The 57671-nt window shown below is 61.2% G+C and carries 54 protein-coding genes and 2 pseudogenes (2 of these 56 cut by a window edge); 22 read left to right on the top strand and 34 right to left on the bottom strand.

Features of this window, described 5'->3' with window-relative positions:
• The 3 genes from D0550_RS23030 to D0550_RS36475 all read right to left on the bottom strand — a co-directional run.
• On the bottom strand, positions 1-326 hold the start of the coding sequence (locus tag D0550_RS23030; RefSeq protein ID WP_116811532.1) for a cellulase family glycosylhydrolase. The gene continues 1303 nt to the left of window position 1, outside the view; 326 of the gene's 1629 nt are visible here — the first part of the coding sequence; the start codon lies at positions 324-326; the stop codon falls past the left edge of the window.
• A 15-nt stretch (positions 327-341) separates the two neighbouring features.
• Positions 342-2612: a rhamnogalacturonan lyase family protein gene (locus tag D0550_RS23025; protein ID WP_116811531.1), complete on the bottom strand. Its 2271-nt coding sequence runs from the start codon at positions 2610-2612 to the stop codon at positions 342-344.
• Between the two features lie 257 nt (positions 2613-2869).
• Positions 2870-3301, bottom strand: a complete 432-nt coding sequence (locus D0550_RS36475; RefSeq protein WP_116811530.1) for a winged helix-turn-helix transcriptional regulator — start codon at positions 3299-3301, stop codon at positions 2870-2872.
• A gap of 138 nt (positions 3302-3439) precedes the next feature.
• On the opposite strand from D0550_RS36475, the gene D0550_RS23015 reads away from it, so the two are divergent.
• The gene (locus tag D0550_RS23015) at positions 3440-4033 is read left to right on the top strand and encodes an NADPH-dependent FMN reductase (RefSeq protein WP_116811529.1); all 594 of its coding nucleotides are present in this window, start codon (positions 3440-3442) and stop codon (positions 4031-4033) included.
• Positions 4034-4127: 94 nt separating this feature from the next.
• On the opposite strand, the gene D0550_RS23010 is transcribed toward D0550_RS23015, so the two are convergent.
• The 6 genes from D0550_RS23010 to D0550_RS22985 form a co-directional block, all read right to left on the bottom strand.
• Complete coding sequence (locus tag D0550_RS23010; RefSeq protein WP_116811528.1) at positions 4128-5495, bottom strand: HNH endonuclease signature motif containing protein; 1368 nt, start codon at positions 5493-5495, stop codon at positions 4128-4130.
• Positions 5496-5575: 80 nt separating this feature from the next.
• Positions 5576-6010, bottom strand: a complete 435-nt coding sequence (locus D0550_RS23005) for a hypothetical protein (protein WP_116811527.1) — start codon at positions 6008-6010, stop codon at positions 5576-5578.
• Positions 6011-6151: 141 nt separating this feature from the next.
• Complete coding sequence (locus tag D0550_RS23000) at positions 6152-6964, bottom strand: DUF2182 domain-containing protein (RefSeq protein WP_116811566.1); 813 nt, start codon at positions 6962-6964, stop codon at positions 6152-6154.
• A 51-nt stretch (positions 6965-7015) separates the two neighbouring features.
• The gene (locus D0550_RS22995) at positions 7016-7648 is read right to left on the bottom strand and encodes a DUF1326 domain-containing protein (protein WP_116811526.1); all 633 of its coding nucleotides are present in this window, start codon (positions 7646-7648) and stop codon (positions 7016-7018) included.
• A gap of 154 nt (positions 7649-7802) precedes the next feature.
• Entirely contained in the window at positions 7803-8855 is a 1053-nt protein-coding gene (locus tag D0550_RS22990) for an alpha/beta hydrolase family protein (protein ID WP_161965994.1), read from the bottom strand.
• 107 nt (positions 8856-8962) lie between these two features.
• On the bottom strand, positions 8963-9562 hold the full coding sequence (locus tag D0550_RS22985; protein ID WP_116811525.1) for a HupE/UreJ family protein: 600 nt from the start codon (positions 9560-9562) through the stop codon (positions 8963-8965).
• 110 nt (positions 9563-9672) lie between these two features.
• Here D0550_RS22985 and ureG point away from each other — a divergent pair, with 110 nt between their 5' ends.
• On the top strand, positions 9673-10287 hold the full coding sequence (gene ureG / locus D0550_RS22980) for an urease accessory protein UreG (protein ID WP_116811524.1): 615 nt from the start codon (positions 9673-9675) through the stop codon (positions 10285-10287).
• A gap of 9 nt (positions 10288-10296) precedes the next feature.
• Here the strand turns inward: ureG and D0550_RS22975 are convergent, their stop codons facing one another.
• Both D0550_RS22975 and D0550_RS22970 read right to left on the bottom strand, forming a co-directional pair.
• On the bottom strand, positions 10297-11217 hold the full coding sequence (locus tag D0550_RS22975; protein WP_116811523.1) for a response regulator: 921 nt from the start codon (positions 11215-11217) through the stop codon (positions 10297-10299).
• A complete protein-coding gene (locus D0550_RS22970; protein WP_116811522.1) occupies positions 11207-14569 on the bottom strand; it encodes an ATP-binding protein in 3363 nt (1120 codons plus the stop codon). The genes D0550_RS22975 and D0550_RS22970 overlap by 11 nt, the downstream gene beginning before the upstream one ends.
• A gap of 288 nt (positions 14570-14857) precedes the next feature.
• On the opposite strand from D0550_RS22970, the gene D0550_RS22965 reads away from it, so the two are divergent.
• From D0550_RS22965 to D0550_RS22910, 12 genes are all read left to right on the top strand, one after another.
• Entirely contained in the window at positions 14858-15949 is a 1092-nt protein-coding gene (locus tag D0550_RS22965) for a porin (protein ID WP_116811521.1), read from the top strand.
• 78 nt (positions 15950-16027) lie between these two features.
• A complete protein-coding gene (urtA, locus tag D0550_RS22960; protein WP_414717330.1) occupies positions 16028-17263 on the top strand; it encodes an urea ABC transporter substrate-binding protein in 1236 nt (411 codons plus the stop codon).
• Positions 17264-17381: 118 nt separating this feature from the next.
• Complete coding sequence (gene urtB / locus D0550_RS35330; protein ID WP_241520891.1) at positions 17382-18965, top strand: urea ABC transporter permease subunit UrtB; 1584 nt, start codon at positions 17382-17384, stop codon at positions 18963-18965.
• Between the two features lie 2 nt (positions 18966-18967).
• Positions 18968-20092 (top strand): urea ABC transporter permease subunit UrtC, encoded by a 1125-nt coding sequence (gene urtC, locus D0550_RS22950; RefSeq protein ID WP_116811518.1) that lies wholly within the window; start codon positions 18968-18970, stop codon positions 20090-20092.
• Positions 20089-20916: an urea ABC transporter ATP-binding protein UrtD gene (gene urtD / locus D0550_RS22945; protein WP_116811517.1), complete on the top strand. Its 828-nt coding sequence runs from the start codon at positions 20089-20091 to the stop codon at positions 20914-20916. Before urtC ends, urtD begins: the two co-directional genes overlap by 4 nt.
• A gap of 15 nt (positions 20917-20931) precedes the next feature.
• Positions 20932-21624, top strand: coding sequence for an urea ABC transporter ATP-binding subunit UrtE (urtE, locus tag D0550_RS22940; RefSeq protein WP_116811516.1), 693 nt, complete (start codon positions 20932-20934; stop codon positions 21622-21624).
• Positions 21621-22439 (top strand): urease accessory protein UreD, encoded by an 819-nt coding sequence (locus D0550_RS22935; RefSeq protein ID WP_116811515.1) that lies wholly within the window; start codon positions 21621-21623, stop codon positions 22437-22439. The genes urtE and D0550_RS22935 overlap by 4 nt, the downstream gene beginning before the upstream one ends.
• Before the next feature lie 16 nt (positions 22440-22455).
• Positions 22456-22758 (top strand): urease subunit gamma, encoded by a 303-nt coding sequence (gene ureA / locus D0550_RS22930; RefSeq protein ID WP_116811514.1) that lies wholly within the window; start codon positions 22456-22458, stop codon positions 22756-22758.
• Positions 22759-22773: 15 nt separating this feature from the next.
• On the top strand, positions 22774-23079 hold the full coding sequence (locus D0550_RS22925; protein ID WP_116811513.1) for an urease subunit beta: 306 nt from the start codon (positions 22774-22776) through the stop codon (positions 23077-23079).
• Positions 23076-24779, top strand: a complete 1704-nt coding sequence (ureC, locus tag D0550_RS22920; protein ID WP_116811512.1) for an urease subunit alpha — start codon at positions 23076-23078, stop codon at positions 24777-24779. The genes D0550_RS22925 and ureC overlap by 4 nt, the downstream gene beginning before the upstream one ends.
• 14 nt (positions 24780-24793) lie before the next feature.
• The gene (gene ureE / locus D0550_RS22915; RefSeq protein ID WP_116811564.1) at positions 24794-25255 is read left to right on the top strand and encodes an urease accessory protein UreE; all 462 of its coding nucleotides are present in this window, start codon (positions 24794-24796) and stop codon (positions 25253-25255) included.
• Complete coding sequence (locus tag D0550_RS22910) at positions 25212-25919, top strand: urease accessory protein UreF (protein WP_206606476.1); 708 nt, start codon at positions 25212-25214, stop codon at positions 25917-25919. The genes ureE and D0550_RS22910 overlap by 44 nt, the downstream gene beginning before the upstream one ends.
• A gap of 3 nt (positions 25920-25922) precedes the next feature.
• Here D0550_RS22910 and D0550_RS22905 read toward each other — a convergent pair whose 3' ends face one another.
• Genes D0550_RS22905 through D0550_RS22890 form a run of 4 tightly spaced genes read right to left on the bottom strand, consistent with a single transcriptional unit; the run spans position 25923 to position 33296 of the window.
• Entirely contained in the window at positions 25923-26231 is a 309-nt protein-coding gene (locus D0550_RS22905; RefSeq protein WP_153067286.1) for a hypothetical protein, read from the bottom strand.
• Positions 26232-26234: 3 nt separating this feature from the next.
• Positions 26235-29387 carry a multidrug efflux RND transporter permease subunit gene (locus tag D0550_RS22900; RefSeq protein WP_275129270.1) on the bottom strand — a complete coding sequence of 1051 codons (3153 nt, stop codon included), beginning with the start codon at positions 29385-29387 and terminating at the stop codon, positions 26235-26237.
• On the bottom strand, positions 29371-30516 hold the full coding sequence (locus D0550_RS22895; protein ID WP_116811510.1) for an efflux RND transporter periplasmic adaptor subunit: 1146 nt from the start codon (positions 30514-30516) through the stop codon (positions 29371-29373). The genes D0550_RS22900 and D0550_RS22895 overlap by 17 nt, the downstream gene beginning before the upstream one ends.
• Positions 30513-33296, bottom strand: coding sequence for a TonB-dependent receptor plug domain-containing protein (locus D0550_RS22890; protein ID WP_241520890.1), 2784 nt, complete (start codon positions 33294-33296; stop codon positions 30513-30515). The genes D0550_RS22895 and D0550_RS22890 overlap by 4 nt, the downstream gene beginning before the upstream one ends.
• Positions 33297-33744: 448 nt before the next feature.
• Between D0550_RS22890 and D0550_RS22885 the strand changes: the two genes are divergently transcribed.
• From D0550_RS22885 to D0550_RS22870, 4 genes are read left to right on the top strand one after another with little or no spacing between them, the layout of a single operon-like run.
• Positions 33745-34728, top strand: a complete 984-nt coding sequence (locus D0550_RS22885; protein ID WP_116811508.1) for a LysR family transcriptional regulator — start codon at positions 33745-33747, stop codon at positions 34726-34728.
• Positions 34725-35831 carry a HupE/UreJ family protein gene (locus D0550_RS22880; RefSeq protein ID WP_116811507.1) on the top strand — a complete coding sequence of 369 codons (1107 nt, stop codon included), beginning with the start codon at positions 34725-34727 and terminating at the stop codon, positions 35829-35831. The genes D0550_RS22885 and D0550_RS22880 overlap by 4 nt, the downstream gene beginning before the upstream one ends.
• A gap of 25 nt (positions 35832-35856) precedes the next feature.
• Positions 35857-37674: a vWA domain-containing protein gene (locus tag D0550_RS22875; protein WP_116811506.1), complete on the top strand. Its 1818-nt coding sequence runs from the start codon at positions 35857-35859 to the stop codon at positions 37672-37674.
• Between the two features lie 12 nt (positions 37675-37686).
• Positions 37687-39054: a hypothetical protein gene (locus tag D0550_RS22870; protein WP_116811505.1), complete on the top strand. Its 1368-nt coding sequence runs from the start codon at positions 37687-37689 to the stop codon at positions 39052-39054.
• A gap of 15 nt (positions 39055-39069) precedes the next feature.
• Here the strand turns inward: D0550_RS22870 and D0550_RS22865 are convergent, their stop codons facing one another.
• The 3 genes from D0550_RS22865 to D0550_RS22855 are packed head-to-tail and all read right to left on the bottom strand — an operon-like array spanning position 39070 to position 44541.
• Positions 39070-39492 carry a DUF7878 domain-containing protein gene (locus D0550_RS22865; RefSeq protein ID WP_116811504.1) on the bottom strand — a complete coding sequence of 141 codons (423 nt, stop codon included), beginning with the start codon at positions 39490-39492 and terminating at the stop codon, positions 39070-39072.
• Complete coding sequence (locus D0550_RS22860; RefSeq protein ID WP_161965993.1) at positions 39489-40520, bottom strand: RHS repeat domain-containing protein; 1032 nt, start codon at positions 40518-40520, stop codon at positions 39489-39491. Before D0550_RS22860 ends, D0550_RS22865 begins: the two co-directional genes overlap by 4 nt.
• Positions 40513-44541, bottom strand: coding sequence for an RHS repeat domain-containing protein (locus D0550_RS22855; protein WP_161965992.1), 4029 nt, complete (start codon positions 44539-44541; stop codon positions 40513-40515). Before D0550_RS22855 ends, D0550_RS22860 begins: the two co-directional genes overlap by 8 nt.
• Before the next feature lie 653 nt (positions 44542-45194).
• Here D0550_RS22855 and D0550_RS22850 point away from each other — a divergent pair.
• On the top strand, positions 45195-45542 hold the full coding sequence (locus tag D0550_RS22850; RefSeq protein ID WP_153067285.1) for a hypothetical protein: 348 nt from the start codon (positions 45195-45197) through the stop codon (positions 45540-45542).
• Between the two features lie 253 nt (positions 45543-45795).
• On the opposite strand, the gene D0550_RS22845 is transcribed toward D0550_RS22850, so the two are convergent.
• The 12 genes and pseudogenes from D0550_RS22845 to D0550_RS34660 all read right to left on the bottom strand — a co-directional run bounded on the left by D0550_RS22845 (position 45796) and on the right by D0550_RS34660 (position 51307).
• Positions 45796-46119: a hypothetical protein gene (locus D0550_RS22845; protein ID WP_116811500.1), complete on the bottom strand. Its 324-nt coding sequence runs from the start codon at positions 46117-46119 to the stop codon at positions 45796-45798.
• Between the two features lie 103 nt (positions 46120-46222).
• On the bottom strand, positions 46223-46627 hold the full coding sequence (locus D0550_RS22840; protein WP_116811499.1) for a hypothetical protein: 405 nt from the start codon (positions 46625-46627) through the stop codon (positions 46223-46225).
• Positions 46628-46652: 25 nt separating this feature from the next.
• Positions 46653-46937, bottom strand: a complete 285-nt coding sequence (locus D0550_RS22835; protein WP_116811498.1) for a hypothetical protein — start codon at positions 46935-46937, stop codon at positions 46653-46655.
• Positions 46913-47200 (bottom strand): hypothetical protein, encoded by a 288-nt coding sequence (locus D0550_RS22830; RefSeq protein ID WP_153067284.1) that lies wholly within the window; start codon positions 47198-47200, stop codon positions 46913-46915. The genes D0550_RS22835 and D0550_RS22830 overlap by 25 nt, the downstream gene beginning before the upstream one ends.
• A gap of 64 nt (positions 47201-47264) precedes the next feature.
• Positions 47265-47501 carry a GDCCVxC domain-containing (seleno)protein gene (locus D0550_RS36680; RefSeq protein WP_322109750.1) on the bottom strand — a complete coding sequence of 79 codons (237 nt, stop codon included), beginning with the start codon at positions 47499-47501 and terminating at the stop codon, positions 47265-47267.
• Between the two features lie 78 nt (positions 47502-47579).
• Positions 47580-47975, bottom strand: a pseudogene (locus tag D0550_RS36675) (phosphatase domain-containing putative toxin); the annotation flags it as partial.
• Positions 47976-47980: 5 nt separating this feature from the next.
• On the bottom strand, positions 47981-48322 hold the full coding sequence (locus tag D0550_RS22820) for a hypothetical protein (protein WP_116811495.1): 342 nt from the start codon (positions 48320-48322) through the stop codon (positions 47981-47983).
• Between the two features lie 156 nt (positions 48323-48478).
• Positions 48479-48685 (bottom strand): hypothetical protein, encoded by a 207-nt coding sequence (locus D0550_RS22815; protein WP_116811494.1) that lies wholly within the window; start codon positions 48683-48685, stop codon positions 48479-48481.
• A gap of 28 nt (positions 48686-48713) precedes the next feature.
• The gene (locus tag D0550_RS22810) at positions 48714-49223 is read right to left on the bottom strand and encodes a hypothetical protein (RefSeq protein ID WP_161965991.1); all 510 of its coding nucleotides are present in this window, start codon (positions 49221-49223) and stop codon (positions 48714-48716) included.
• Positions 49220-49765 (bottom strand): hypothetical protein, encoded by a 546-nt coding sequence (locus D0550_RS22805; protein WP_153067283.1) that lies wholly within the window; start codon positions 49763-49765, stop codon positions 49220-49222. The genes D0550_RS22810 and D0550_RS22805 overlap by 4 nt, the downstream gene beginning before the upstream one ends.
• Before the next feature lie 80 nt (positions 49766-49845).
• Positions 49846-50277 carry a hypothetical protein gene (locus tag D0550_RS22800; protein ID WP_116811491.1) on the bottom strand — a complete coding sequence of 144 codons (432 nt, stop codon included), beginning with the start codon at positions 50275-50277 and terminating at the stop codon, positions 49846-49848.
• A 184-nt stretch (positions 50278-50461) separates the two neighbouring features.
• Positions 50462-51307: a PepSY domain-containing protein gene (locus tag D0550_RS34660; protein WP_153067282.1), complete on the bottom strand. Its 846-nt coding sequence runs from the start codon at positions 51305-51307 to the stop codon at positions 50462-50464.
• A gap of 248 nt (positions 51308-51555) precedes the next feature.
• Here D0550_RS34660 and D0550_RS22790 point away from each other — a divergent pair, with 248 nt between their 5' ends.
• From D0550_RS22790 to D0550_RS36055, 3 genes and pseudogenes are all read left to right on the top strand, one after another.
• Complete coding sequence (locus tag D0550_RS22790) at positions 51556-52200, top strand: TetR/AcrR family transcriptional regulator (protein ID WP_116811561.1); 645 nt, start codon at positions 51556-51558, stop codon at positions 52198-52200.
• Positions 52197-52496: pseudogene (locus tag D0550_RS36925) on the top strand (NAD(P)-binding domain-containing protein); the annotation flags it as partial. The gene D0550_RS22790 and the pseudogene D0550_RS36925, both read left to right, overlap by 4 nt.
• A 60-nt stretch (positions 52497-52556) precedes the next feature.
• Complete coding sequence (locus D0550_RS36055) at positions 52557-53108, top strand: DUF2520 domain-containing protein (RefSeq protein WP_241520888.1); 552 nt, start codon at positions 52557-52559, stop codon at positions 53106-53108.
• Positions 53109-53184: 76 nt separating this feature from the next.
• Here D0550_RS36055 and D0550_RS22780 read toward each other — a convergent pair whose 3' ends face one another.
• The 4 genes from D0550_RS22780 to D0550_RS22765 all read right to left on the bottom strand — a co-directional run.
• Positions 53185-54678 carry a M81 family metallopeptidase gene (locus D0550_RS22780; protein ID WP_414717329.1) on the bottom strand — a complete coding sequence of 498 codons (1494 nt, stop codon included), beginning with the start codon at positions 54676-54678 and terminating at the stop codon, positions 53185-53187.
• A 181-nt stretch (positions 54679-54859) separates the two neighbouring features.
• Complete coding sequence (locus tag D0550_RS22775; protein WP_241520887.1) at positions 54860-55885, bottom strand: VWA domain-containing protein; 1026 nt, start codon at positions 55883-55885, stop codon at positions 54860-54862.
• Positions 55886-55895: 10 nt separating this feature from the next.
• Entirely contained in the window at positions 55896-56816 is a 921-nt protein-coding gene (locus D0550_RS22770; RefSeq protein ID WP_116811487.1) for a DUF58 domain-containing protein, read from the bottom strand.
• 1 nt (position 56817) lies between these two features.
• A protein-coding gene (locus tag D0550_RS22765; protein WP_116811486.1) for an AAA family ATPase crosses the window boundary here: on the bottom strand, positions 56818-57671 show its 3' portion. It continues 157 nt past the right edge of the window; the window shows 854 of its 1011 coding nt (coding positions 158-1011); its start codon lies beyond the right edge, outside the window — the gene reads right to left on this strand; the stop codon is at positions 56818-56820.

Below are 57671 nucleotides of genomic sequence, written 5' to 3'. Positions count from 1 at the left end.
TCCAGTACCGCAATCATGCGGTTGTCTTTGGCCCATTGAATGAGTTGGCTGACCTGCGCACCGGGCACGCGCGCCCACTGCCCGCCGGTCGACAGCACGATGCGCACCGTGTTCGCGCCGGTGGCCGCCATCGCCGCGAAGTCCTGTTGAGTGGGCCGCGACTGGTACCACGTGTACGGATAGTTGATGCCACGCATGACGAACGGCACGCCGTTGTTGTCCACCAGCTGACCGCTCTGAATGGAAAAGCCGGCGAAACTGAGGCCCGGCGCGAGCAGTAACGAAAGGAACAGCAGTCGTGCCAGATGCTGAAGAACCGCTTTCATAACCCCTCCTTGAGTTTACTGAACGGTCACCTGATCGATGTTGCCGAGGTCCTGCCCTGTCGATTCGAACCGCAACACGTTGCTGCCGTTGTTGAGCGTGACAGGGACACTCAAGGTCGACCACGTGGTCCACGCGCCAGTTGGATTGAACGTGATGTTCTGAGCCACACCATTGACCAACAGTCGTCCCGTGCGGCTCGCAGTCACTCCCAGCGCATAGCGGACGCCCAGCGTTTTGCTGCCGCCACCGCGACCGTCTACACCCTGGATCTCGAGGTATCCGCCAGTGACCGAGGAGTTCACATAGGCGCTGCCGATGTAGCCTGCATTGGTCGTTTCAGTGACAGTTCCGCCGCCGAGCACACCGTTCTCCGCCTGATACGTATCCTGCGTGCCCGGATTCTCGCTGCCGCCGCCGACGATCGTGATATTCGGCGTGGGCGGGGGCGACATGTTGGCACCGACGAAGAAACTCGGATGTGGTGGCTGGTTGTACGCCACGTTCTGCCACGCCAGCGCGACGCGATACTGCGGATCGTGCAGGAAGGTATAGAGACGATTCGTAGCCACGTTGGTCGTGGTGTAGATGCGCAAGTAGGCATTGTCAGAAGTGCGCCAGATCACCTCCTCCCGCCAATCGCCGAGCACATCGCCGCTCAGCGCCGGCGTTGACTTGGTCCCGTTGTTCGAGGTCACGCCGGAAGCAGTGAGCAATCGGGTATCGCTCGAGGTCCCGTACTTATCGATGTGATTGCTATCGAGCAGCTCACGGACCGTATCCGAGTCCCACCACACCAGGAAATTCTCCGAGCTGGGTGTGCGCCCGATTGCCGCACCGGAGGCGTTGAAGAGATTCGTCATCCCAGGCCCGGAACCCCAGAACTCTGCGCCGGCATTGCCCGCATAGATATCGCCTGCAACACCCCGCCCAGGACCTTCAGTGCCCGAGGTATTGTTGATAGCAAATATTCGCGCGCCGGTGCGCGCATCGCGCAGGTCCGCCCCGGGCTGAGTGCTGGACTCATGAACATCCCAGATTTCGAGGCCCGCGCGTGAAGGAACGAAGTCACCGACATGCAACGCATCGCCGTGTCCCAGCCCGCTGACGTACAGCCCTCGACCGTTGTCGTCGATGGTCGCGGCACCGAAGATGATCTCCTGACGACCATCGCCGTCGACATCGGCAATCGACAGATTGTGATTGCCCTGTCCGGCATAGGCTGAGTTGCCCGACGTATTGCTGTCGAACGTCCAGCGCTGCGTGAGCGCTCCGTTGCGCCAATCCCAGGCAACGATCACCGCTCGCGTGTAGTAGCCGCGCGTCATGATCAGGCTGGGCCGCTGACCATCGAGGTAAGCGACACCGGCAAGGAAACGATCGACGCGGTTGCCGTAGCTGTCGCCCCACGAGCTGACATCGCCACGAGCCGGCACATAGTTCGTCGTCGCCAGAATCGCGCCGTTCTGTCCGTTGAAAATCGTCAGGAACTCCGGCCCGCTCAACACATAGCCGCTGCTGTTGCGGTAATCAGCGCTCGCGTTGCCGATGACCTGGCCGGTGCCACTACGCGTGCCGTCGGCAGTTTTCACCGCCACCTCGGCGCGACCATCGCCGTCGAGGTCGTACACGATGAACTGTGTGTAGTGCGCACCTGCACGGATGTTTCGACCGAGATCGATCCGCCACAAGCGTGTGCCGTTGAGCTTGTAGGCGTCGAGATACACATTACCCGTGTACCCGGACTGGGAATTGTCCTTGGCATTGGTCGGATCCCACTTGAGCACGTACTCGTACTCGCCATCGCCGTCGAGATCGCCAATGCTCAGATCATTCGCCGTATACGTGTACGCCTCGCCGCTCGGCGTCGTCCCACCTGCAGGAATCTGCAAAGGAATTTGCAGGTACTGTTGGGTGGCCGCGTTGGCTGGCAGCGTGAACGAGGCACTGTTGGCCTGCTCGACGCCGTTCAAGACCGGCCGCACGAAATAAGTATTGGCTTGCGAGGCCGGCGCCGAGTTGTCGACGAAGTTCGTGCTCGCCGTAATCGGCGTGCCATTCAGCAGCGTCGCAGCTCCGCCAGCACTGGAGCGATATACGTTGAAGGCGATTGCGGACGGATCATTACCGAACAACCGCCAGCCTACATACACCTGAGAGCTACTACTGCGAACCGCCACGACGCCGCGTGATAGCCGCTCCATTTGCGCCTGAGCGTGCGTATCGAGCGTTGCGGCGAACAGGAGTGGGAATAACAAACAAACACGCATCCATCCGTGATGCTTCATGACTGCTCCTTTGCATCATGTTCAGCGCTGTCGGCTGTGGGGTCGCGCACGACCCAGCCCGCAAGGCCCACGGCCCAGCGTTAGTTGATTTCGTTCCTGCAGATCCCCCGGTGCTTCAACGGGTGAAGCATTTCTTGGCGCGCTCACACTAGCGCAATAGCTCAGACAAACCAATCATATTCGATCATATAATTTGACTCGGCAGTCAGTATCGATCGATATCGCTGATATATCTTCTGATGCGCAATGTCACTTTGCTAACTGCGGGGCCGCCTAGGCAGCACTGGCACGCGCTTCGGCCCCCGTCGATGACTTGGCTTCGCCGTGCCGCCCGCATCGAATGCTTTGCGCGCGGCCTCCATCGCCGGGCGATTCCGGCGCACCCAGATTGCCACTGCGGAGATGGGCTCGTAGAGGGATCGGCCCAGCTTCGTCAGCTCGTATTCCACCCGCGGCGGAATCGTCGGATAAACGGTCCTCGTCACGAGACCATCGCGCTCCAGATCACGCAGCGTGAGTGTGAGCATGCGCTGTGAGATGCCGCTCACGGTGCGACGAATCTCGTTGAAGCGCATCGGTCCGCCTTTGAGCAACTCCACGACCAGCACGGTCCACTTGTCGCCGATGCGCGCGAGTATCTCGCTCACCGCGCGACACTCCGACGGCTCGTGTTCATCAGTAGGTATCAAAAGTGTGCCTCCGGCTAAAAAGAGTGCCTACCGCTCAAAAAAGTGCCTTCTTGCGGCGGCTCCACTCAGTACTCATCCTAGCGTCAGTTCCGAAAAGTAACCAGGCCACCATTGTAGCCCACGTAGGCAAAGCACATCATGACCGTCATTTCCGTCATCGTCGGCAGCGTTCGTCAGGGACGTTTCGCGGAGAAGCCCGCACACTGGATCCTCGATCATCTGAAGAAACGCGAAGGCATCGACGCCCGGCTGCTCGACCTCGCTGAGTATCCGATGCCCTTCTTCGACGCGCCCGTGCCGCCCGCGATGCCGGGCCGGCCGGCATATGGGAACGAGGTCGTGCAGCGCTGGACTCGAGCAATCGCGGCATCCGACGGCTTTATCATGGTGTCGCCCGAGTACAACCATGCGCCTTCAGCGGTGTTGAAGAACGCAATCGACTGGGTCTTCCCTGAGTGGGCTCGCAAGGCGGTCACCTTTATCGGGTACGGCAGCGTCGGCGGCGCCCGCGCGATCGAGCAACTGCGCGAGATCGCGGTTGAGATGCAGCTCGCGCCGATCCGGTCGGCAGTTCATATTCCGGTCGCAGCGCTGTACGCGCATTTCCAGGGTAAGGACGTGTCCCCGCACCTGGTTGAGCTGGACACCGTCGCGAATCAGACGATCGACGATCTGTTGTGGTGGACGAGGGCCCTGAAGACCGCGCGGGAGAATGTGACTACGCTGGAGTGATCTTGAGGCCAGCCCGGGAACTGGCTGAGGCAGAGTGGCACGCCGCTGACGCCTGCCGACGGAGAGCGCGCATCTTCTTTCGGCTTTGAAGCCGTTAGTTCTGCCGCCAGCGCCGCAACAGCGCATCGACCGCCATCGAGTAGTCGCACGCTTCGCCATCCCAGCGTGTCGCTGCCGTGTGGCGGTCGATGTGCAGCCCCTGCTCTTCGTGCTCGTCGATCAGTTGCTGCCAGTTTGCGAGCGGCCGTGTGTGATCGGGCAGCGTGCTGTCGAACGAGTTGCCGTTGGGCATGACGAATCGAATCGCGCCGTCATCGAGCACTCGGACGACGACGTTGCCTTCGTGCACTTGCCGGTGGTGGAAACGGCAGAGGCTCACCAGATTGGATAGCTTTGTCTCGCCGCCGTGCGCCCAATGCTTTATGTGATGGCCGTCGAGGTAGCGCGTGTTCGGGCAGCCGGGGAAGCGGCAACAGCCCTTATCGCGCGAGTTCAGCGCGCGATGGAGCGCGGGAGGGATGCTGCGGGTTTTGCGGCCGACGCTGAGGGGTTCGCCATCGTCGTTCTCGACGATCGGGACGATGCTGCAATCACAAGAGAGGCGTCGGGACGTTTCCGCGGAAACGCTCGGACCGTGCTCGAAGTTACAACGACCTGCAGCGCTGTCGCGCAGCGTTTCGGCATCCACGTGGAGGACGATTTGGTGGCGGTCGCCGCCCTTGAGCGCGGCCGGCCCGTGGGCGAGGAAACTTTCTGCGATGATGGCCAGTGCGTCGACCTTTCTTGCCGATGGTTCAGGTCGCAATTTTGCTTTCGACGTTTCCGCGGAAATTTCCGCTGCCGGAATTTTTTCCTGCGCCGCCTCCATGGCCTTGATGAACAGTTGCCCCGCTTCCGGCGGCAAGCGCGCTTTGATCACGAGCATGCCCTCTTCATCGTGGAACCAGTTGAGCTTGCGATTCGCGTGCTGCTGAGCGTCGCGCGATAGTTCCTCGGCCTCCTTGCAGCGGCGGAAGTCGCGCACGATCCGCTCCACATGCGCTGCTGTGCCGTGGATCGCGTAGTTCAGCAATGTACTCTCGGTGTTCGGGCACGCTACGCGCGTCAGTGCGCGGACTTTGGCGTAGCTCAACTCGCCGCGCTCCATCGCCGCGCCGATCTTCGGCAGGCTGACCAGCGCGTTCGCCGTGCGCACCTTCTCGCGCGCCGCGCCCATGTCGATGCCGCACTTCCAGTTGAGCCAGTGCGCGCAGGATTGCGTCGCGCTGTCACCGCCCCAGCCTTTGCGGCGGTCCCATTCGGCGATGAGCATGAGGAAGCGATAGTTCGCGGCGTTCAAGTGGCCCGCGAGTTCGATGATCTGATGCCCAAGATCTTCGAGCGACTTTCGCTCGGCAAAGCGAGCCTGGTTCCACTCGGCTTTGCGCCGTTCGGCCTCGTGAGTATCTTGCGAGATCATCATCGTGTGCTCTCCGCGAAACTCTCTCTCGCTCTCTGCCGCCGCGCTACTCTCGGCGGCAGAGAGCTTTCAACACTCGTCCGCTAAGCGTGATACACGGGCGTCGGCTCCCTGACCTGATACGGATAGTCGCTCGGCGTTCCACGCAACCCAGCACCCTGCCGGATTGCATCGATTAATGGCCGCAGGTTCACAAGATCCAGCTGCGCCGCTGACTCCCCAATGCACCGCGCTGCCATCTGCGCGACTTCTGCGTGCATCACGGTGTCGTCATCGTCCGCGTGCAGCAGCACTTCGGATAGGAGATGGACCATCGCGCGGACTTGGAGCAGTAGCGCACGGGTATTTCCGATGGCCTCTTCGAGGGTCTGCGGTGGTGGTGATGTTGGCAGCGCACTGGTGAGATCGAGCGGTGGGATGGAGTCCGCTGCCGCGGTAACCGTAGGCGCCTCGGCCGCGGGCTTGGAGGGATTGCGACGTCTGCGGTTAGGCTTCGAAGTATCATCTTGATCAGCCATGTCATCCTCCTGTTTGTTCGATCGTAGCTCGCTGGACTGTATATAACAACAGAACGCGATCGCTTTATTGTTTCTATTTTTGTTACCGACGCGCGCGTTGACGCGCGCCACTCACCGCGAGAACTGTGCGCGCCAAGGACGTCACGCAACCACCATCCAGCCTCCCGCGGCAACACACACAGCGCCGGCGATGCGCGCGACCCACCGCCTCCATGGCGTGAGCTTCTCCACGAGGACAAGCAGCGCTAGAAGCGCGATCCAGAGCACATTCATGACGCCGACCACGAACAGGAGCGCCATCAGGATCCAGCAGCAGCCGACACAATAACTTCCGTGCAGAAGACCCAGGCGCAAGCAGCCCAGCACATCGCTACGAAAACCGCCGTGGGTCATTAGGAATCGAAATGGCGTCTGGCACTGGGCGAGACAGGCATCCTTGATGGGCGTCCACTGATAGATGCCCGCCGCAACCAGGACCACCGCGCCAAGCACGTTATTGGCGCTTGCCATGCGAGCGTCTAGCGCGGCCTCTCGCTCCAACATCCATTGGACAAGCGTTGCGGCGAGGGAGAAGCCGACCCAGGCGAGGAAATAGCCGGCGGCGAACCAACCGGTCGCGGCGAACGGCTTACCGGCGATTTGTCCCTGCCGTGCCACACGGGCATACATGAGGATCATCGGCGCCGCCGAGGGCGTCATCATGCCGACCATCATCACCGCCCACATCACGAACACCAAAGCGAACTCGACAGCGCTCCAGGGGGTGGCGACCGGTGCCATCATTCCCAAGCCGGCGGGGACCATGCGGAATCCGCTCATGTCCATGCCACCCATGTCCATGTCGGCGGCGAGCCAGAGCACATAGGCCCACGCGAGCGCAGCGATCACGCCGAGGGCACTAACAACGATGAGGCGATCCCGCCGCAGCACTGCTTCCAGAGTGCCATCGGTCATGAGAACGGACGAACTCATCGCCTCGGCCGATGAACCGCGTCCCGACATGCATCACGCCTGGTTCGACCAGCGAATGGACGCATAGTGGCCGTTCTTGCCGGAATTATCCCAACGCATGCCATGATCGCTGAACGTATTGCCGGGGGCGCCGACGGCTAACGCCATCTTGTCGGGGCTCACCGGGTGGCCGATGTTCACCCACATTTCCCCGCTCGGATGCAGGGTCGGCAACGGGTCGACGGACATGTGCAAGATCCCGGGGATCTGCGCGGAGCGCGTCTTGCCATCGATCCGAAATGTGATGGGGACTTTTCTCGTCCCCAGGTTCTTGCTGATCAGCGGTGCGAACGCCGCCATGGGACCACCGGCGACGCCGGTAAAGATCGCGACCAAGGCCTCCGTCTGCTCATCGTCGGCGCGCTGATCGATGTAGGTGGCGATCGACCAATCGCCGTCTGCCATCACACCCGGTGAGCGGAGGATGACAAAAACATTGAGGCCATCGAGCGCGACCGAGCCGTAGCGACCGCTGTCGATGTGGAAAATCAGCGGGACGTTGCAGAAGCCCTCGGTCGGTTGCGCGGTCAACGGCGCGGCGGGCGACACGAGGCACGGACACGCGACACTGCAACTGCAATTCTCGAAATAGTCACCGGAAAGGTGCCATGAGATCTGGTCCGCCATCGCTCTCTCCCGCGGGGTTGAAACCCGGCAAATTGCTTACGGATGAGCTATTTGAGCGGAATGCTACGCTTCGATGCGGCTGCTGTCCCTGCTGCAAAGCGGGCCCTGCACCGGGTCGCTATAGGCGGATGGCCGACTTCAACTGCTGCCAACTCTAGTGGTACGTCGGCTCGCGAACGTGTTTTGCCAACCAGACGCGCATTGTCCGCAAGTATCCATCGGTGAGCTGCCGGGTTCCTGCCTCGAATAGATTGTGATCTGCGTTGCGAAAGACTTTGACGGTCAGATCCTTGTTACCGCCAAATCGCAAACTCTCCTTGTAGATCTCGGCACTCTCACGCCAATCGACCAGTACATCCCGATCGCCGTATATCGCGAGAACCGGTTGCCGAAGTTCTCGTAACGCCGTGTCGGGGCGATAGTGGTGATCCATCGACTGTTGCCAGGCCTGATACTCTGCGGCTGTTCCCATGGTGATGCCCAACTCTTGCAGCACGGGGTACTGCTTGAGGGGTTCGGCGGCAGCCGCAAATTCCTCGATCGAACCCCCTGCGCGCATGACTGCCAAAGCGCGTCTGAGGTACCTGGCGATTGTCTGCACCTGGCCCTCTTCGATGCCCTTACTGCGCAGCGCATTCAGAGTTTGATACTCCGCTTGGGAGACCGCATCTCGGGCCGGAGCACTGACCAGGATCATGAAGCTCACGTCCTGCGTTCGCACCGCAGCCATCGGCGCCACCCAGCCACCCTGACTGATGGCCCACAGGCCCATTCGTGCGCCATCGATCTCCGATCGACCTTTGAGTGCCTTCAGCGCGGCAACTGTTTCGCCCGCCCGTTCTCTGATCGGATTCCCATTGGAATATTTACCCGTACTACATCCGCTGCCTGCCTTGTCCCAGATCGCGGTAGCGACGCCGGCCGCTCTGAACGTATCTCTGAGTTGATCGTAGTACCTGGTTGATTCGTTCTCAGCGCTGAAGATGTCTGTATCGCCAGATCCATGCAGGATGAGCACGGTGGCAAACGGCCCGGTGCCTTCGGGAACATCCACGAAACCACGTAAGTTATTTTCGCCAAAACTGAAATCGAAGGGCCGAGTACCCTCAGGCGGCTTGCACCTCTCGGCATCCTCTGCCGAGCCAGCCACGGCGCTTGCAGCCATCAGCGCCACCAGGGCCGCGATCTGCATTGTGGGGGTAAGCATGTAGTTGCTACAGACAGCAGAGCGTGATCGTGCTGTCCTTATAACAGCTCTACCTCTGCCGCAAAATTCCCCGCCTTCCCACAACGCGGAAAGAGGAAGAGCGTCGCCTACATCGGCGCGGCGAGCATCAACCCCAGCGAGGCAACGCCGACGGCCGCGATCGCGCTGCCGCTCCATCTGACCAGCGTTGGCTGCTGAACTGGCAGCAGCATCCTTGTCGTGAGCAGCACGCCGAAGGCATGCAACAGCGCCGTCGCCAGAACGAAGCCCACTCCATAGGACGCAACCGAGAGATCGGCACCCATCTCTGTTCCATGCGCATGGCCATGAAACAGCGCGAAGCCTGCAGTCATCGCGACCAGCATTGGCGCGCGAAAAGTTTGCTTCAAAACAAGCGCCGCACCGAAGGCAACGAGTGATAGCGCAATGCCCACTTCAATGAGCGGCACGTTGACGCCACCCGCACCCAGGGCCGCACCAACGATCATCGCGGTCACGAAGCTCGCCGGCAGCCCCCACCGCAGGCGCCCACCACTACAGCCTGCCAGCAAACCGACCGCCAGCATGGCGAGCAGATGATCCAGGCCGCTGAGCGGATGAAGCGCGCCGGCAACGAAGCTGTGGGCCGCGCCGCCCGTATGCGCCAGCGCCGTGGCCGGCAGCGACAGGCACAGAAAGAATCCCGGCAATGATGTACGACGTAACATGACTATGAGCATGCCCTCGATGCGACGCGCCCGCCCTGAGTCAAATGACGTAGGCGGCCGCTGGTGGGAAACGTATGATACGCGAGGATTGAGGCGCGTGAGGAAGATCGATGTCGAGAGCTGAAGTATTGCGGCTGGGAGTCGGCGGTCCGGTCGGATCGGGGAAGACCGCACTGGTCGACAACCTCTGCAAGCGCATGCGCGAGCGCTTCAACATCGCGGTCGTCACCAACGACATCTATACCCGCGAGGACGCCGAGTTCTTGATCCGCAGCCAGGCGTTGCCGCCCGAGCGCATTCGCGGCGTGGAAACCGGCGGCTGCCCGCACACCGCCATTCGCGAAGACGCGTCGATGAATCTCGCCGCCATCGACGGCCTGATGCAGGAATTCACCGGGCTGGACATGATCATCGTCGAGAGCGGCGGCGACAATCTGGCCGCGACCTTCAGCCCGGAGCTGTCGGATCTGACCCTGTACGTGATCGATGTCGCCGCCGGCGACAAGATTCCCCGCAAGGGCGGCCCGGGCATCATGCGATCGGACTTGCTGATCATCAACAAGATCGACCTCGCGCCTCATGTGGGCGCCTCGCTCGAAGTCATGGACCGCGACGCGCGCAAGATGCGTGGCGAGCGGCCCTTCGTGTTCACGAACTTGAAGACGGGCGAAGGGCTGGACAAGGTGATCGCGTTCATCGAGCGCGAGGGCATGCTGAAGCAGTAGCCCCTTCGCTCATCGCGCCAAGGTCCGCACGGCACGCGCGGCGGCCGCGGCGCGATTCTCCACACCCAGCTTCACGAACACCTGCTCCAGGTGCTTGTTCACCGTGCGCGGGCTGATGGTGAGGATCTCGCCGATCTCTCGGTTGGATTTGCCCCGACTGATCCACAACAGCACTTCCGCTTCGCGCGTGGTGAGCGACAACGCCCGCTGCAACTGCTGCTCATCGCCACTGGTGCCGACTTCGGCCAACCGGAACAGCAGTTCGTCGGGGCCAACACGGCTCAACATGGAAATCTCCAGCCGTCGCGAACCGAGCTCCATGATGGCGGTACCCGCGGCTTTCACGCCCTGCCGTAGCTGCATCAGTTGATGCACCAACTCCGGCGGCAAGCTCGCGGCCTGCTCGTTCTGACTCGGGAACAGATCGGCCAGCAATGCCCTGGCCTTCGGCGTCGACCACAGCAGTCGACCACTCAAATCGGTAGCTAGCAGGAACCGACCGGTCGCATCCAACGCTGCGTGCGTGCCGGATGCGATCCTCGCATTGGCCAGGTGCACGCGGATGCGAGCCAGCAACTCGTCCACGATAATGGGTTTGGCCACGTAATCGACGCCGCCTGCGGCGAGCCCTTCGACCACGTGTTCCGTGTCGCTCAGGCCCGTCATGAAGATGACCGGCAGATGCGACAACAGCTTCTCTCGCTTCAGGCGTCGACAGGCTTCGAATCCATCGATGCCAGGCATCACTGCATCCATCAGCACCAGATCCGGCGTGATCTGATCGACCAGCTCCAGCGCGCTGTCGCCGTCGGTGGCGATCAACACCGTGAACCCGGCCTGATCGAGCGTATCGGTGAGAAAACTGAGCGTCTCCGGCGTGTCATCCACGACCAGCACCGTATCGCGTCGTGTGCTCACATCAGAGGTCATCATCATTGCGCATCGTTTCCAGCACGTTCATGTAGCGTTTCAGATCGAAGTTGGCGACCAGCGACTGCATATGGGCGGTAAAGGCTTTGCTTGCGGGATCGTCGGCCTCGATCTGGCGCAGCTTGGCCTGGATGCCACGTACGTGACCGATCTTGCCGAGCTGATAGAGGTCGTTGACGTGATGGCGCGAGTGAAGCGGCAACTCGCACGAGGCGCCAACCTCCTCCGCCGCGTCGTCCTCGGCCTCGTAGGTCCATTGCAGTCCGAGCAGGCTTGCGATGGTGTCGAGCAGCAGCTGCATGTCGACGGGCTTCATCACGAATCCATCGTGCGGACAATCGGGGCCGCCTGGCCCGTACTCATGCGCGTTGGCCGACACCATGACGATCTTCATCGACGTCGCATGTTCTCGCAGCTGTCGAGCGACGTCCCAACCCGACACGTCCGGCATCGAAATATCGATCATGACCAACGCGGGACGCTCGCGCAGCGCAAGCAAGATCCCGGAGGTGCCGTTGGATGCCGTGATGACCTCGAACTGCAACGGTTGCAGCAGGCGCTGCACGATGTCGAGGTGCGCAGGATCGTCATCGACGAGCAGCAGCTTGTGGCGCGCCCCGGCGTAACCGGTGATCCGCCCCGGCACCGACGATTGCTGGACCGAATGCATCGCCTCGGACAACAGCAGCCGCACGGTGAACATCGTGCCCTCATCTAACGTGCTGCGCGCGAGCAGCTCGCCGCCCATGATTTGCGTCAGCAGCTTCGTGATCGTGAGACCCAAACCGATTCCCGGCACCGCACGCACTGTCGGCGCCTCGCCGCGCTCGAACGGCTGGAAGACTCGCTCGAGATCGGCCTCTGCAATGCCCACGCCGGTATCGGAGATCTCGAACTCCGCCACTTGATTACGATAGCGCACCACCAGGCTCGCATGGCCCCGCTCGGTGTACTTGATCGCATTCGACAGCAGATTGATCAGAATCTGCCGCAGCCGTTTCTGATCGGTGTACACGTGCGCCGGCAGGTGCGGCGGCCGTTGATAGCGAAACTCGATGCCGCGACTGGCCGCCTGCAGCCGGAACATGTCGACGATCTGGTCGAGAAACTCCACCAGCTGCACTTTGTCCCGATTCAGCCGCAGCATGCCGTTCTCGATGCGCGAGATATCCAGCAAGCCATCGATCAGGTTGGTGAGATGCTCGGCGCTGCGGCGGATCACGCGCGCGGCATTGTCGGAAGGCCCGGCGATCTCGCGTTCGAGCAGCTGCGCATACCCAAAGATCGCATTCAGCGGCGAGCGGATCTCGTGGCTGATGCCGACGATATAGCGCGTCTTGGCGACATTCGCAGCTTCGGCGACCTCCTTCGCCTTCTGCAGGGCCGCGTCCGTGCGTTTGTGAGCCTCGATTTCATCCATCAGCATCGCGGTCTGTCTCACCGACTCCGCCTCGGCGCTGCGCCGGCTTTCGTGCGCAAGGACGATGAGCCATGCGGCGACACCGGTCAGCACGAACAAGCTGATGAACACCAGCCACAACGTCATGCCGATCGCCTCGCGATCCGCCGCCGTCGCGCCGGCGGACTGATGGTAGATCAGCGACAGCAACAGACCGATCGCCAGATTGAACACCAGCAACAAGCCGAAGAAATGCCCGGCGCGTGTATTGAATGCCAGCGCCGCGCGCTCGGGCAGGATGCTCGCGAAGAATCCGTGCAGCTGTTCCGTAAATCGGCTGTTGGTCTTGCACAGATCGTGGCAACGCGCCTCCAGCGTACAGCACAACGAGCAGATCGGGCCGGAATACGCAGGACACATTGCCATGTCGTTCCGCCCGAACACGTTCTCGCAGATCGTGCAGCGAATCTCGGGCTGATCCTGCGGCAGCTCCGTCGGCTGGCGCGCCAGGTAGTAGCGACCCTTAGTGGCCCAGGCGATGAGCGGCGCGGCCACGAAGGCCACCACCAACGCAACCAGCGGCGAAAGAATCTGCGGGAACGTGCCGAACACCCCGAGGAACGCGAGACTCGAGATCACGATCGATAACAGCAACGCGCCGACGCCGACGGGATTGATGTCGTAGAGATGCGCCCGCTTGAACTCAATGTACGGCGGGCTGTAGCCCAGCGGCTTGTTGATTACCAGATCGGCCGTCAAGGCGCCGATCCAGCCCGCCGCGAAGTTTGCGTAGATCACCAGAATGCTTTCGATCGCATTGAAGATGCCGGTCTGCATGAGCAGCAGCGCGAGCAGCACATTGAACACCAGCCACACGACGCGGCCGGGATGGCTGTGCGTGAGCCGCGAGAAGAAATTCGACCACGCGATCGATCCGGCGTACGCGTTGGTCACGTTGATCTTGAGCTGACAGACGATGACGAAGATGCCAGTCAGCACCAGCGCAAACGTCGGCGACTGGAACGTCTCGCGAAACGCGAGGAAGTACATGCCCGTGGGCTCGCCTGCCTGCGCGGGCAATACGCCATGGCGCAAGGCGAAGAACGCCAGGAAGGAACCGGCGAGCAGTTTGAACCCACCCATGAACACCCAGCCCGGCCCCGAGGCGATCAAAGCCGTCCACCAGGCCACTCGATTGCGGCGGTCACGGTTCGGCAGGAATCGCAGATAGTCCACCTGCTCGCCGATCTGCGGCAGCAGTGACAGCAGCATGGACACCGCCAAACCGAACAACAGCGGATCGAGCGAGCCGTCGGTCGAACCCTGCTGCCCGGCGTACCCGGTCCAGGCGGACACTTCGGCGGGACTTTTCCAGGCGATATACGCGATCGGCAGGATCTGCAGCAGCAGCCACACCGGCTGCGTCACCAGCTGCATCTTGCTGATGAGACTGATGCCGTAGATCGCGATCGGGATGACGATCAGCGAGCTGATCAGATGCCCGATGGCGAGCGGAATGCCGAACAGCATCTGCAATGCCATCGACATGATGCTCGCCTCGATCGCCAGCAGCAGGAACGTGAAGGACGCGTAGATCAGCGACGTGATCGTCGATCCCATGTAACCGAAGCCGGCGCCACGCGTGAGCAGGTCGATGTCCACGCCGTAGCGGGCCGCATACGAGCAGATCGGCAGGCCGATTAGAAACATCAGCACGCAGAACGCCACGATCGCCCAGGCGGTATTGGGAAATCCATAGGCGAGCGTCAACGCGCCGCCAATGGCCTCGCACGCCAGAAAGGCGATCGGGCCAAACGCCGTATTGCCGACGCGAAATGAAGACTTGCGCGCGCGGTCCGCCGTGTAACGCAGCGCATAGTCTTCGAGCGTCTGACTCGCCACCCACTGGTTGTACTGACGGCGCTCGCGAACGATCCGTTGTCGTGCAGCCATTCTCGAAGTTCTTGTGTCGATGGCGTTCCATAAGCAAGCGATGTGCCAGGCCACGTTCTGGAGCAGTGTGCCGGCGCCCCTCGCCAATGCTGGTGCATTCCAGTGCCACATCGAGGTGCAACGTTCAGCTCGGCTGCACAGTGATGGGTCGTACAGCACCCGCGTGAGCACGAGTACGTCAAATGACGTGTATGCGCACGCCGCAAGGCCGCATAGCGTTTGTCGCCAGGGAACGGACACGAACACATCTGGCCAACCGAACAATCAATTCCGAATCAGGGACACCTCATGCGACAACCATCGATCAATTGCCGAACCACCGCGAGCTTGCGCGTCGTCGCCATCGGCGCGCTGGCAGCGCTGCCGGCGAGCAGCCTACTCGCCGCCGAAGTGAATCTGCCACCCGTGTCCGTCGGTGCCGGCGTGCGCACGAGCTTCACGTACTTCAATCCTGACGTTGGCGATGACGTGAGCGACTTCGAGCTGAACAGCGCCCGCATCTACATCAACGGCAAAGTGACCGAGAACATCAGCCTGATGTTCAACACCGACTACAACGCCGGCGGCACGACGCCGGAATCGATGCGGGTCATCGACGCCGTCGCGCAGTTCTCGTTCTCCGATCAATTCAACATCTGGGCCGGCCGCTTCCTGCCCCCGAGCGACCGCGCAAATCTCTACGGCCCCTTCTACGCCAATCATTGGGGCGTGTATCGCGACGGCGTCCAGGACGGCTATCCGTTCGAAACCGAAGGCCGCAACGACGGCGTGATGTACTGGGGTCAGTTCGGCATCGCCAAGATTTCCGCGGGCGCCTTCGACGTGCAGGGGCTCACCAAGGGCAGCTCGGACGTGCTCTATGCCGGCCGTGTGCAGCTGGACTTCTGGGATCCAGAGGGCGGCTACTACTTGAACAGCACCTACTACGGCGAGAAGGACCTGCTGGCAATCGGCTTCGCGGGCCAGACGGCGGCGGGCAACAACGCCTACTCCGTCGACTTCCTGCTGGAAAAGAAGCTGGCCAACAGCGGCGTCGTCACCGTCGAGGCGGAGTACGCCAAATACGATGGCCTCGGCGGTTATCCCAGCCCACGTGGGAGCGCGTATCAATCCAGCGATGGCTACTACGTGCTCGGCGCGTATGTGTTTCCGCAGACCGTCGGCATCGGCAAGTTCCAGGTGCTCGCCAAGTACGGCCAGACGACCTACGACTACGCCACCTTCAGCAATGTGGACCAAACCACGACCGAGTTGAACCTGACGTACCTGATCAAAGACTTCAACGCGCGCGTCACGCTGTTCTACATCGACTCCAGCTTCGACCCCAACCTCGGCTTCGACAACAAGCAGCTGGGCGTCGGCCTGCAGGTTCAGATCTAGTCCCCAACTTCGGAGAACACATTCATGCTTAAAAACAAACTGGGCGGACTGAAGCAACTGGCTGCCGCCGTCGCTCTGATGTCGACCATGGCCGCGCAAGCGGCCGACACCATCAAGGTCGGCGTGTTGCATTCGCTGTCGGGCACGATGGCGATCTCGGAAACCACGCTCAAGGACACCGTGCTCATGCTCATCGATGAGCAGAACAAGAAAGGCGGCGTGATGGGCAAGAAGCTCGAAGCCGTGGTGGTCGATCCGGCCTCCAACTGGCCGCTGTTCGCCGAAAAGGCCGAGCAGTTGCTGGTGAAGGACAAAGTGTCGGTGGTGTTCGGCTGCTGGACCTCGGTGTCCCGCAAGTCCGTGCTGCCGGTGTTCGAGAAGAACAACGGCCTGCTCTTCTATCCAGTGCAGTACGAGGGCGAGGAGTCCTCCAAGAACGTGTTCTACACCGGCGCCGCACCCAACCAGCAGGCGATTCCGGCCGTCGATTATCTGATGAACGAAGTGGGCGTGAAGCGCTGGGTGCTGGCCGGCACCGACTATGTCTATCCGCGCACCACCAACAAGATCCTCGAAGCGTACTTGAAGGCCAAGGGCGTGAAGGACGAGGACATCATGATCAACTACACGCCCTTCGGGCACTCCAACTGGCAGCGCATCGTCGCCGACATCAAGAAATTTGGCTCAGCGGGGAAAAAGACCGGCGTGGTCTCGACCATCAACGGCGACGCCAACGTGCCTTTCTACAAGGAACTGGGCAATCAAAAGATCTCGGCCGAGGACATCCCGGTGGTGGCGTTCTCGGTCGGTGAAGAGGAGCTCTCGGGCATCGACACCAAGCCGCTGGTCGGACATCTGGCGGCCTGGAACTACTTCATGAGCGTCGATACGCCGGCCAACGCCGAGTTCATCAAGAAGTGGCGCACCTTCATCAAGGACAACAAGCGCGTCAGCAACGATCCGATGGAAGCGCACGTGATCGGCTTCAACATGTGGGTCAAGGCGGTGGAAAAGGCCAAGACCACCGACGTGAACAAGGTGATCGACGCGATGGTAGGCATCGAAGTGCCGAACCTGACCGGCGGTGTCGCCAAGATGCTGCCCAATCATCACCTGACCAAGCCGGTGCTGATCGGCGAAGTGCGCGCTGACGGCCAGTTCGACACCGTGTGGCAGACCGACGGCCTGGTGCCGGGCGATGCCTGGTCCGACTACCTGCCGGGCAGCAAGGACATCGAAGCGGACTGGGTCAAGCTCAAGTGCGGTAACTACAACACCAAGACCAAGAAGTGCTCCGGACAGAACTACGAGTAACAGGTCCGCGGTGAAAACCAATAGTTGCACGTTGATCGAGGTCCCGGGCGCAAGCCCGGGATCTCCATTTCTCACCCGCCGCGCAATGTGGTGGCTCGCTTTCCTCGTGATCCTCGGGATGCTCGCGCGCCCCGCCGTGGCTGCCGAGTCGACTTCATTCGAGCAAGCTCTCGGCAATCTCGCGACCACCAACTTCAAGGAAAAAGAGCGCGCCATCGGCGAGTTGCTCGACGTTCGTCACGCCAACACGCGTGCCGTGCTGAACGCGTTGCTGGAGGGCAATCTGTACTATCGAAAGGACGACAAGCGCGTGTTCATCGGCGCTGTGCAGGATGCGAGTCTCCAATTGCAGGATCCACTGACGATGTCCGCCGCCGGAACGGCCGACGCGTCGGACTACACCAAGATCACGACCAACAATCAGTTGCGCAAAGCATTGAAGGGCGCGCTGGCCAGCTTCGACCTCGCCGATCCCGATGCGACCGTGCGATTGGCCGCGGTCAATGAGCTGCTGCGTTCCCTGGATGCAGACAGCATTTCCATCCTTCGCTCGCGGCAGAGCTCCGAAACAAATGATGCGGTCCGCACCGCCATTCACACCGGCCTCGCCATCGCGGATCTCGACAGCGAGGACGCCGCCGTTCGACTCGGCGCCGTCGAACAACTCGAAGGCAGCCTGAATCCCGAAGCGTTCAATCGGCTCACCGCAATCGTTGCCAAGGCCGATGACGGCAGCTACGTGGAGCCGGACGATAAGGTGCGAAATGCGGCACGCACCGCGCTCGCGAAAATCGAGAACTCGCGCAGCTTCTATAGCACGCTGGAAACCCTGTTCTTCGGCCTCAGCCTGGGCTCGGTGCTGGTGCTGGCCGCGATCGGGCTCGCCATCACGTTCGGCGTGATGGGTGTCATCAACATGGCACACGGCGAGCTGATGATGCTCGGCGCGTACACCACTTACGTCATCCAGCTGCTGATGCCGCAATACATTGGCGCCTCGGTGCTCATCGCGATTCCCGTCGCGTTCGTGGTCGCCGGCGTCATCGGTGTCCTGATCGAGCGTGGCATCGTGCGCTTTCTGTACGGCCGCCCGCTGGAAACCTTGCTGGCCACCTTCGGCGTCAGCCTGGTGCTGCAACAGATCGTGCGCGACATCTTCAGCGCCAACAATCGCCCGGTGGAGACCCCGGCCTGGATGTCCGGCTCGCTGCAGATCAACGAAGCGCTCTCGATCACGTACAACCGGCTCTATGTCGTGCTGTTCATGCTGATCGTGTTCGTGATCCTGCAGCTGGTGCTGAAGAAAACCTCGCTCGGCTTGAAAGTGCGGGCCGTGGCGCAGAACCGCGCGATGGCGAAATCCATGGGCGTGCGCACCGAATGGGTGGACGCGCTCACCTTCGGACTCGGCTCGGGCATCGCAGGCGTGGCCGGCGTGGCGTTGAGTCAGCTCACCAACGTCGGCCCGAATCTCGGCCAAACCTACATCATCGATTCGTTCATGGTCGTCGTCTTCGGCGGCGTGGGCAATCTGTGGGGCACGCTCATCGGCGGCATGTCGCTCGGTGTCGTGAATCAAGCGCTCGAGCCGTACGCAGGCGCCGTATTGGCGAAGATCCTCGTGCTCATCTCGCTGATCCTATTCATCCAGCGACGCCCGCGCGGCCTGTTTCCGCAGAAAGGCCGGGCTGCCGAAGGTTGAACATGCAGACATCCAATCCAGCGATCCAACTTCTGACCGGCGAACGTGGCACGCAAGTGTTTCTTGCGTTGCTGCTCACTGTCGGCGTGGCGGTGCCCATCCTGCACCTGGCCTTTCCGGAAGGCTCGGCCCTGCACCTTTCAACCTACACGATGACGTTGATCGGCAAGTACATGACCTATGCCCTGCTCGCCATCGCCGTCGATCTGGTGTGGGGCTATTGCGGCATTTTGAGCCTCGGCCATGCAGCGTTCTTTGCGCTAGGCGGCTACGCGATGGGCATGTATCTGATGCGGCAGATTGGCACGCGCGGCGTGTATGGCGATCCGGTGCTGCCCGACTTCATGGTGTTCCTGAACTGGCAGGAGCTGCCGTGGTTCTGGTACGGCTTCGATATGTTCTGGTTCGCCGCCCTCATGGTCATCATCGTGCCGGGACTGCTGGCTTTGGCGTTCGGGTGGCTGGCATTTCGCTCTCGCGTCACCGGCGTGTATCTGTCGATCATCACGCAAGCGTTGACCTACGCCCTGATGCTCGCCTTCTTCCGCAACGACATGGGCTTCGGCGGCAACAACGGTCTGACGGACTTCAAGGACATCCTCGGCGCGAACATCAATGCGCCAGGGACGCGAGTCGCCTTGTTTCTCGCCTCAGCACTTGCGCTCGGCCTCGGCTATCTCGCGTGCCGCTACATCACGTTGTCGCGCGCCGGCCGCGTCGTACAGGCGATTCGTGACGCCGAAAGCCGGACGCGATTCATCGGCTACCGAGTCGAGTCGTACAAGCTGTGGGTGTTCGCGTTCTCCGCCGTGCTCGCAGGCATTGCCGGGGCGTTGTATGTGCCGCAGGTCGGCATCATCAATCCGAGCGAATTCCAGCCCATCAACTCGATCGAGATCGTGATCTGGGTGGCAGTTGGCGGACGAGGAACACTGTACGGCGCGGTCGCCGGCGCCCTGCTCGTCAACTATGCCAAGTCCTATTTCACCGCGGCTATCCCTGAGCTGTGGCTGTACGCGCTCGGCACGCTGTTCGTGATCGTCACGTTGTTCCTACCGAAAGGCGTCGTGGGGCTCGCCGATCGATTCGCCACGCGACGCTCGCCCGTTCAGACGGTGACCGCATGAACGCGAGTACGGTACTTCGCAACGGTTGGCAAAAGGTCTTCGGCGCCGGTGCCAGAAGCGCTCGGCCAGCACCTGGCGACACTTCGCACGGCACCATTCTCTATCTCGAAGACATCAGCGTCAGCTTCGATGGTTTCAAGGCGCTCAATGCCCTGACCTTGTACATCGATGCCGGCGAGCTCCGCTGCATCATCGGGCCGAACGGTGCCGGCAAGACCACGATGATGGACGTCATTACGGGCAAGACGCGTCCCGATGCCGGTTCCGCCTGGTTCGGCCAGACCACCGATCTGCTGACCCTGACCGAGCCGCAGATCGCCGAAGCCGGCATCGGCCGGAAGTTCCAGAAGCCGACCGTGTTCGAACACCACACCGTCATGGAAAACCTGGAGCTGGCGGTCGCCGGCAACAAGACCATCTGGACGACGCTCGGCTCGCCGCTCAACCGCCACCAACACGAGCGTATCGAAGAGGTGCTCGAAACCATTCGCCTGCAGGATCGCCGTGGCATGCGGGCCGGCATGCTGTCTCATGGTCAGAAACAGTGGCTGGAGATCGGCATGTTGCTCGCGCAGGAGCCGCAGTTGCTGCTCGTGGACGAGCCGGTGGCTGGAATGACGCCGCAGGAAGTGGAGCGCACCGCGGAGCTGCTGCTATCGCTCGCGGGCAAACACTCGGTCATGGTGGTCGAGCACGACATGGATTTCGTCCGCTCCATTGCACGCAAGGTCACGGTGCTGCACGAAGGACACGTCCTGGCGGAAGGCACCATCGATGAAGTCCAGAACGATCCACGCGTCGTGGAAGTGTATCTGGGCGAGTGAGAGAGACAGGTTCCGATGCTGGAAATCCGACAACTCAACCAGTTCTACGGCGGCAGCCACATCCTTTGGGATGTGGACATGAGCATCGCCACCGGCTCGTGCACCTGCCTGATGGGCCGCAACGGCATGGGCAAGACCACCCTGCTCCGCTGCATCATGGGCCTGCTGCCCGCGACCGGCGAGCTGCTGTACGACGGCCAGAATCTCACCCGCCTCGCGGCCGATCGTCGTGCGGGACTTGGCATCGGCTACGTTCCGCAGGGGCGCGAAATCTTTTCGCAACTGACGGTCGAGGAAAACCTGCGCATCGGCCTGTCGGCCCGCAGGAACAAGGTCCGCGACATTCCCGAGCAGATCTTCGAGCTCTTTCCGGTGTTGAAGAAAATGCTACGCCGGCGCGGCGGCGACCTGTCCGGCGGCCAGCAGCAGCAACTCGCCATCGGCCGCGCGCTGGTGCTGGAACCGCGCCTGCTGATCCTGGATGAGCCCACCGAAGGCATCCAACCGAACATCGTTCATGAAATCGGGGATATCATCCTCCGCCTCAACACCGAGGCGAATCTCACCGTGCTGCTGGTCGAACAGAAATTGCCCTTTGCCCGACGCGTCGCGAGCGAGTTCCGGATCCTCGACAAGGGCCGGGTCGTCGCGGGCGGCAAGATCCCCGAGCTGACGGACGAATTGGTAAGACAGCACCTCACGGTATGAGCGCGATCGGCGAGCAATCGCCAACGTCGGGATGGCGCGCACAACTGGAGCTGACCTTCGCCCGGGCCGCCGGGCGGACGCGCATCGTCGCGCGACAGCATCGCGGCCCGCTGCTGGTGCAGCGGCCGTTCTATCCCGAAGGCGACGTTTGCCACGCTTACATCGTGCATCCGCCCGGGGGCGTCGTGGGTGGCGATGAGCTGCACCTGCACGTCGAGACCAAAGATGAAGCGCACGCACTGCTGACGACGCCGGCTGCGGCGAAGTTCTATCGCAGCGATGGCCGCACCGCGCGACAAGAGCAGATTCTGCGTGCGGATGACACGACGCTGGAATGGTTGCCGCAGGAAAGCATCTTCTATCCGCAAGCCCGTGTGCGCAGCCTGACTCGCATCGAGTTGGGATCGCGCGCCCGGTTCATCGGCTGGGAGATTGCCTGCCTCGGCCTGCCGGCTCGCAAGCAACCGTTCGATAGCGGCGAACTGCGCCTGCATCTGGAATTGTGGGCCGAGGGCGCACCGCTGCTGATCGATCGGCTGCGCATCTCTGGAGACACTCGCTGGGGCCTGGGTGGCCATGAGTCGATCGGAACCTTGCTCGCGTATCCTGCGACACGCGCGATGGTCGACGCCGTCCGAAACCTGCAACCGCAAGGTGTCGAACTGGGTGTCACGCTGGTGGATAAGGTGCTGGTCTGTCGTGCGCTCGCCGCACAAGCCGAGCCGATCAAGCGAGCGTTCATCGAAATCTGGCAAACGTTACGACCGCTATTGCTCGATCGCCCGGCCGTACCGCCGCGCATCTGGGCAACTTGAGCGTTGGAGAGACGCTATGGAACTGACACCGAGAGAAAAAGACAAACTGCTGATTTTCACCGCCGCCCTGCTCGCCGAGCGACGCAAGGCCCGCGGCCTGAAACTGAACTATCCCGAAGCGGTTGCTTTGATCTCAGCCGCGATCATGGAAGGCGCGCGTGACGGCAAGACCGTGGCCGAGCTCATGAGCTATGGCGCCACGATCCTGACGCGCGACGACGTGATGGATGGCATTGCCGAGATGATTCCGGACGTGCAGGTCGAAGCCACGTTCCCAGACGGCACCAAGCTCGTGACCGTGCACCAGCCCATCGCCTGACGCAACGAGGTCTGCATGATACCCGGCGAAGTTTTTCCAGCAGACGGCGAGCTCGAGCTCAACGTCGGCCGCCCCACGGTCACGATCAAAGTGGCGAACACCGGCGACCGACCGATCCAGGTCGGCTCGCATTATCACTTCTTCGAAACGAACTCGGCGCTGCTGTTCGATCGAGCTGCAACGCGAGGCTATCGTCTGAACATTGCCTCGGGCACGGCGGTGCGCTTCGAGCCCGGCCAGGAGCGCGAAGTGGAGCTGGTCGCGTACGACGGCGATCGCGTGGTGTATGGATTCAATCAAAAGGTGATGGGCAAGTTATGACCTCCATCAGCCGGACGGCGTATGCCGAGATGTATGGCCCCACCACGGGCGACCGCGTGCGCCTGGGCGACACCGAGTTGATCGTCGAGGTCGAGCGCGACCACACGATCTATGGCGAGGAAGTGAAATTCGGTGGCGGCAAGGTCATCCGCGATGGCATGGGCCAAAGCCAGCGCAACGCCGACGAAGTCGTCGACACCATCATCACCAATGCGCTCATCATCGACCACTGGGGCATCGTCAAAGCCGACATTGGCATCAAGGACGGCCGCATCGTCCGTGTCGGCAAGGGCGGCAATCCCGACGTGCAGCCGGGCGTCGACATCGTGATCGGCGCCGGCACCGAAGTGATCGCGGGCGAAGGACTCATCGCGACACCCGGCGCGATCGATTCGCACATTCATTTCATTTGTCCGCAGCAGGTCGACGAAGCATTGATGTCGGGCATCACGACCATGATCGGCGGCGGCACCGGCCCCGCGACCGGCACGAACGCGACCACTTGCACCTCGGGCCGCTGGTATATCGAGCGCATGTATCAGGCCGTGGAGGCACTGCCGATCAACTTCGGCTTGCTCGGCAAAGGCAACGCGAGCCTGCCCCGCCCGCTCGAAGAACAGATCGAAGCCGGCGTGATGGGCCTGAAGCTGCACGAAGATTGGGGCACGACGCCCGCGGCAATCGACAATTGCCTTGCGGTCGCCGATCGATACGACGTGCAGGTCGCAATCCACACGGACACGCTCAACGAGTCCGGCTTCGTCGAAGACACGATCGCCGCGTTCAAAGGGCGCGCGATTCACACTTATCACACCGAGGGCGCAGGCGGCGGGCACGCGCCGGACATCATCAAGGCTTGCGGCGAGGCCAACGTGCTGCCCTCCTCGACCAATCCGACGCGTCCCTACACCGTCAACACCATAGACGAGCATCTCGACATGTTGATGGTGTGTCATCACCTCGATCCAGGCATTGCCGAAGACGTCGCGTTCGCCGAGTCGCGCATTCGTCGCGAGACCATCGCGGCCGAAGACATCCTGCACGACCTGGGCGCTTTCTCGATGATCTCTTCGGACTCCCAGGCCATGGGCCGCGTTGGCGAAGTCATCACGCGCACCTGGCAAACTGCACACAAGATGAAAGTGCAGCGTGGCTCGCTCGCGCCGGACTCGGCACGCAACGATAATTTTCGCGTGCGCCGCTATCTCGCCAAGTACACGATCAATCCTGCATTGACGCATGGCGTAGCACACGAGATCGGATCGATCTCAGCGGGCAAGCTCGCCGACATCGTGCTGTGGCGTCCGGCATTCTTCGGTGCGAAGCCGGCCATGATCATCAAGGGCGGCATGATCGTCGCCGCCCCGATGGGTGACCCCAACGCATCGATTCCCACGCCGCAGCCGGTCCACTATCGTCCAATGTTCGGCGCACTCGGCCGGGCGCGCGCGGCCACCTCCGTCAGCTTTGTTTCCAAAGCTGCACTGGACAACGGCATGGCCGAACGGTTGAAGCTCGACAAGCGCCTGGTCGCCGTGCAGGGGACGCGTACCGTGCGCAAGCGCGATCTGGTGCTCAACGACTATCAGCCGAAGATCGACGTGGATTCGCAAACGTATGAAGTTCGCGCCGACGGTCAGCTGCTCACCTGCGAGCCCGCCAAAGTACTGCCGCTGGCACAGCGCTATTTCCTTTTCTGAAGTTGATCCTCCACGTGTTGAATATCACTCGCAAACTGCCCGCCTCCACCACGCCCCCCGACGTGAAGCTCGTGTTGCCCTTCCAATTGCGGAACAAGAGCCGCTTGCGCACTGCGCTGGAGACTGGCGAAGAGGTGGGATTGATCCTCGAACGAGGATCGATCCTACGTGGCGGAGACTTGTTGCTCGCGGAAGATGGGCGCGTTGTGCAGGTCGTTGCGGAGCCCGAGACCGTCTCGACAGTACAAGCCCCGGAGCCCTGGGCTCTATGCCGGGCAAGCTATCATCTGGGCAATCGGCACGTGGCGCTGCAGATCGGCGACGGCTGGATTCGTTATCAACACGATCACGTGCTCGACGAGATGGTTCGTGGTCTGGGCCTGGCCGTCACCGTCGAACAAGCGCCGTTCGAGCCGGAGGCTGGTGCCTACGGTGGCCACTCGCATTCCGCGCTCGCTCCGCATGCGCACGGGTAGTACTCATCTCCTTCGCATCCTGCATCTGGCGAGCCCAGCGCTGCCGATTGGTGCATTTCATTTCTCGCAAGGGTTGGAGTACGCCGTCGAAGTGGGTTGGGTGAAGGACGAGCCCACCGCGCTCGAATGGATCACCGGCGTTGCACGACATGCCATCGGGACGCTCGATCTGCCTGTGCTGTTTCGTATGCATCGTGCGGCCAGCACCGGCGATGAGAATGAACTGCACCGCTGGGGCCGATTCCTGCTCGCGGCGCGAGAGACCGAAGAACTGCGCGCGGAAGACCGACATATGGGATCCGCGCTCGCTCGCATTCTGCGAGAGCTTGGCGCAAAGATTCCGGGCCCGAATGCGCAGCGGACACCGCCCGGCTACGCCGAAATGTTTGCTGTGGCCTGCGTCCACTGGAACATTCCGGAGCACGAAGCCCTGCAGGCCTATGCATGGACGTGGGCGGAGAATCAGATCCTCGCCGCGGTGAAGCTCGTTCCGCTTGGGCAGAGCGCCGGGCAGCGCATGCTGCATGCCCTGGTGCCGATACTAGAGAAAATCGCCACGCAGGCATTCACCATCGACGATGAAGACATCGGCGCCTGCGCAGTGATGCAAGGACTGGCTAGCGCGCGCCACGAGACTCAGTACACGCGGCTGTTCAAGTCGTAGAGCTCAGCGCGGCCGCAGGGAAATGCCTTGCATGCCTGCCTTGTTCTTGATGGCAGAGGTCGTGCGCCGGAGTGCCGTGGCGATGGCGTCCAGTGGCGTGCCGATGGCCGCGAGCTCTCTCAGTCGACGCAGATCCTCGCTCGACCAATCATTGCGTCGGCTGCGACGGGAAAACAGAGTGGCACCCAGCGTCGATCTCGACGAGCGCTCACGCCTCAATGGGTGCCGCTCATCATCGCCTTCCACTGAGCGCCCGATGTCCATATCCATCACTGTTTCCTGTACGCACGCGAGCCGCGTCAACTCATTCACTCTCTATTTCTCCGCAAGGATCAAGGGGGGCATCGGTTCTGCCTTGGGCGCGCGGCCGGCAAAGACGCGGTCGAGCGCCAGATAAATCACTGGGGTCGTGTACAACGTCAACAGCTGGCTCACCAGCAACCCGCCGAACACTGCGATGCCGAGCGGCTGACGCAGCTCCGAGCCCGTGCCAAAACCGAGCATCAGCGGCACGGCGCCGAGCATCGCCGCGACCGTCGTCATGATGATGGGACGGAATCGAACCAGACAGGCTTCGTGAATGGCCTCGGTGGGCGTGGCACCCGCGCGCTGCCGTTCGAGCGCGAAGTCGACCATCAGAATGCCATTCTTCTTCACGATGCCGATCAGCAGCACGACGCCAATCAGCGCCATGATGGAAAAGTCCTGCCCCACGGCCCACAGCGCGAAAATCGCACCCACACCCGCGGACGGCAGCGTCGAGAGAATCGTCAAAGGATGCACGAAGCTCTCGTACAGCACGCCCAGGATAATGTAGACAGTCACCAACGCGGCCAGGATCAGCCATGGCTGAGTGGCGAGCGCTTCCTGGAACGCCTGTGCGTTGCCTTTGAATGTTCCTTTGATCGTCGACGGCGCGCCCACCTCGATCTCTGCCTGCGCGATCAGCCTCACCGCATCGCCGAGCGCAATTCCGGGTGCCATGTTGAAAGAGATGGTCGCCGAGGGAAACATCCCATCGTGGCTGATGCTCAGCGGGCCGACCGATGGCGGCTCCAGCTTTGTCACCGCGGCGAGCGGCACCATTTGACCCGTCGACGGAGAGCGCAAATAGAAGTGCTGCAGACTGTCGGCCCGGCTGCGTTGCCGCGGGTCGGCCTCGAGGATGATCTTGTACTGATTGATCTCGTTCTGATATTCGCTGATCTGCCGCTGCCCGTACGCGTCGTACAGCACCTGATCGATATCTTCTGCGCGAATGCCGAACCGGGCAGCAGCGACGCGATCGATGGTGAGTTTCGTCACGGCCGCGCGCAACTGCATTTCATTGGAGACATCGCGGAACTGCGGCATGCTCTGCAACTTCTCCGCGAGTCGATTGGCCCACTCGCCCAGTTCGTTGCTATCGGCGCCGCTCAAGACATACTGGTATTGCGAACGCGAGCCACGGCCGGCGAGATTGATGTCCTGCTGAGTACGCAGCACCAGATTGACACCGGCGACCTGATTCAATTGCGGACGCAGGCGCTCGATCAACTCCTCCGACGACACATCGCGATCGGAACGATCCTTCAGCACAATATAGAAACGACCGTTCGCCAGATTCGGGTTTGGTGGCGCGGCGCCGACCACATGACTGATCGCCTGGATCGCATCGTCCCGGCTCACTATCTCCGCGAGCGCCTGATGCTTCTGCACCATGCTGGAATAGGACACGTCATCGGCGGCGCGCGAAGAGCCGACGATGTAGGCGGTGTCCTGAAGTGGAAAGAACCCCTTGGGCACGAGTACGTAGCCCGCCACCGCAACACCAATCGTCAGCGCAAACGTGACCAGTACGGCGCGCTGATGACCGAGCGCCCAGACCAGCCCACGATCGTAAGCAGCGACCATTCGATCGCTGAAGCTTGCTTTCCCAGGCGCATGGGGCGGCAAAGGCTTCATGAAGCGCGCAGCGAGCATGGGCGCGAGGGTCAACGACGCGATCACCGAGAACACGATTGCCGCCGTTAGCGTCGCGGCGAACTCACGAAACAACCGCCCGACCACGCCGCCCATCAGCAACAAAGGAATGAACGCAGCCACCAGCGACAAGCTGATGGAGATCACGGTGAAGCCGATCTCAGAGGCGCCTTTGAGTGCCGCTTCGAGCATCCCCTCGCCCGCTTCCAGATGTCGATGAATATTCTCGACCACGACGATGGCATCATCGACGACGAACCCGACCGCCACCACCAACGCAACCAGTGTCAAATTATTGAGACTGAACCCCAGCACATACATCGCGGCGACCGTGGCGACCAGTGCGACGGTCAGCACGCACGCGACGATGACCGTCGCCGACAGCTGCCGCAGGAATGCGCCCATGACCAGGATGACCAGTACGAATGTCACCGCCAACGTGAGCTGCACTTCATGCAGCGACGAGCGGATCGTGCGCGTTCGGTCATTGAGCACCTCGAGCTCTACGCTTGCCGGCAGCCGCTCGCGAATCGCTGGCAATGCAGCCTGCACAGCTTCGGCCGTAGAGACGATGTTTGCTCCAGGCTGGCGCCGAACCATGATGTATACGCCCGGCTTGCCGTTCTGCCAGGACGAGATGTAGTCGTTCTCCGCCCCCATCGACACTTTCGCGACATCGCGCAGGAACACCGGCGCGCCTTGTCGGTACGCCACGATCAAGTTGTCGTAGTCGGCGGGCCGGAAGATCTGATCATTGGTGGCCAGCGTGGAGACACGCCCCTCGCCGTAGATCGCACCTTTGGCCCGATTCACGCTGCCGGACTGAATGACCTGCCGCAGGTCGGCGAATGTGAGTCCAAGCGCCGCGAGCTTTTCGGGCGAGGCCTGCACACGCAGCGCCGGCTTGCGTTGACCGTAGATATTCACTTCCGACACGCCGCCGATCTGACTGAGCTGCCGCGCCACCGAGGTTTCGGCGACGTCACTCAACGCGGTCAGCGTCATGACCTCGGACTGCATTCGCAGGCCGAGGATGGGACTGTCGTTGGGATTGGACTTACGCCAACTGGGCAGACTCGGAAGTTCCGCCGGCAATCTGCCGGTCGCCGCGTTGATTGCGGCCTGCACTTCCTGTGCAGCCACGTCGATATTCTTGTCGAGCTCGAACAGCAGCGTGATGGACGTGCGACCGAGCGAACTGCTCGAGGTCATCTCGCGAATGCCCGGCACGCCGCTCAACTGCACTTCCAACGGCGTCGCCACCGACGATGCCATGGTTTCCGGACTCGCCCCCGGCAGCGCCGCGCTCACTTCGATGGTCGGCAGATCCACCTCCGGAAGGGGCGCGACCGGCAGCATCGGATAAGCGACGATGCCGAGCAGGATCAGGCCAATGGTCAGCAACGTGGTGCCGATCGGATGAGCGACACACCAGCTCGAGATCGTCGCTCGAGCGAGGCTCGCCTGGGCACGGCTCATCGCCGCGGACTCAGGTGCCGGCGACATCGGCTTTGCCGCTCAGCATCGAGGCTTTCACTTTGGCGCCCGGCCGCAGCCGGGACTGGCCATCGATCACGATCACATCGCCCGGCACCACGCCCGTGGCGATGATGGCAATCTCATCGTCGAGATAACTGGTGACGACCTGCACTGGCTCGGCGATCGCCTCGTGCACGCGATAGACAAACGCCCCATCCAATCCTTGCTGGATGGCGTGCGCCGGAACGACGGTCGCGTCCGCGCTGGTGCCGGTCTCCAATTGCAATGTCACGAACTGCCCTGGCCACAGGTCGCTGTTCGCGTTGTCGAACTCGGCACGCAGACGGAGGGTGCCGGTTGCTACGTCAATCAAATTGTCGAGCGTGGTCAGGCGGCCTTGCGCCAGCGGCGCAAGGGCGTCCCGATCGAATGCGGTAACCCGCATTTTTTGGTTCGCCTTATATGCCTCGCGCAGCCGCGGTAACACCTCTTGCGGCACCGTGAAGACGATGGAAATCGGGTCGACCTGGGTCACCGTCACGAGGCCCTGCTCGTTACCCACCTGCACCAGATTGCCTGGATCGATCCGGCGAATGCCCACCCGACCGCGCACTGGCGAGCGGATTTCGGTGAACGAAAGCTGCACGCGCTGAGCGTCGATGCGTGCCTCGCTGGCCAGAATCGCCGCTTTCAATTTCTCGACCAGCGCTGCCTGCTGCTCGATGGTCTGGCGCGAAACGATGCTGCGATCACGCAGCCCGTCGTAACGCGCCAGGTCGAGCTCGGCGATGCGAAGGTCCGCCTCCGCACTGGATTTCTCGGCCTGCGCTTGCGCCAGCGCCGCCTTGATGGAGCGATCGTCGATCCGCGCCAGCAAGGCGCCGCGCTCAACGAGCTCGCCTTCGTTGAACAACACCTCGGTAACCGTACCCGTGACCTGCGGTCGAAGCACGACGGTGTGCAGCGACTGAACCGTGCCGATCGCCGAGATGCGTTGAGGCACATCTCGGCGCTCTGCTTCAGCCACAGTCACTGGTACGCCAGAGCCGCCGCCTTTAGGCGCGGCGGACTCTGCTGGCATTTTCGCGTACCACCAATAGCCGGCGGCGAGCAGCACCACTGCGCCGATCGCCACCGCCCGATTACGTTGCGTCATGAGCCCCAGTCTATACGGAAGCCGACGCGGAACGTACGCCCAAGATAGTCATATAACGCCCGATTTATGCCTGGCTCGACGTTACTGCTATCGCCAGGGCCGAGGCCGACGACCACCGGATCCTTGTCGGTGAGGTTATTCACCTTGAAGAAAATCTGGTTGCGCGTGCTCTCCGTGCGCGTTGTCCAAGCAATGAAGGCGTCCAGATAAAACGCGCCATCGATGTGGTTGGTGTTGATCGTGCGATTCAACGCCGACGACGCCGGGCAACCCGAGGTGCACGCGACATAAGTGTTGTCGTATGTTCCCGAGCTGATGCCGCGCCCGGTGAGCTGCACCGTCAGCTGATCCAGCGTGTACGCCGCCGACAGCCGATACTGCCAATCCGGCGGACCGCCGTTGGTGTTTTGCCCGGCGCGATCGGTCGGCGGATCTACGCCGTTGTTCGAAGACATCTCGATGTAGTGCGTGGCCAGCGAGCGCAACGTGATATTGCCGGGCAACGAGCTGCCCAGATCCGACAGCGCGAATCGGTAGCTGGCCTCGAGGTCCAGGCCACGGGCGCGCTCGGACACGAAGTTGAACGGGCTGTTGGTGATGATCAGCTCGTTCCCGGAGTCTGACGTGGGATCGCGCGTGAAGGCAGCACAGAACGTCTGGTTGCCGTCATAGCAGCGATCGACGATGTCCTGCGCTGACACCATGCTGATGGCGTCGTCGATCTCGATATCGTAGTAGTCGATCGACAGCCCCAGCCCGGGCACGAACGACGGCTGATAGACGAGGCCGAGACCCAGCGCGTCAGCCTTCTCCGGCTGCAGCTCGGTATTGCCCATGGTCGTTTCGGTGAAACGCTGCGCGATGTTGTTGAAGAATGGATCGGTCAGCGAGTTGGTGCGCCGACGCCCGGCCTGGTACAGCTCTTCCAGATTCGGTGCGCGAATATCCCGTGACAGCGTCGCCCGCAAGCGCAGATCTGCCAGCGGCGACCAGGTGAGGCCCGCCTTCCAGGTCGTCACGAAGCCGGACGTGCTGTAATCAGTACCGCGCGCCGCGCCGTTGAACTCCAGGTTCCACGGCAGCGAGACCAGCGTTTCCAGGTATGCCTCGCGCACCGTGTAGTCACCGAACGTCGGCAAGAAATTGCCGACGATCCAGCCCTCCTGATACTCCGGCGCGACGTAGCCGGAGATCTCCTCGCGTCGATACTCCACGCCGAACGCCACACCAATCGGGTCGAGCCAGGGATTGCTCACCTTGGTGCTGAAGTTGAGCGCCGCCACGTCCTGCTGGAACTTCTGCGTGCGCTCCGGACGTCCCATGAAATAGGCCAGCGCCTCGGGGCTGTTGACGTTGATGCCCATGCGATTGAAGGGCACGCAGCCGTTGCCGGGATTGGCGATCGACGAGCGGCAGACGATCTCGCTAGTCACCGGATGGAACACCGCGTCCTGCGCAAGCCGCAGCCGCGCAGTATTGGCGGAGTACAAACGCTCTTCGGCATCGGTGACGCCGCGCTGATAGTACGTATCCCACTTCCAGTCCGAGCCCAGCAGGAACGAGCCTTCCGCGCCCAGCACGAAACGCTTCACCGTGCGCTCGTTGTCGCTTTCGCGAGTGGGAATGTCGGCATTCGACGAGCCCAGGTTGAACTGCGTGATGTCGGCGGACGGCAATGCGTTGTACTCGGCGATGCGCTGACGCACCGACGCCGGGATGAACGCATTGTCCGCCATGATGGTGATCGTGCCCTTATCCGACTGCACGCCGCCCCACTGTTTCGCGCTGTTGCGATTCCACGAGGCCTCACCGAACAGGCTCACGCTGTCGGTCAGCTCCCAGGACAAGCGAGTGAACACGCCATCACGGTTGCTCTCGGGCTCGAGCGACGTGAGCTGATTCGATTGTCCCAGCTGCCAATCGCCGCCGATGGTCCAGGGATCACGCGTGGCGCCATACGCGAACTGATTCACCGCCCCGCCGACGCCGAAATAGGTGCCGCGCAGAATGGTGTTCGTGATGATGCCGCCGGGCGTCATCACGCTCTGGCCGGCATTGTTGGTCACGAGATACTCCGGCGCACCATTGCCGGCCTGATACGCGGGATTGTTCACCATGTACCAGCCGTCATCGGCCCACTCGCGATGCATGCCATAGATGCCATCGCGACGAGCGGACTCTGCATTGAATAAGAGATGTCCGCGACCATCGGCGAACGGCACGCCGGCCGTCGCGGTCGCCTGCCAGTTCTGATCGTCGCCGTACGAGGTTTCGCCGCCCTCGATGTTGAATTTCACCCCGGTGTATTTCTTGTCGAGGATGAAATTCACGACGCCGGACACCGCATCGGAACCGTACGTAGCAGCAGCGCCGCCAGTAACGATCTCGATGTTCTTGACCAGGCTTTGTGGAAACGTATTGATGTCCACTGTGCCCTGCGCGAGCGAGCCCACCGAGCGGCGCCCGTCGAGAAGCACGAGCGTGCGTGCATTGCCGAGCGAGCGCAGATTCACCGAGCTGATGCCGGCCGCGCCATTGCTCAAGCTGCGATTCGCAGTCGACGGAGCGCTGCTGCCCGAGACGGATGGCAGCTCGTTGACGAAGTCGGCGATGTTCGGCTGGCCGGACGACAGAATGTCCGCCTCGCCGATCACGGTTACGGGTGTTGGTGTTTCGTAGCCAGTGCGCGCCAGGCGGCTGCCGGTAACGACCACATCTTCAATAGCGCCCTGCTCATCCGTCACCGCTGCAGTCGTGGTGGCAGGAACGTCCTGTGCCACGACCGGTGCCGCAATAGCCAACGCAAATAAAACATTCAGTCCCTTGATTGAGCCACCGATCCTCCTGATCTTGGGAGCTGAGTCAAACAACGGCGCGACCTCTCATGCAATGTGTACAACACAACGCTAGCAACAGCCGCGCCAACGCAGCATGAAAAAGTAGTTCGCCCGCATAACGATGGGTTATACGCACCGTGCTTGCGCTTGCCGCGCGCGCCACGCACTGTTTGGTCGCAATTTCGGACGACAATCGGGCCTCAAAGGGTGCACGACTCGAGGCATCGCGAATTTTTTAGGGCACGTTCAAAAAATCATGCGTGCCGCGCCATTGTGAGGGAGGGATGACTTCACTCATGCGCTCCTCGGCGCACGATCTCGCCGCCGAATTGTTGCGTGGCATGAAATCTGCACCCTCGCCTGCAAACACACCGCAACGCTGGGGAGTTGCATGCAATCGACATTGCGCGAAGCCAACGCCGACCTCGCTCCATTGGGGGTCATGCACCTGCGCTACATAGAGATGTTCCAGGCCATCCTGCAAGCGGGCACGCTGACCGATGCTGCCTCGCTGTTGAACATCTCGCAGCCGGCTGCCACCAAACTGTTGAAGCAGGCGGAGCGCCGGCTCGGCTTTCCTCTGTTCGTGCGCCTCAAGGGCCAATGGCATCTCACCCCCGAGGGCCGGCTGCTGCAGGGACAGATGGAGCGCATCTTCGAAGAGCTGCGCGACTTGCAGCGACTGGTCTCCAACATCGCGCGGGCAGATAAGTATCCGTTGCGCGCGATCAGCACGCCGACGCTCGCGAACGCCATCATCCCGAAGTCGCTGGCGCGGCTGCGCCAGACGCTCGGACAAACCTCGATCGAGTTGTCGACACAACACTCACCCGAGATGCTCAAGTCCATCATTCTGCGCGAGGCCGACATAGGCATCACTCTGCAAGAGCTCACGCACCCGGATATCCGCTGCGAGCACCTGTGCGAAGGCCCGCTCGTACTGATCGCGCCAAAGGACACCTGGTCGCGCACCGCCGCCCTGCAGCCGATCTCGATCGACTCGCTCGCGAACTCCACCCTGTTGGGCATCACGCGTGCCGATCAGCTGGGTCGCCAGTTGCAGGCCTATCTGGAACAGCTCGATCCGCCGGCGCGCATCTCGACCTGGGTGCAGACCTATCAGATCGCCAAGGACATCGTGTGCAGCGGCGAGGGTCTGGCGCTGGTCGATCCGTTCACTGCCGTGTCGGCGGGCTCGGAGCTGCAGACGCGAGTTGTCGAGCCCATCATGAAGATCAACCTGTACGCGGTGTATCGCGCCGAGGGTCCACTCAACAGCGTGCAGAAGGCGTTCGTGCAATCCGTCAGGACGATCGCCACGGAATTGATCAGCTTTCTAAGGAACAGAGAGCGCCGGCTGCACGCCGTGCAATGAGCCGCCTGTTCACGATTCTGCTGCTGTCGCTGGCAGCAGCGTTGGTTCATGCCGAGCCGACGCACGAGTCCCTGCTCTCCCTGCGCGTCGACGAGGCACGCGTGCGCGGCGAGTGGCAGGTTCCCCTGCGCGATCTGGACGCGGCACTGGAACTCGACAGCAATCACGACGGCACCATCGCCTGGCCGGAGATCGAGCATCGCCGCAAAGACATAGAAGAGTCTCTGGACGCGAACCTGCGGATTCTGGCCGACGGCGTCGATCCCGGCGTGCGCTTCGAGAAGCTGACGTTCGGCACGCGGCAGAACGAGCCGTTCGTGCTGTCGGAATTTTCGGCCATCGCCTCCAAACCAATTGCCTCTCTCGACGTCGATTACACCTTGCTGTTCGAGCAGCGGCCCGGCCACCGCGCCTCGTTGAAGGTCATCTGGGAAGGCGTCGGCTCGCAGCAAGCTGAGATCACTGCTCCCGGTGGCGCCACGATCTTTTCGCGCGCCGCCGTCACGCGGACAGGATTTCCCGAGCTATTGAAGTCGGGCGTGTGGCACATCTGGATCGGTTACGACCATGTGCTGTTCCTGCTGGTGCTACTGATTCCTGCCGTGCTCCGGCGCACGCCGCGTGGGCGCGAAGGCGCCACGGATTTCTCCGGGCCCTTTCTGCGCGTCATTGTCATCGTCTCGGCCTTCACCGTCGCGCACTCCATTACTCTGAGTTGCGCGGCCTTGGGTTGGATCGTGCTGCCGAGTCGACTGGTCGAGTCGGCAATCGCCGCGTCGGTTCTCATTGCCGCGCTCGTCAATCTTCTGCCACGCACGGCGGGCGCCAGTGGCGTCTGGATCGCATTTGGCTTCGGGCTGCTGCACGGCTTTGGCTTCGCCAATGTGCTGAGCGAAGCGGGCGCAGCAGGCGAACCGGTGTTACGCACGTTGATCGGATTCAATCTCGGCGTGGAGCTGGGACAACTCGCAATCGTCGCGGTGTTCCTGCCCGTCGCTTACCTGCTGCGCTGGACTCGCTTCTACCGAACCGGCGTGTTGTATGGCGGCTCGTCCGCGGCGGCGGCCTGCGCGATGTTCTGGCTGTGGCAACGCGCGTTGTAAATGACCGATTAGAGGATTGCTTCGAATGAGCTGGGGAAATCCCTGGATGCTGCTGGCGCTGGCCCTGCCAGTGCTTGGATTCATCCTGTTACGCCGTCTGACCCGACAAGGCTCGCAGTTGCGTTGGCCCGCCATGCGACGCGTAACGATATCGGGCAACAAAGTTCGCCCGGCCGCGCCCGAGAAAACGCGCGTCACCGTGTTCGTGATCCTCGCGATTGCACTCGCCCTGATCGCAATTGCCCGACCTCGCTGGGGCGAGGATTCATCGCAGTCCTTCAGTCAGACGCGTGAAGTCATGATCGCCATCGATTTGTCGCGCAGCATGCTCGCCGAAGACGTCGCCCCTTCCCGCCTCGATCGCGCCAAAGAGCTCACCGAAAACCTGCTCGACAGCCTGCAAGGCGAGAGTGTCGGTCTCGTGGTGTTCGCGGGCACGGCGTTCGTGCAAGTGCCGCTCAGCCCGGACTATCGAATCATTCGCGAATTCATGCCGAGCCTGGACACGGACTACCTGCCACGCGGCGGCTCGGACTATTCGAAGATGCTCGACGCCGCACTCGATGGCTTCAGCGAAGCGGCCGATCGCGATCGTTACCTCATCGTGCTCAGCGATGGCGAAAGCAGCACCGAAGGCTGGGAGCAGCGACTCGGACGCATGGCAGAGCGCGAAATCCATGTGGTCTCCATCGGCCTCGGCACTGCAAACGGCGCATTCGTTCCTGATTTGCAGAACGGCGGCTATCTCGCCGACGACAATGGCGATGCCGTCCATTCAAAGCTGATGCCCGCGACCTTACAGGCGCTGGCCAATCGAACGCTTGGCAAATACACCGATGCGGGCTCGCTCAGCGACATCAAAGATGTGAAAGCACTCTTGGCGCAGACCGTCGAAACCGGCCGCAAAGGCCGAGTCGCCAACGCAGCGGGTAGTGCCGAGATCGAGCGCTTCCAGTGGTTCCTCTTGCCCGCGATTCTGCTTGGGCTCCTCAGCTTGCTACGCGAGTTCCAGCAGCGCACCAGGCCACGTCAGATTCGCAAGGACAATGCCGAGCAGGCCGCCGAATCCCCCGATGTGCCCACTCGCCTCGCCGCCGGTGTCGCTTGCCTCGTGGCACTGAGCCTCGCTGTGCCTCCTTCCGCCCGCGCTCATTTCGACTCGGAAGCCGAGTTTCAAGTGCAGGAAGAATTCGACAGCAATCCGACTGAACGGCTGCGCAAGATTGCAGATCACCTTGCCCAGCGCGGTTACGACGCGTTCGATCTTCGTCTGATGGTCGAGGCATCCATTCGCTACGGCATCGATGCACAACGCACCGGCACCGCGGCCTCCGAGGGCGTGATCCGCGACGCCATCGAGGCTACGACTCAGGGCGAACAGCTCGACACGGCGATTGCCGACTGGTCCTACTATCGCGACCAGCTCACTGCGATGCTCGAGACACCGGCGACCGAAACTCCCGAGGATAAATCACAGGCCCCCGACGCGATCATGGACGAGGAAAACGAGCGACCCGTCGTGACCGGCGACAGCAACCAGCAATCGGCAAACGACTCCTTCGGCGAAGGCGCTTCGGCGAAAACGGATGCCGCGCTGGGTGATCTGTCGGCCGAGAAGGACACGGATACGCAGCGTGGCAAAAAGCCCAAGCCACCGAACAAGGTCCGCGCCGCAGCCGTCAGACCCGCGCGCTCCAGCAGCCCCGGCGATCCCGAAGATCCCATTCTCAAGCTCACTCGCAAGAGTCTGGACGAAGCGGCCCGCCGCGACTCTCCCGGCCGGCTGCATCAATTGATGGCGACGGAAGAGACGCAGGCAGATTCGAACAAATTCGATTGGTAAGAGGTCTTTGACATGCATCCGCTGCCCGTGGGCGAACTCGCCGCGACACCCTGGTCGCTCAGTCCGTTCTGGTTCATCGCACTGGCGCTGGGCATTCCCGCCCTGCTCTGGTTGGGGCTCGCGTGGCGACGTGCGTTGCTGGAGTGTCCGAATCGCATCAGACGTGCCGGCATCAAGGAAATGCGACGTTTGCTGAAATCGCTGCAACGCTCCGATGTGACGCCGCGTCCAGCGCACTTGCATGCGTGGCTGCGCGCGACGGCACGCGTTTGGAACATTCGTACGTCAGCGCCCTGCGTTGGCGAAGTGTCACAAGCGGCGCACGCGATCAGTGGCGACGCAGCTGTGACCTCTCGCTGGCGCACGCTGTGGCAGACGACGGAACACGGACTTTATGGGCCGAATGTTCAACCGACGCGCGATTGGCTGCAGGATGCAACCAGCGTCGCCGCAACCGTCGACATGCCGAAGCGAGAGCGATTGTTTCCCAATCGTCTCGGCCATTGGCTGCCATCGGTCGCGAGCGCCATGCTCGTCGTCATCATGATCGGTTCGCAAGCGCTGGCCGACGTACCGTGGTCGGCGCCTCCTGCGGCCGGTAGCCCCGCGCCAACGTCTGGATTGGGCGTTCCGCCACCGCCCACTGCGGAAGCGGAGCTGGAAATGGCTTCGGAAGAGGCGCCGGTAGACTTCGCTCCAGAAGTCGCGGAGAACGCAGAGGCAGCACTGGAGAACAACTGGAACGATTGGGCCGCCCATCGCAATCTCGCGGCTTATCAAACACAGCAAGGCGAATTGAATCTTGCGATCGCTCACGCGGCAGCCGCCTTCATTCAACATCCGACCGGCTCGGATACTCGCGATGCGCTGCTCGCTGCGCTGGGCGAGACCGAGACGGTCGATCGAACCCTGCGTCGCTTGTTGTCTGGCGCTTGGTATGAGCGCGCACCCGCCCTGCTCTCACCCGCCGGCTGGCAACGCCTGGCGCTGCTCGCCGCGCTTCTCACCGCAGCGGGTTTCTGTGTGATGGTTCTTTCGCTGTACACCCGTGGCAGTCAATCGCGATTGCAGGGAGCCACCGTTGTGTGGGCCGGTCGTGGTGTCGCCGCACTCGGCGTGATCGTTCTGATTGCATCGGTCGTGAGCTGGAACGCGTACGGCTCATTCGCTCATCCAGAAGCGGCGATTCTGATCCAGAGCGCGAATGTGAGCCCGGTGCCGACTGACCTGGTGCCAACGGAAGAAACCTCGCCCCTGTCCGCCGGCTCTGTTGTGATCGGCGAACGCAACTTCCTTGGCTGGCGCAAGGTGGAGGGAGAGCGGGAGATCTCTGGGTGGGTTCGCGGTAACGCTTTGATGCCGTTGTACGGGAGCCGCTAAGCCGCGGGGGCTGGGTCACCAGCAGCCCAGCACTTCTCGCACATCAGTCTTGAGTTCGTCCTGGCACCGCCGTTGCACTTCCTCCAGAAACTTGGTGACGGCCTCGTCAATCTCCCACAGCTGCTTCACAGGCGGTTTCAGCTGCTCGTGGCAAGACCCGATCGACCACCCTCCATCAGTCCTTAGTATCCGCACCAACCCCAACTCGCTACTTTCCATGGAGTCGAGGTTGAAATCCGCACGCTGATCCGGTTTCACATCCACCCACTTTCTCAGGTGATAGGCGAGCTCAAGGACAGGAAAGTCTGGTTCCTCATAGATGGACAACCCGTCCGCGTTGACTTCCAAGTCCGCAGTGATTCCGATCAGAAGATCCGGCAGGGACTTCGTGCCAGATGCGGACGACCTAAGGTTTCGCAGATTGATTCTCAGCGTCACGGCTTCACCGGAAACGCAGTCCAGATCTTTCCGTCGTTACCAACTACCACTCTAAGAGCAGTCTCTCCGCGGGAACCAACCGCGCGGCCTAGATCAGTCACGACTCGGAACGACTCGTCCACGTTGTTGGGGCTGAACACCGCATTTGGTGATCGCAACGCCTCGGCTATCGCACCTTGCGGATCCACGCCTTCCCCGAACTTTGCATAGCGACCACCCGCTCCCGGTAAGTGCTTTACGGGCACTCGGAACGCAGCCACATCATCCGCAGCCCTAAAAGCAGCACTTGAAGCCTCTCTGAGCGCACTCCCTGCTCCCCTTGCGGAATCGGACGCTCCGTCAACGATCTTCAGGGCCCGAGCGGCATCGCCCGCGTGCTCCATCTTTACGACATCCGAGGCCATGTTGGCAACACGGGCGGCGTTTTTGATGGTGGATAGGCCACTGGTCGCGGCGCCGAGCGTGGTATCGAACGCCAACTCGCCCCAGCTGAAGCTGTCTCGCGTGCCCAGCGCCATCTCGATGTGCTGGATGGCGATGTTCTCGACCGCCGCCTTGACGCCACCGACGATGAAGTTGATGAACTCACCATCCGGATCGGTATAGCGGTACGGGTTGTTGGCCGCGTACGCGTAGCGCGTGAACGTATGCGGCTCCGACTCCATGAAGCGAATCGGATCCACCGACATGAACCGACCGATCGCGGGGTCGTAGTGACGCGCCTGCATGTAGATCGTGCCGGTTTCGACATCCTCCACATGCCCGGTGAACCAGCGATTGTTCTCGATCGAGGCCGCGTACTCGATGTCGTTCTGAATGCGCTGACCGTACGGTTCGTAGCTGGTGCGCCAGATGTAATAGCCCTTCGCATCGGTCGCCGCGATCGGCGAACCAGCAACGTCATTGTGATAGTAAGTGACGAGCTCGCCCGCAAGCGCCGTGCCCGATAGGCCGCCGAGCACAAGCGATGCGATGAGAACTCGACACAGGGCGATCAGCGCCCTGCCCGCTTGCATCAGTTTAGTCATTGAGGAGCATCTCGATGATGGGGATGAGCGCTGGGTTGAATCTTGGATGCGGATCCAATCCATCGGGGATACCGTCATTGTCGGTATCTGCCTTGTTCGGGTTGGTGCCGAGTTGCGATTCCTGCAGATTGGTTAGACCGTCGCCGTCCGGATCGAGGTGCGCATCATTCACGAACGGGTTGAGCCCGAAACGCACCTCATATCCATCAGACATACCATCGCCATCGGTATCCGCCGACGTCAGCTCCGTGCCGGCAAGGTACTCGGCGAGGTTCGACAGACCATCGCCATCGAAATCGAGCAGCGCATCGTTGGGATCGGTCATCGAAGAGCCGATCTGCAGCTCAATGTGATTCGGCAGACCGTCGCCATCGATATCCGGATTCACCCCATCGCCAAAGTCCCGGCGTGCGACCAGCTTGTTGCCGGCATAGAAAAACTCGCTTGACTGCGCGGCCGTGGCATTCGTCTGGTACATGAGCAAGCCCGCCTGATTGTAGAGATAATAGGTATCTCCACCGGATGCCGAGGAGCGAATGCGCTTGCCATTGCCATCGTACTGATAGTTCAAGCCCACCACCGAGGGGACCGAGACGAGCTGAGAAGCATCGTTGAACGTGTACGAATACAAGCCATTGTTCGTGATATTTCCGTACACGTCATATTGCAGCGTGTAGTTCACCGCGCCCGTAACGGAGGACAGCCGATTCGTGGTCTCGTCGTAATGCAATGACTTCGCGGCGGCCCCAAGTGCGATCGAGGTAATGTTATCGGCCGCATCATAGACGAGCGTGCCCGTGCCCCACGGACCGTCCGCACCGATCAATCGATGCACACCGTCGTAGCGAAGCTCACGGCTATTGCGCGCATCGCGGTGGTCAACGATCGTGGTGAGATCGCCGCGCGTGTTGTACACCAAGCCCATGGACACGCGCTGGACCGCGCCTCGAGCGACGACGATCGAATCAGGATAGTTGCGATTGTCGAGCGTGAAGGTGAGCTGTTGACCGTTCCCATAGGTCATGGCCTTCAGTTCGCCATTGGGGTGATAGCCAAGGCTGTTTGCATAAGCGCCCACGCTCGTCGCCCGACCCAGCGCATCCGGATGGGTGAGGATCTCGGTGCCGCTTGGATAAGTGATCTTCGCTAGAGCGTCATTGCCATCGTACTCATAGCCCAGTCCAAAGGTGCGCCCGTTGGTCGTGAGAATCTCGGTACCCAGGCGGCGCGCCGCATCGTACGTGTAGTCCCAACGACCGCTGCTGTTGGTCACCCAGCGCAACTTACCGTCCGCGTAATAACCTTTGTTCACATCCGGTGTGGCCCCCGGGTAATCGATGTCGGTGAGCCGATTGAGCGCATCGTAGGTATAGGTCGTGGCGCCGGAGCTCGCAACCTTCGATGTTTTGAGGTTGCCCTGCTCATCGTAGCTGAACTCGGTCGTTCCGGTTTCCGGCTCGATGATCTTCCACACTAACTTCGTCGGATAGTACACATACTCTCGCAGCACCGAGCCCTGCTGGACGCTCGTCAAGTTACCGAGTCTGTCCCGACCCAGTTGCGTGTGGATGTATTCGCTCGCCTCAAACTTATTGCTCGCCAGGCGACTGCTCTGCCGAATACTCATGAGCGCCTTTTCATCGGGATTGCCGTACGAGCGGTAATACCGGTAGGCGTGATGGGGCAGCTCTCCGGGAACCTCGAAGCTGATGAGCTCCGCATTCTCGTTGTATTGGGTGGTCTTGCCACCCTTGACGCAGTGATAACAGATCCAGGCATAGCTGCCATCGGAGGTGTTCGTCTCCTTGGTCTTTCGGTCAAGCACATCGTATTCATACGACAGCCCGCGCAGCTCCCCAGCCGACAAGCTCGGAATGGACTTGAAACTAAGCCGCCCCGCCGGGTCGTACAGGCTACGGACATAGGTGATCTCATTGACAGGCTTCGTCAGGTCCCGTTCCTTGATCTCAGTAACTCGCCACAGCGCATCCGTGCTGACAGTCTTCTCATAGTTGCCGCGGGTGAGCACCATCCGCGTCGGCGTCGGCCAGGCGATGTTCGTAATGCCCCCCAGTGGCGGAGTGAGTTTCGTCGGCCGCTTCAGACCATCATATTCATAGTACGTCGTGTTGCTGAGCGGGTCCTTCGACCATTGCACCGTGCCATCCGGATTGACCTCACGCTCGTAGACCACGCCTGAGGGATGCTCCTCGCGCCGCGCGGTACCGCGATAGTAGTTCGTGTAGGTCTGCGACAGCTGGACGCCGTCCTTCATCCAATAGCGATGATGCAGGCTGCCGTCGCTGTGGTAGTCATAGCTTTCGACGATCCCGTACTTGTTGAGGGACTGCAGCTTGCCGTTGCCAAAGAACGTCCGATCGATGATGCCTTCACCGACCACCTCCTCGGAGTCCACCACGTTGGCGATCCAAGGCGAGCTGCTCGAGAAGTAGGTGTAGTTGGTCTGGCGGGTGGCGTTGCCGTTCTCGACCATGGTCCGTGCCAGGCCAAAGCTGTCGAAATTCGACCAAGTCGTCACATACGACAGCCCGGGCGCGAGCTCAGCAATGGTCTGCGATTGCATCGGCACGGGTTTTACTTGGTTGGGCAGCGCATAGGCCCCCAGAATCGATTGCCCGATCGCGGGCAGGTCCGCATAGACGGGCGTAATCGTTCGATACGCGACCGAGGCATCGATGCTTGAAATGACCAGCGAAGAGAGCAGCCCGGGCAACAGCGGATTGCGTGGCGGCTGATACAGATAGTTATCGTTGAAGACGTTGTGCCAGCCGCGGTGGAACGTGTACGCCTCGCGACGCGTCGGACCAGTGATCGTCACGAACTCATAGTCCGTATTGATGGATTTGGTGTAGGTCCAGGACGATGTTGGAATCGTCGCCCCGGTGACGGATCGCGTATGAACCACATTGCCCCGATCAGGGACCGGCTTGTGATAGGTGTAGTTCACTGAGGCGCCGCTCGGCGCGGTCACTCGCGTCATGCCCGGACCGTTGTAGATCAACGCGCCGTCGCTAGTGTTGAGGTAAGACCATTGCAATCCCTCCGGCTGGACGACGCGCTCCAGGCAGTTGCCCTGCCATGCGAAGCGGCCGCTGCCGGAAGAGCACGCCACATAGTAGAAATTCCAGGACCGCCCATTGAACGTGAAGCTCTGCAGCTTTCGGGACGATGGCGCCGTGCTCTGGGGATAGTAGTTGAACGTAACCGCGCGGCCGTCATTGGCGGTGATGCTTGCAAGCCGGTTTTGATACTGGATGCCGGAAGGCTCGTACGCATACGTAAGTGAGTTCCCATGCACGTCAGTGACCGTGGTCGCGCCGAAGACTTGATAGCCTGGAAACGTACCGTACCGCTGGTCCCCGAACTTCAGGTGCGTCCACTGCTGCATCAGGTAACGCGTACCGCTGGGCGAGCTCACCTCGAAACCGGCACCGGAATTCACACAGCGAACGATCCAGTTGTCCGCCGTCACGTACTTCACATCCGTAGGATACTGGGTCGCCGAGTCCAGCTTGCGCACGAGCAAGCGCGCGCGCTCCCCTGGCATGAGCAGCACCATCGGCCCACTGTAGAAGCTGCCTGGCGTAGATACCGTGGGTTGACCGGGCGGCGGTTGGTCGAAAAGCTCAATGGTATCCGGTGGCCCGGGCTGCTCACATTGTGGTCCGCGCGTCGTGATATGCGGCGTCGTTTGGATATGGATTCTCGGAACTTCCAGCTCCCAGTTTCCCATCGGCCCGTACACGGGCGACTTGCCAAAGGAGCGGGACACGACAATATCGAGGCCACCATTGCCGGGGACGATGAGCTCCTTGGTCTCCCAGGACAACGTCAGCGTGCGCACATCGAGGTACTCGCCCTCGAATTGGCCCACATTGATTGAACTGAAACTGTTCTCCGGCTTGCCAAAAATTTCTTGGGGCGTGATCGCCCAAGCCGAGCTGACCGCCAGGAGCCAGCCCAAGCCGATTGAAGTGAGAAAATACTGAAGTCCGCGCATGGTGATCCGCATCGAGTTCATAGCCGGTAACCACTCGCGGACCACAGATGTGCGCGAGATTTCGATAGCAAAGCGCTAGTAAGGGGTGTTTGAGACGAGTTGCGGCGGGAACTGCAGCTCAGTGGACGCTCAAAAAGGTGCGACGAACATACATGTCCCTGTTCGCAGGATAGGGCGCGCCTTGCCGCCGGGACGGCAAACGCAGATGTGACAGCCAATGTCAACGCAATAACCTTCCTTAGTTCTCACCCGCAACGTTCTCGGTATGCGCACTTTTATTTTGAGAATGTAGTTCTGTCAACGCTCCCCAGATCGAATCAGGTTTTTCCCGAATGCGAAGGCACACCGATGACCTTTCGGCGTGGAACTCGATTTATCACAAGACCGCCGTTGACCATCCAGCCGTTTACGAACGAGTGGCTAGAGCCGACATCTATAGACAGCCCTTCGATTTAGCCTCTGCCGCACACCGCGGCAGAATACCAATTCGCCAAGATTGGGCGGACTTTGCAGTTGAGTCCGCAGGTGTGCATCCATCTCGGCATAGTCTGATTTATCGAACACCTGAACTCGTTCCAGGATATTGACAGCGCCCCGCGGTCGCGTAGCCTTGTTGGCAATTGGGCGGAAGCAATACTTATAAGGACGGACAGATGAAAGTATCGATCTTCGCAGCGATGACATGTGCCACGATGTTTGCAACGAATGCTCTAGCGAACTCCGAAATCGTCGGCACGGTGCAGGTTGTCAACGTCAACAAATCCTGGCAGGGCATTCTCGTTCAGCTCGCAGGCGCTCCTGTGTTCGAGCCAGGGTCACCCTGCAATAGCACCTACGTGTACTCGCCGACTTCCGACGAACTCACAAAGTACATTCTGGCGGTTTTGACGGCAGCGAAATCATCGGGTGAGCAGGTTCGGATCGGAACGAACGGCTGTATCTCCACTCCGATGGGAAGCGTGCCAAGGATCGATTGGGTAGACCTCGGAAACCGCCTCTGATTCTTCGTTCGCGCCATAGGGCACGCTCGCCCGAAAAAGAATGTGCTCTCAACTCGGGATGTACAAACGATCGTGCCTATGGCGGACATCATCGTTGGCGGTTCGGCTGCGATGAGAGGCAATCTGGAGCCACTTCGCGCCGACACCCCGGGGCTGAACCGACCGAGGCGTAGTCGAGCACGAGCGGAGCGCGCCCCTCGTTGATGCCGTTGTACGCGGGGCGCTAGCTGTCCACAGGCAAGAGCGGACGCACTCACTTCGAGACGAAGATATCCCACAATCCACACTCGCCAAATACTCGAGCGCCTGCATCGTCCACCCGGAGGTGGACAGTGAGGTCCATCGAGAATGCCATCATCGCGGTGGCATAAGCCGCCTTGCCGTTCGCTGAATTCACATCCAACCAGTATCGGTTACCGCAATTGGGACCGAGGGATTGGGCCATAGTGATAAAGGCGTACGGCCCCTCAACACGCAAACCGGTAACCTGCCCGGCGTTCGCGAGCAACGCTGCCTGTGCATCCGACAAGGCGAGCACGCAGAGAGATGCGAGTGCAGCTCTGTGGAATACCTTCATATGTCACTTCCTGGTCGCTTGTGATGGGTTGAACGTCCTGTGAGGGATTTTGCTCACGCAGCCACTGTCGAAAACTTTCGCGGCCAACGAATCGTGATGAGGATCAGCCCAGCACGTAGCCCTTCGCGCCGACGACGAGGCGACCGACGCATGCGAGCGGCAGTAGCACAAAGAAAATCCACCCCGCAAGGGAAGTCGTGCCCGCGACCACAAGCGCTCCGGCGGGTCCGATCGCAATCGCGATCAGACCGAAGATGAGACAAAGCTGCACCACGAGCGTGGGAAAGGGTTTGCGACCGTCGCCCCTGATGTAGACATACATCGCCCTCACCGCCACGGCGAGGGCGACGATTCCCAGATACCAGGTCACTGTCCAGAGCGCGCTCCAGTAGCCATCGCGAAATGCGAGCATGATCTGATGAGGAATCAGAACGAGCGCCGGCGGCCAAAAAACAAACATGGGGCCGAGGCACACGATGATTTCCAGCAGTGGCGCGCGCCTCTTCATGTCGCCAGCGCATCTCGCGCTCACCTCAAGACTCGGGAGGAGCAGCATACACCGCCGGCGGGCCGGACTGCTGAATGTCCGGCTTGTTGAAACTCGGACCGGACGAACCGGAGAGCAGCCCGACCGGGTTGTCGTCGAAGAAGCCCTTCATCTGCCCGTCTAGCGCCCTGAACGCTTCCGCGCCGAAAACGTCGTTGCCCCAGCCAATGATGACCTGCACACCAACTTGCCGATCCGCATCGAGGATTTGCTCTGAGCGTATCGAGGCCGTGCCGCGGCGGATAGCTACAGGCAGTTGCCATTGCCACATGCAACGCCTAAAGCCGCAAAAAGGAGCACGCCGGTCATTACGACGGCATAAGCAGAGCTGGCTGCGAGTCGGGCCCCAAGGCTACTCAACGGCAGCCGATAGATCATCGCCGCTCCCGCAAGAATGAACCCGCCGAGCAACGCCAAATCCCAGTTTGACGGAAAGACGGATCCGTAGCCGAGTTCATAGACAAGTGCGAAAACGGCCGGCACACCCAGCAACGAGCTGGCCAAAGCCCACAGCAATGCGCTCCTGCTGCTCATGAAGCCCAACCCTGTGTGCCCGCCTCCACCGACCAGTGAGTCGCGGAATCGTCGCGAGCGACTCTCATGCGTTTCCCTTCGAGCAGCAGTCGCGCGCCTCTTGGATTGGCGGGCATTTTACGGAGCCATACGAACAGAAGACGCAGCAGTCTCCCGGTTTCGGTTTAAGCAATGTTTTGCACCCGGCACACTCATGAAAATAGATGCACGCATTGGTGGGCATCACCTCGATCGACACAAACCCACAGTGCGGGCAGGTCAGTTCCGACTCCAGAAGCGTGCGGGGTTTGCGCGCGGCTATGGAATGAAACCACTCCACCTGCTCAGATGTGTCCGGCACGGTCAGTCCGCGCGCCCTGGAGACCATGGCAAAGACGTCCGACGCCGGGACTCCGAGCCTGAGTAGAACGGAGCCGGCCAACAATCCCGATCGGCCGATGCCAGCGCGGCAATGAACGGCGACCGCCAAGCCCTCTTTGACAGATGCTGCAACTTCGTCCGCGAGAGCGAAGAACTCCGCCGCCGATTCCGGCGTACCCCGGTCTGCGATCGGGAAAGAACGATAGCGAATTCCATTGCTGTCGCACATCGACTCTTCCTGCGAGATCCCGAGCTCTTCGGCTTCGTATCGATGCAGCAAGCTGACCACAACATCGACGCCCACCTGCCGCCACCCCGAAATCTCGTCCTCGAGCCATTCCCCACCGCGCGGCCGCGGCATCACCGCCAGCCTAAGCGGCTCAATGTCACGGATCCAATAGACCTCAGGTTTCATCTATCTCAGCTGCTGCGAGGAAGTTCGACGACGAGAGTGAACACTATGCTAAACAGCGCAAGTGCGCTGTAGAGAACAAAAATCAAAACACGCAAAGATTCGATCGCTGGGCTACGTAGAATACTGTCGACTCGCTGGCTATAACTCATGAACAGCAGCATTGTGAATGCACACCAGAAGTACGAGATCAGGCCTATAAACTGTAACCTTCCAGCGAACTGAGCGACAGGACCGCCGATGAGCCGATCGGTGCCAATGCCGATGACTGCTGGCACAAGCGCCACCAGCATGAACGGTCGCCGGTTGTCTTTTAAAAACTGCGCCAGATTCTCAAGTGACCGAACCATCGAGATTCCTCATCTGTACCGCTAACGCCAGCCATCAGCCGATTGCGTCTTCGCACGGCTATGCGAAGTGCGCCATCGCCCGAACTCTTGACTCCGCCGCTCGATCGCCGCAAGGGACGGCAACGATGCGCACCGGGATTTGCTGCTCCATATCCGTCAATCCCCACCGCCGCCACCACCGTCTCCACCGCCGCAATCACCACCGCCATCGAAACTGGCGCAGTCGGATGACGAGGATGAACCCACCGTCGTGCCACCATCGCCGCCGCTACCCGATGACGTCTCATCTCGACGCCGCCTTTGAGCTGCACGAGCCCAGATGACAACCAGAATGACAATAACGACGACGAAAATGACTTTCATGCCTGCCCCCAACGCTGCGATCCCGGATTCACCGCATCGGCTCCATTGTTCTGTCCGAGCCCTGAGCCCTGGCGCGAATCTCCAGGGCCTCCTGCGTATCAGACAGCTCACGAAAGAACCGCCCGGGTACGATCGGCTCAAAGCCCCCTCCTTTGAGTATCACGAGCCTCTTTTCGGACGGCTCCCGATGAGCTTCTCGAATCTGCCCCAGGCTGAAGTGCATCATCGGATCCAGAGGAACGCGGATCACATCCGGCACCACATTGGCCCGCGAGAAGAACACCTCATCCACCTTGACGATCAGGCGGATGGTATTGCGCAGACCTGGCCCAGTCATTGCCTTCTCGTCCAGCATCTCATTTCCGTCCGCATCGATCATGTCAACGCCTATCACATGACCTGCGAGAATGTGATCGCTGTCGCTCGCAAGTTGCTCGAGCGTGGCTTGCAGTGGCAAGGTGGCAAATGCGACGACCGAGTACAGCCCCATCAATAGAGCTAAAGCGTATCTCATATGTTCTCGGGAACGCATTCTCATGGCTTCCAATACTGCTCCAGGTGCCAGACCGGACCACTGCCGCCAAACTTCCGCAGGGTGACCAGTAGCTCCAGGTAATCCTGTCGGGTCAGCTTCTGCCATTTGTAGGTTGAGGTCAGATTGGTACCGTGCGCGTCATCCAATCCCTTGAGAAGAATGCTGTCGACAGGCGGAGTTAGATGATGGCTCAGCGGCGTGTCATGAAAGCCACCCAGTAGAAATACGCTCTTCAGGTACGTCGAAACGAGTTTTGCGGCCACGCCGAACATCACAGGCTTCTTTACGACCTGCTCCAGATGGCTCTGAACGCCAATCACCCACTTTTCGTACTCTCGATCGTAGCGTTCAATTGAGATCGAATGGTTCTCGGCGTCTCGCAAGAACTCGATCACTCCGCAGGCTTCCAGAGCGGCAATGAGCTCCGAACGCTTCGCTTTCGCAGAGCCCGCTTGCGCGGCACGACATGCGGCCCACAAGGAGAATCGTTCTCGGGCAATGTTGATTGAGTACGACATGGTATTTTGCGTTCTAACATCAGCCATTCTATAAGAGCTCCTGGATACCTTTGAGTCCCTGCTTCTCGAAGCCTGAACTCGTCCTCGACGCCAATTCCAAGCGGATGTTAGGCCTCATTGCACACGACGTTTCGCGCGCCGTCCCGCAGCGCCTTGTTAGAGCGTAGCAGCTGCCCTGCTGCCCCCGACGCCGCTCCGTACACCCCCCACGAGACAGCCGTAAAGCACAACCACAGCGCACTGTGGAAGACACCAGACATGCCATCTTCAAGAACTGAGCTCCAGAAGGTTCCGAACACGCCTGAGTAAACGATATTACCCAGCAGACTGGCCAGAAATCCTGCAAGCATGCCGCGCTTTCCCGCTAGCCAGCCCGCAACGAACCCCGGCAACAAACTCGCGATCGTCAGAATTGGAGTGGAAACGACGGTTAGCCACGCGCTCGCCGTGCCTTGATATGCCCCGTGCTCGTGTAAGGCAATGGACGCGTATGCCAGGACCGTCGCCGTAACCGCACCAAACAGGATTGCCTTCAGCATCTGCGCTCACTCCCTCTTGCGCGCCAGCGCACCGAGAGCCGCGCGCACTAAATAACCTGGAGCGCGACTCTCCCGTCAGTCTACGCACAACAATGAGAATTGATACATGAGCCGTCCATGCACACATGGATTGACCCACTTATGGAAACTGGATGTCCAAAAACGTGCGGCTGCTCGAACAGCTTTAACCGGCCGGGTCGACCTGCTGATTGAGGGCATGCCGAGTCAAGCGCTGGATACTGAGGACCTTGCCATCGAGCGCATCGACCTCGGCTTCCCAGGTTTCACCGGGACTCGTATAGGGCACAACCCAGACAAGCCGACCTCCACCCGCCGGCTCACCGTTCACGTACTCCTCGAAGCTGTACGCGAGCGCGGGCTCGTCGAGAAATTGAATGTCTTGCGGACTTTGTTTGTTGTTCGCCAGCTCTGCCAGCAGCGCCTGGCGGGCTACGTCCATCGCAATTTTTGGCTCGCGAGCCAGTCCCCGATCAGGCAAGAAATTGCTGGTGATCCAAGTCACCTCACCGCTATCGGGGTCGATCGCGATGTTGACAGCTGAGGAGCGGACCGGCCGGTCGTGGATGTACTGAACGAAGCGCACGACGATGCCAAATGACTTGGTGCCCGGACGAGGCGGATCACGGTCGATATAGCGAATACGCAGCGATTCCTCCCCGGCAGCGAACAGCACCGGGCCGATTCGTTCCAGCAACTCTGCCGGCGCTGTCATGCCCTTTTTCCAGTCCGAACTGTTTACGAAAACTCCTGTTCGTGCCGACAAGTGGCGCACCGTGCCGTTCGGCGCGTACTGCACCTGGACACCAGCCATTCGCTCTAATGCCTGATACTGCCGTTGCAGCAGTTCCGCACCTACCCGCTCCTGGAGCGCCGGCCTCGTGATTGGAACAGGGTCTCTTAGGAAGCCGTCATCGGGTAATGCAGGTCTCGGCGGTTCCGTGGATCGGCTAACCGATGGGTAAACCGCTGTAGCGAACAGACAGGCTGCAAGGAAAGCCGCACGCATCATTCTGCTCCTTGAATGGGGTGACCTGAGCTCCGGCACGCAAAAACAGTACGTCGCCTTCCTGCTGCGTGCAAAGGGCTCGGTCAGAGTTGCGCAATCTGCGCCCCCAGTAGAGCACAGACATCGCGGACATCTAAGTCCTGCGATCAGGGATGCGCGACAAGGTCGCCGCGCAACGGAGAGCTTGACAGTGCAGGCACTGTCAGGACAGGATGAATTATTATTCATTCTTCCTGAATCGATATTCGCCAATGACCAAAGCAAGTGCTCAGATCGATCGCTTGAACGCAACCAAAGCGCGCATTCTGGACGCAGCCCGCGAGGCAGTCGCGCTGAGCGGGTGGCAGGAGGCACAGATCGCCTCGATCGCCGCACGAGCGGAGGTAGCCACCGGCAGCGTGTATCGCTACTTCGACTCGAAAGCCGATCTCTATGCCCAAGTGCTGGCGCGAGTCTCCCAGCGTGAGATCGATGTGGTGGCCGCTATAGTGGATTCTGAAGGGTCCGCCGCTCAGCGCCTGGTCGATGCGATATATGTTTTCTCGAATCGGGCACTGCGCAGTCGGCGCCTTGCCTATGCGCTCATCGCCGAACCCTGCGAACCGGAGATTGATGTGGCACGGCTGAAGTACCGCGAGGCACTTGCCGCGCAGATCGGACGCCTGGTCACACAAGGGATCGCGAGCGGCGAATTCATCGAGATCGACGCGAATCTCGCTGCCTCATGCGTGACCGGCGCGTTCATGGAAGGGCTCGTAGGACCACTGGCCCCAGAGGCAGGGTCCGATACGCGCGCCGCCAAGGCCATTGCTCAGTCGATTGCGAGCCTTGCCGCGCGAATGCTCTTTCGACATGCCGCGCCCAAACTGAAACTCGTTTCCAAGAGAACGCTATGAGGACCACGCCTCCCCTACGCATCGGCTTCTTGGGTGCCGGTCGTGTCGCACAGACGTTGGCCCAGGCATTTACACGAGCAGGCCTCTCAGTCGTTGCCGTTTACAGTCGAACCCCAGAATCTGCTCAGTTGCTGCATCAGCAGACCCCCACTGCCCAGGTGATGCTGCAACCAGACTTCGTCCTCGATGCTTGCAATACGATCTTTATCACCGTCAGCGATGACGCAATCGCCGCTATGTGTCGCGATCTGCCTTGGCGAGCTCATCATCGCGTAGTTCATTGCAGTGGCGTCACGGAGGTTGCAGCCCTCGACTCCGCCAAGGCCAAAGGCGCTGCCACGGGTGGCTTTCATCCAATGCAGATGTTTGCCAACCCCGAGGTTGCACTCAGAACGTTGCCGGGTTGCATCGTGGGCATCGAAGCCGACCCGCCCTTGCAGGTCGAGCTGGAGGCGATGGCCAAGGCAGTGGGTTGTGCGCCCTTCACGGTGGCGCCCGGTGTGCGACCGATCTATCACGCCTCGACGTATTACGTAGGACCCTTCCTGATCGCACTGCTGAATGAGGGCGCGCAACTGTGGCAGCGGATGGGCGCAAGCGAAGCTGAGGCACTGAAAGCGATGGTGCCTCTGCTGCGCGGTACCTTGGCTGCTGTGCTCGACGGTGGACTCGCTCAGGGAATGGGAGGCTGTGTCGCGCGCGGGGATGTGGGCACGGTCACCAAACATCTCGCGGCCCTTGACGCACTCTCCACACCCGCTGGAGCGTTGTATCGCGAACTCGCACTTCGCACCGTTCCCTTGGGAATCAAGCGCGGCACCCTCTCCGCTGAGCGCGCAATGCAGATCAACGACACTCTGAACCTACCCGCCAGCCGCATCCAAAGCGATCTGCAGCAGGTCAAATAGGTTCGAGTCTTTTGCCAGGGAACGTATCGAACCCATGCCGCGGTGACAACCACCGCGGCACACTGCAAATTACAGCTCAGGTCTTCGGCGGATAAGTCACGTTCTTCCCATACGGATAGAACTTGTCGAGCTTGAGATACTTGTAGTTCAGCGCCTCCAGGCGCACGGTGCCGACGAACGGGTCGTCCGGTTCGACCAGCAGGATGGTCTTCGCATAGCCACTGTCGTAGAAGCCACGGCGGAAGTGCACGCGCGACTTGATCGCGAATCCCTTGAACGTATTCGGATCGATGCCCAGCTGCGTGAACGACTGTGGTTGCACGATCTGACTCAGATACGGGCTGATCACGACCACGTTGCCGTCGCCGAACTTCACGCTCACCCACAGCTGCGACCCGCCGGCCTGGCTGCTGCCACGGCTCAAGCCACCGCTGACTGTATGCACCTTGCCGACGACGCGCACTGGCTTGCCGGCGGATACATCGAGCTTGCCGCCAATCTCCATGTCGAAGTCATCGCCAACCTTGACGCCCTTCTTACGCAGTGCGTTGATCGCATCTTCATCGGCGATGGTCCCAATCAAGCAGCCGCTCAGCTTCTGATCGATGATCTCCTTGAGCAGCCAGGTCGCGGCGCCGGTGCGATCGCTATGATCGGCGAGCACATAGGGCACCGAGCCCTTCTGAATCGCTTCCTTGGCGAGCGCCACGCCCTCTTTGTGACGATGAACTTTGGTGCCGTGGACCAGCTCGTCGCGCAGACGCCAGGCGGTTTGCGCCATGTCGTCCGCAACGTGCTTCGCCAGCTCCGGATTGCCATTGGTCATGACCTGGAACGTCATGCCCGCGTCGGCCGCATCCATGAACGCAAAGCCGTAGTAGAAGCTCACATACACGTCGGTCTCGCGTGCTTCCCAGACCAGCGCGCGCTGAACCAGATCCATCCACGGCGACTGACCGGTCCACTGCAGCACCGACGGCGTGATGATGGGCGGCTTCGCGGTCGCCGTCGTGGGCTTGTAGTCGCCACGAATGCAGCGAATGAGCGTGCGAGCCGCACGTTCGCCCTGCAGAGCGCCGTCGTAGTGCGGGTAGTACTTGATACAGAACGCGAGATTCGCGTAACGCAGGAACTCATCGTCCTCGTTGCCGTGCGGATCGAACGTGCCAGCAATGAAGCCCTTGGGTCCGATCACTTCGCGCACACGGCGAGCCAGCGTCGCCTCGGGCTTGGCGACATCGCGGACACCCATCGCACCATGCAGCGACAGATACGCGCCGTCGAACGGCCCCTGCGCCTTCAGATCGGCGATCATGCGCTCGGTGAAGTGATCGAACGCCTCTTTCGTGATCCAGCCCGAGCCCGAGCCTTTCTTCGAACCGAGCGGCGACTCGATGCCGACCAGCTCCACGTTTGCGTGCTCGCGCGCGACCTTGACGAAGCCGCCCATGTAACCCTCTGGCGAGGCGGACAACAGCGCCTCGCCACGCGCCGGCGAGCCTTCGTAAATGAAGTCTTGCGTGGTCGTGTCATACGGGAGGAAGGTCACCGTCTCGTGCGAGAAATGCATGCAGGCGATGCGAATCTTGCGCGTGGCCGCGTTGGAGCGAGCGGCGTTCTGAGCGCCCGCTGCCAAAGGCAGCGCAGCGGCGGCTGACCCCAAACCGAGGCCTGCCAGGACCTCGCGTCTCGAAATCTTCATGGTTCGATTCCTGTATGAGTGGTTGTGATGGGAAGCAGAGGGTTGGAGCTCATGTCACGGCCGGCTCGCGCGCGGCACGAAAGTGCGCCTCGTACGACGCCAGCCCGAGCAAGAGGACGCCGATGAGGGCAAACACATGGAACAGCTCGCGACTGACCAGCGGTGGCGAGGCTGCGAACTCGATCTTCTGCGCCTCGTCGATGCGAGCGAACGCATCGCGAACCGCGTTGGCGTCGGTCGCGCGAAAGAACAGTCCGCCGGTACTCTCGGCAACGTCTCGCAACAGCAGGGAGTCGATCTCCGACTCGCGCATTTCCGTACCGGTACGATTCCCCGCGTAGTCGAAGATGGGTGTCGGCACCAAGCCTTCCGCACCAGCGCCGATCGTGTAGACGACGACTTCCTCGTCGGCAGCCAGACGCGCCGCTTGCCGCGGATCGAGCGAGCCCTTGTTGCTCGAACCGTCCGTCAGCAGCACGATGAACGAGCCCTGCCGTGGCTGCCCCTCCGACCTGCCCTCGCGCAGACGACGCAACGAAACTCCGATCGCGTCGCCGATCGCGGTGCCGTCCTCGATCAAGCCGATGGACAAGCGTGCGCTTTGCTTGCGCAGCCATTCGTGATCGAACGTCAGCGGCGCGAACGTATAAGCGCGGCCACCGAACACGACGATGCCGATACGGTCGTCGGGACGCTCATTGATGAAGGCGGAGATGATGGGTTTGACAGCCTGCAACCGATTGACTGTCTGGGCGCCCCGCTGGAAATCCTCCGCGTACATGCTGGTGGACAGATCGATCGCGATCATGAAGTCATAGCCGCGCCGCTGATGATCCTCCAAAGGAACGAGCACCTGCGGCCGCGCCAGGCCGACGACCAGCAGCGCGATGCCGATATACGCACAGACGATCGGCCACAGCGCTGACGATGTCGCGCTTGGCGAATGCCATTCGTGGGCGCCGGGCACGACCAACGCGGGGATACTGCGCCGCCGGCGCAGCCAGACGATGACCGGCAGCGCCAACAACAGCAATAGCCAGAGAGGATCGTGGAAGGTCGCGCTGGAGATGTTCACGTTCGCCGCCTCAAGCTCGAGCACTACCGTGGCGATGGCGGTGAAACCATGCGATCAGGCTTTGCAGCGGATCCTGCGCATTGCTAACGATCATCCGATCGTCACTGCGAGGAAACATTTCGAGGAAGTACTCCTCACGCCGCTCGCGCCAGGCAGCATGCGCCGCACGTTCTGCGCTCGATGCGGTATTCAGCAGCGTCAGCCGGCCGGCCAACGGGTCGTAGGCCGAGAACTTTGCGTTACGCGGTAGTTCGGCATCCCAAGGATCGTCGGCTCGCACACCGACGGCTTGATATCGCTGCTGCAACTCACGCCACAGCTCCGGCATTCCTTGTGGCGCGAACGAACCGAGCCAGAGCAACACACTGCCGCGCGTCGCGCTCTTCTTGATGAATGGCCAGGGCAGCGAGCACGTGGCCGGACCGTCCAGCGGCGGCGCCGGCTGATCGAGCAACATCGAAGCGATCCTCATGATGCCTTTACGGCCCGGCAATGCGCGCTGGAACCAGGATTTACCGGGCGCGCTATACAGCAATCCGACACGATCTCGATTGATCGCGCTAATCAACATGAGTAGCGCAGCCGTCTCCAACAGCGTCTCGCGTCGCGTGCGCCCTTCCGAGCCGAACTGCAACGCCGGCGAATCCTCGAAGATGAACATGATCGTGAGATCGCGCTCTTCGACGAAGCGCTTGCGATACGGCTCGCCCAAGCGAGCGGTAACGTTCCAGTCGATGTCTCGTGGATCGTCGCCCCATTGGTATTTGACGACTTGATCGAACTCCATGCCACGACCACGAAACGCCGAGCGATACTCGCCGCTAACCGTGGTGTTGACCGCATGCCTCGCACGCCACTCCAGCCGCTGCAGCAGCGCCGTCGGCGCCGAAGGCATCGAAACCGCACGAGTATCGAGATCGGCTGCAGACATTTCAGGCACTGCGCGAAGCGCTCTCCGGCACCGCTGTCTGATCGACAATGTCTTTGAGAATGCGATCGGCGGTCAGGCCGCGCGACTCGGCTTCGTACGACAGGCCGACGCGATGACGCATCACATCCGCAAAGACTTCCTGCACCAATGCCGGCGTCACGTAACTCGCGTCACGCATCCAGGCCAGAGCCTTGCTGGCTTGGAACAAACCAAGGCACGCACGTGGCGAGGCGCCGTACGCGAGTGTCTTCTGTGAGCCGGATGCGATGGCACGCGTCGCACGCACGAGCTTGACGACGTACGCCTGTACAGACTCCGCGACGTGGATGCGATCGACCTCCGCTCGCAAACGCAAGAGCTCTTCGCCACTCGACACCGCTACCAATTCCGGATGCGATGTGACCGAGCCCCAACGCTGCACCATCTGCAACTCGTCGAGCTCGCTCGGATAGTCGAGCAGCAGCTTGAACAGGAAACGATCGAGCTGCGCTTCGGGCAACGGATACGTGCCCTCCTGCTCCACCGGATTCTGCGTCGCCATGACCAGGAAGGGACTGGGCAGTGGGTAGGTCACACCGCCGAGGGTCACCTGCCGCTCTTGCATCGCTTCGAGTAACGCGCTCTGCACTTTCGCAGGCGCGCGATTGATTTCATCCGCGAGCACCAGGTTTGCGAAGATCGGTCCCTGATGCGGCGAGAAGCGGCCGTCGCCGGGCGAGTAAACCATCGTGCCCACGATGTCGCTCGGTAGCAGATCCGGCGTGAACTGAATGCGCTCGAACTGCATACCGAGCGCTTGTGACAACGACTTCACCAGCAGGGTCTTGGCGAGACCGGGCATGCCTTCGAGCAGCA

This window comes from Steroidobacter cummioxidans, from assembly GCF_003104955.1.
The sequence above is the reverse complement of the archived record's forward strand: the minus strand, read 5'-3'. Positions and strand labels throughout refer to the sequence as shown.

Bases quoted from the DNA above. Each gene is read 5' to 3' on its own strand.
- D0550_RS23025 (WP_116811531.1), bottom strand. From the start codon at position 2,612: ATGAAGCATCACGGATGGATGCGTGTTTGTTTGTTATTCCCACTCCTG.
- D0550_RS23015 (WP_116811529.1), top strand. From the start codon at position 3,440: ATGACCGTCATTTCCGTCATCGTCGGCAGCGTTCGTCAGGGACGTTTC.
- D0550_RS23010 (WP_116811528.1), bottom strand. From the start codon at position 5,495: ATGATGATCTCGCAAGATACTCACGAGGCCGAACGGCGCAAAGCCGAG.
- D0550_RS23005 (WP_116811527.1), bottom strand. From the start codon at position 6,010: ATGGCTGATCAAGATGATACTTCGAAGCCTAACCGCAGACGTCGCAAT.
- D0550_RS23000 (WP_116811566.1), bottom strand. From the start codon at position 6,964: ATGACCGATGGCACTCTGGAAGCAGTGCTGCGGCGGGATCGCCTCATC.
- D0550_RS22995 (WP_116811526.1), bottom strand. From the start codon at position 7,648: ATGGCGGACCAGATCTCATGGCACCTTTCCGGTGACTATTTCGAGAAT.
- D0550_RS22990 (WP_161965994.1), bottom strand. From the start codon at position 8,855: ATGCTTACCCCCACAATGCAGATCGCGGCCCTGGTGGCGCTGATGGCT.
- D0550_RS22985 (WP_116811525.1), bottom strand. From the start codon at position 9,562: ATGTTACGTCGTACATCATTGCCGGGATTCTTTCTGTGCCTGTCGCTG.
- ureG (WP_116811524.1), top strand. From the start codon at position 9,673: ATGTCGAGAGCTGAAGTATTGCGGCTGGGAGTCGGCGGTCCGGTCGGA.
- D0550_RS22975 (WP_116811523.1), bottom strand. From the start codon at position 11,217: ATGACCTCTGATGTGAGCACACGACGCGATACGGTGCTGGTCGTGGAT.
- D0550_RS22970 (WP_116811522.1), bottom strand. From the start codon at position 14,569: ATGGCTGCACGACAACGGATCGTTCGCGAGCGCCGTCAGTACAACCAG.
- D0550_RS22965 (WP_116811521.1), top strand. From the start codon at position 14,858: ATGCGACAACCATCGATCAATTGCCGAACCACCGCGAGCTTGCGCGTC.
- urtA (WP_414717330.1), top strand. From the start codon at position 16,028: ATGTCGACCATGGCCGCGCAAGCGGCCGACACCATCAAGGTCGGCGTG.
- urtB (WP_241520891.1), top strand. From the start codon at position 17,382: ATGCTCGCGCGCCCCGCCGTGGCTGCCGAGTCGACTTCATTCGAGCAA.
- urtC (WP_116811518.1), top strand. From the start codon at position 18,968: ATGCAGACATCCAATCCAGCGATCCAACTTCTGACCGGCGAACGTGGC.
- urtD (WP_116811517.1), top strand. From the start codon at position 20,089: ATGAACGCGAGTACGGTACTTCGCAACGGTTGGCAAAAGGTCTTCGGC.
- urtE (WP_116811516.1), top strand. From the start codon at position 20,932: ATGCTGGAAATCCGACAACTCAACCAGTTCTACGGCGGCAGCCACATC.
- D0550_RS22935 (WP_116811515.1), top strand. From the start codon at position 21,621: ATGAGCGCGATCGGCGAGCAATCGCCAACGTCGGGATGGCGCGCACAA.
- ureA (WP_116811514.1), top strand. From the start codon at position 22,456: ATGGAACTGACACCGAGAGAAAAAGACAAACTGCTGATTTTCACCGCC.
- D0550_RS22925 (WP_116811513.1), top strand. From the start codon at position 22,774: ATGATACCCGGCGAAGTTTTTCCAGCAGACGGCGAGCTCGAGCTCAAC.
- ureC (WP_116811512.1), top strand. From the start codon at position 23,076: ATGACCTCCATCAGCCGGACGGCGTATGCCGAGATGTATGGCCCCACC.
- D0550_RS22900 (WP_275129270.1), bottom strand. From the start codon at position 29,387: ATGTCGCCGGCACCTGAGTCCGCGGCGATGAGCCGTGCCCAGGCGAGC.
- D0550_RS22895 (WP_116811510.1), bottom strand. From the start codon at position 30,516: ATGACGCAACGTAATCGGGCGGTGGCGATCGGCGCAGTGGTGCTGCTC.
- D0550_RS22885 (WP_116811508.1), top strand. From the start codon at position 33,745: ATGCAATCGACATTGCGCGAAGCCAACGCCGACCTCGCTCCATTGGGG.
- D0550_RS22880 (WP_116811507.1), top strand. From the start codon at position 34,725: ATGAGCCGCCTGTTCACGATTCTGCTGCTGTCGCTGGCAGCAGCGTTG.
- D0550_RS22875 (WP_116811506.1), top strand. From the start codon at position 35,857: ATGAGCTGGGGAAATCCCTGGATGCTGCTGGCGCTGGCCCTGCCAGTG.
- D0550_RS22870 (WP_116811505.1), top strand. From the start codon at position 37,687: ATGCATCCGCTGCCCGTGGGCGAACTCGCCGCGACACCCTGGTCGCTC.
- D0550_RS22860 (WP_161965993.1), bottom strand. From the start codon at position 40,520: ATGACTAAACTGATGCAAGCGGGCAGGGCGCTGATCGCCCTGTGTCGA.
- D0550_RS22855 (WP_161965992.1), bottom strand. From the start codon at position 44,541: ATGCGCGGACTTCAGTATTTTCTCACTTCAATCGGCTTGGGCTGGCTC.
- D0550_RS22850 (WP_153067285.1), top strand. From the start codon at position 45,195: ATGAAAGTATCGATCTTCGCAGCGATGACATGTGCCACGATGTTTGCA.
- D0550_RS22845 (WP_116811500.1), bottom strand. From the start codon at position 46,119: ATGAAGGTATTCCACAGAGCTGCACTCGCATCTCTCTGCGTGCTCGCC.
- D0550_RS22840 (WP_116811499.1), bottom strand. From the start codon at position 46,627: ATGAAGAGGCGCGCGCCACTGCTGGAAATCATCGTGTGCCTCGGCCCC.
- D0550_RS22835 (WP_116811498.1), bottom strand. From the start codon at position 46,937: ATGTGGCAATGGCAACTGCCTGTAGCTATCCGCCGCGGCACGGCCTCG.
- D0550_RS22830 (WP_153067284.1), bottom strand. From the start codon at position 47,200: ATGAGCAGCAGGAGCGCATTGCTGTGGGCTTTGGCCAGCTCGTTGCTG.
- D0550_RS22820 (WP_116811495.1), bottom strand. From the start codon at position 48,322: ATGGTTCGGTCACTTGAGAATCTGGCGCAGTTTTTAAAAGACAACCGG.
- D0550_RS22815 (WP_116811494.1), bottom strand. From the start codon at position 48,685: ATGAAAGTCATTTTCGTCGTCGTTATTGTCATTCTGGTTGTCATCTGG.
- D0550_RS22810 (WP_161965991.1), bottom strand. From the start codon at position 49,223: ATGAGAATGCGTTCCCGAGAACATATGAGATACGCTTTAGCTCTATTG.
- D0550_RS22805 (WP_153067283.1), bottom strand. From the start codon at position 49,765: ATGGCTGATGTTAGAACGCAAAATACCATGTCGTACTCAATCAACATT.
- D0550_RS22800 (WP_116811491.1), bottom strand. From the start codon at position 50,277: ATGCTGAAGGCAATCCTGTTTGGTGCGGTTACGGCGACGGTCCTGGCA.
- D0550_RS34660 (WP_153067282.1), bottom strand. From the start codon at position 51,307: ATGATGCGTGCGGCTTTCCTTGCAGCCTGTCTGTTCGCTACAGCGGTT.
- D0550_RS22790 (WP_116811561.1), top strand. From the start codon at position 51,556: ATGACCAAAGCAAGTGCTCAGATCGATCGCTTGAACGCAACCAAAGCG.
- D0550_RS36055 (WP_241520888.1), top strand. From the start codon at position 52,557: ATGCAGATGTTTGCCAACCCCGAGGTTGCACTCAGAACGTTGCCGGGT.
- D0550_RS22780 (WP_414717329.1), bottom strand. From the start codon at position 54,678: ATGCATTTCTCGCACGAGACGGTGACCTTCCTCCCGTATGACACGACC.
- D0550_RS22770 (WP_116811487.1), bottom strand. From the start codon at position 56,816: ATGTCTGCAGCCGATCTCGATACTCGTGCGGTTTCGATGCCTTCGGCG.